The 57,671-nt window shown below is 73.4% G+C and carries 52 protein-coding genes (2 of these 52 running past the window's edge); 33 read left to right on the top strand and 19 right to left on the bottom strand.

What is annotated here, in order from left to right; genetic code table 11:
- Positions 1-408: the final stretch of a substrate-binding and VWA domain-containing protein gene (locus D5H75_RS23290; protein WP_242454455.1), read on the top strand. 1,350 nt of this gene lie to the left of the window's left edge; the window shows 408 of its 1,758 coding nt (coding positions 1,351-1,758); its start codon lies beyond the left edge, outside the window; its stop codon occupies positions 406-408.
- 124 nt (positions 409-532) lie between these two features.
- On the opposite strand, the gene D5H75_RS23285 is transcribed toward D5H75_RS23290, so the two are convergent.
- Entirely contained in the window at positions 533-1,849 is a 1,317-nt protein-coding gene (locus tag D5H75_RS23285; RefSeq protein WP_242454454.1) for a coenzyme F420-0:L-glutamate ligase, read from the bottom strand.
- On the bottom strand, positions 1,846-2,793 hold the full coding sequence (cofD, locus tag D5H75_RS23280; RefSeq protein WP_119928633.1) for a 2-phospho-L-lactate transferase: 948 nt from the start codon (positions 2,791-2,793) through the stop codon (positions 1,846-1,848). Before cofD ends, D5H75_RS23285 begins: the two co-directional genes overlap by 4 nt.
- Positions 2,794-2,977: 184 nt before the next feature.
- Here cofD and D5H75_RS23275 point away from each other — a divergent pair, with 184 nt between their 5' ends.
- The 4 genes from D5H75_RS23275 (at position 2,978) to D5H75_RS23260 (ending at position 10,435) form a co-directional block, all read left to right on the top strand.
- Positions 2,978-5,080: a hypothetical protein gene (locus D5H75_RS23275; protein ID WP_119928632.1), complete on the top strand. Its 2,103-nt coding sequence runs from the start codon at positions 2,978-2,980 to the stop codon at positions 5,078-5,080.
- A 218-nt stretch (positions 5,081-5,298) separates the two neighbouring features.
- Positions 5,299-5,556, top strand: a complete 258-nt coding sequence (locus D5H75_RS23270) for a WhiB family transcriptional regulator (RefSeq protein WP_119928631.1) — start codon at positions 5,299-5,301, stop codon at positions 5,554-5,556.
- Positions 5,557-5,888: 332 nt separating this feature from the next.
- Positions 5,889-9,014, top strand: coding sequence for a glycosyltransferase family 2 protein (locus tag D5H75_RS23265; protein ID WP_119928630.1), 3,126 nt, complete (start codon positions 5,889-5,891; stop codon positions 9,012-9,014).
- Entirely contained in the window at positions 9,011-10,435 is a 1,425-nt protein-coding gene (locus D5H75_RS23260; RefSeq protein ID WP_119928629.1) for a DUF5719 family protein, read from the top strand. Before D5H75_RS23265 ends, D5H75_RS23260 begins: the two co-directional genes overlap by 4 nt.
- Before the next feature lie 108 nt (positions 10,436-10,543).
- On the opposite strand, the gene D5H75_RS23255 is transcribed toward D5H75_RS23260, so the two are convergent.
- Positions 10,544-11,005: a metallopeptidase family protein gene (locus tag D5H75_RS23255; RefSeq protein WP_119928628.1), complete on the bottom strand. Its 462-nt coding sequence runs from the start codon at positions 11,003-11,005 to the stop codon at positions 10,544-10,546.
- A 210-nt stretch (positions 11,006-11,215) separates the two neighbouring features.
- Between D5H75_RS23255 and D5H75_RS23250 the strand changes: the two genes are divergently transcribed.
- The 5 genes from D5H75_RS23250 to D5H75_RS23230 all read left to right on the top strand — a co-directional run bounded on the left by D5H75_RS23250 (position 11,216) and on the right by D5H75_RS23230 (position 15,378).
- Positions 11,216-11,620: a DUF3499 domain-containing protein gene (locus D5H75_RS23250; protein ID WP_119928702.1), complete on the top strand. Its 405-nt coding sequence runs from the start codon at positions 11,216-11,218 to the stop codon at positions 11,618-11,620.
- An 82-nt stretch (positions 11,621-11,702) separates the two neighbouring features.
- Positions 11,703-13,055, top strand: a complete 1,353-nt coding sequence (locus tag D5H75_RS23245) for a phosphomannomutase/phosphoglucomutase (RefSeq protein WP_119928627.1) — start codon at positions 11,703-11,705, stop codon at positions 13,053-13,055.
- Positions 13,055-13,228, top strand: a complete 174-nt coding sequence (locus D5H75_RS23240; protein ID WP_119928626.1) for a Trm112 family protein — start codon at positions 13,055-13,057, stop codon at positions 13,226-13,228. The genes D5H75_RS23245 and D5H75_RS23240 overlap by 1 nt, the downstream gene beginning before the upstream one ends.
- Positions 13,225-14,349: a bifunctional phosphoglucose/phosphomannose isomerase gene (locus D5H75_RS23235; protein ID WP_242454453.1), complete on the top strand. Its 1,125-nt coding sequence runs from the start codon at positions 13,225-13,227 to the stop codon at positions 14,347-14,349. The genes D5H75_RS23240 and D5H75_RS23235 overlap by 4 nt, the downstream gene beginning before the upstream one ends.
- A gap of 57 nt (positions 14,350-14,406) precedes the next feature.
- Complete coding sequence (locus D5H75_RS23230; protein ID WP_119928625.1) at positions 14,407-15,378, top strand: cation diffusion facilitator family transporter; 972 nt, start codon at positions 14,407-14,409, stop codon at positions 15,376-15,378.
- Between the two features lie 199 nt (positions 15,379-15,577).
- Here D5H75_RS23230 and D5H75_RS23225 read toward each other — a convergent pair whose 3' ends face one another.
- Together D5H75_RS23225 and D5H75_RS23220 are read right to left on the bottom strand one after the other, a co-directional pair.
- Complete coding sequence (locus D5H75_RS23225) at positions 15,578-15,889, bottom strand: hypothetical protein (protein WP_147425257.1); 312 nt, start codon at positions 15,887-15,889, stop codon at positions 15,578-15,580.
- 229 nt (positions 15,890-16,118) lie between these two features.
- Complete coding sequence (locus D5H75_RS23220; RefSeq protein ID WP_119928623.1) at positions 16,119-16,424, bottom strand: hypothetical protein; 306 nt, start codon at positions 16,422-16,424, stop codon at positions 16,119-16,121.
- Between the two features lie 161 nt (positions 16,425-16,585).
- Here D5H75_RS23220 and D5H75_RS23215 point away from each other — a divergent pair, with 161 nt between their 5' ends.
- Complete coding sequence (locus tag D5H75_RS23215; protein ID WP_119928622.1) at positions 16,586-17,473, top strand: hypothetical protein; 888 nt, start codon at positions 16,586-16,588, stop codon at positions 17,471-17,473.
- Positions 17,474-17,641: 168 nt separating this feature from the next.
- Here the strand turns inward: D5H75_RS23215 and D5H75_RS23210 are convergent, their stop codons facing one another.
- A complete protein-coding gene (locus D5H75_RS23210) occupies positions 17,642-17,995 on the bottom strand; it encodes a MerR family DNA-binding transcriptional regulator (RefSeq protein ID WP_119928621.1) in 354 nt (117 codons plus the stop codon).
- Positions 17,996-18,135: 140 nt separating this feature from the next.
- On the opposite strand from D5H75_RS23210, the gene ahcY reads away from it, so the two are divergent.
- The 4 genes from ahcY (at position 18,136) to D5H75_RS23190 (ending at position 22,970) form a co-directional block, all read left to right on the top strand.
- Positions 18,136-19,563 (top strand): adenosylhomocysteinase, encoded by a 1,428-nt coding sequence (gene ahcY / locus D5H75_RS23205; protein ID WP_119928620.1) that lies wholly within the window; start codon positions 18,136-18,138, stop codon positions 19,561-19,563.
- 21 nt (positions 19,564-19,584) lie between these two features.
- Positions 19,585-20,838 carry an adenosylhomocysteinase gene (locus D5H75_RS23200; RefSeq protein WP_119928619.1) on the top strand — a complete coding sequence of 418 codons (1,254 nt, stop codon included), beginning with the start codon at positions 19,585-19,587 and terminating at the stop codon, positions 20,836-20,838.
- A gap of 87 nt (positions 20,839-20,925) precedes the next feature.
- Positions 20,926-21,249 carry a DUF485 domain-containing protein gene (locus tag D5H75_RS23195; RefSeq protein WP_119928618.1) on the top strand — a complete coding sequence of 108 codons (324 nt, stop codon included), beginning with the start codon at positions 20,926-20,928 and terminating at the stop codon, positions 21,247-21,249.
- Between the two features lie 5 nt (positions 21,250-21,254).
- The gene (locus D5H75_RS23190; RefSeq protein ID WP_242454463.1) at positions 21,255-22,970 is read left to right on the top strand and encodes a solute symporter family protein; all 1,716 of its coding nucleotides are present in this window, start codon (positions 21,255-21,257) and stop codon (positions 22,968-22,970) included.
- Between the two features lie 91 nt (positions 22,971-23,061).
- Here D5H75_RS23190 and D5H75_RS23185 read toward each other — a convergent pair whose 3' ends face one another.
- The gene (locus D5H75_RS23185; protein ID WP_119928616.1) at positions 23,062-24,057 is read right to left on the bottom strand and encodes a stage II sporulation protein M; all 996 of its coding nucleotides are present in this window, start codon (positions 24,055-24,057) and stop codon (positions 23,062-23,064) included.
- Positions 24,058-24,094: 37 nt separating this feature from the next.
- On the opposite strand from D5H75_RS23185, the gene D5H75_RS23180 reads away from it, so the two are divergent.
- Positions 24,095-25,231, top strand: a complete 1,137-nt coding sequence (locus D5H75_RS23180) for an RDD family protein (protein ID WP_242454452.1) — start codon at positions 24,095-24,097, stop codon at positions 25,229-25,231.
- A gap of 203 nt (positions 25,232-25,434) precedes the next feature.
- Positions 25,435-26,901, top strand: coding sequence for a cellulase family glycosylhydrolase (locus tag D5H75_RS23170; protein ID WP_119928615.1), 1,467 nt, complete (start codon positions 25,435-25,437; stop codon positions 26,899-26,901).
- Between the two features lie 142 nt (positions 26,902-27,043).
- On the opposite strand, the gene D5H75_RS23165 is transcribed toward D5H75_RS23170, so the two are convergent.
- Positions 27,044-27,865, bottom strand: coding sequence for an SDR family NAD(P)-dependent oxidoreductase (locus tag D5H75_RS23165; RefSeq protein ID WP_242454451.1), 822 nt, complete (start codon positions 27,863-27,865; stop codon positions 27,044-27,046).
- A 127-nt stretch (positions 27,866-27,992) separates the two neighbouring features.
- Here D5H75_RS23165 and D5H75_RS23160 point away from each other — a divergent pair, with 127 nt between their 5' ends.
- Positions 27,993-28,586 (top strand): TetR/AcrR family transcriptional regulator, encoded by a 594-nt coding sequence (locus D5H75_RS23160; protein ID WP_119928614.1) that lies wholly within the window; start codon positions 27,993-27,995, stop codon positions 28,584-28,586.
- Positions 28,587-28,656: 70 nt separating this feature from the next.
- On the opposite strand, the gene D5H75_RS23155 is transcribed toward D5H75_RS23160, so the two are convergent.
- From D5H75_RS23155 to D5H75_RS23135, 5 genes are all read right to left on the bottom strand, one after another.
- Positions 28,657-29,952 (bottom strand): DUF58 domain-containing protein, encoded by a 1,296-nt coding sequence (locus tag D5H75_RS23155; protein ID WP_119928613.1) that lies wholly within the window; start codon positions 29,950-29,952, stop codon positions 28,657-28,659.
- A 277-nt stretch (positions 29,953-30,229) separates the two neighbouring features.
- Positions 30,230-31,198: an AAA family ATPase gene (locus tag D5H75_RS23150; RefSeq protein ID WP_119928612.1), complete on the bottom strand. Its 969-nt coding sequence runs from the start codon at positions 31,196-31,198 to the stop codon at positions 30,230-30,232.
- Positions 31,195-32,433, bottom strand: a complete 1,239-nt coding sequence (locus D5H75_RS23145) for a DUF4350 domain-containing protein (protein ID WP_119928611.1) — start codon at positions 32,431-32,433, stop codon at positions 31,195-31,197. The genes D5H75_RS23150 and D5H75_RS23145 overlap by 4 nt, the downstream gene beginning before the upstream one ends.
- Complete coding sequence (locus D5H75_RS23140) at positions 32,430-33,059, bottom strand: DUF4129 domain-containing protein (protein ID WP_119928610.1); 630 nt, start codon at positions 33,057-33,059, stop codon at positions 32,430-32,432. The genes D5H75_RS23145 and D5H75_RS23140 overlap by 4 nt, the downstream gene beginning before the upstream one ends.
- Before the next feature lie 348 nt (positions 33,060-33,407).
- The gene (locus D5H75_RS23135) at positions 33,408-34,742 is read right to left on the bottom strand and encodes a hypothetical protein (RefSeq protein ID WP_147425256.1); all 1,335 of its coding nucleotides are present in this window, start codon (positions 34,740-34,742) and stop codon (positions 33,408-33,410) included.
- A gap of 76 nt (positions 34,743-34,818) precedes the next feature.
- Here D5H75_RS23135 and mtnA point away from each other — a divergent pair, with 76 nt between their 5' ends.
- From mtnA to D5H75_RS23100, 7 genes are all read left to right on the top strand, one after another.
- The gene (gene mtnA / locus D5H75_RS23130; RefSeq protein WP_202638414.1) at positions 34,819-35,841 is read left to right on the top strand and encodes an S-methyl-5-thioribose-1-phosphate isomerase; all 1,023 of its coding nucleotides are present in this window, start codon (positions 34,819-34,821) and stop codon (positions 35,839-35,841) included.
- A complete protein-coding gene (mtrA, locus tag D5H75_RS23125; protein WP_119928607.1) occupies positions 35,838-36,515 on the top strand; it encodes an MtrAB system response regulator MtrA in 678 nt (225 codons plus the stop codon). The genes mtnA and mtrA overlap by 4 nt, the downstream gene beginning before the upstream one ends.
- An 18-nt stretch (positions 36,516-36,533) precedes the next feature.
- The gene (gene mtrB, locus D5H75_RS23120) at positions 36,534-38,270 is read left to right on the top strand and encodes an MtrAB system histidine kinase MtrB (RefSeq protein WP_119928606.1); all 1,737 of its coding nucleotides are present in this window, start codon (positions 36,534-36,536) and stop codon (positions 38,268-38,270) included.
- On the top strand, positions 38,260-40,080 hold the full coding sequence (locus tag D5H75_RS23115) for an LpqB family beta-propeller domain-containing protein (RefSeq protein WP_119928605.1): 1,821 nt from the start codon (positions 38,260-38,262) through the stop codon (positions 40,078-40,080). The genes mtrB and D5H75_RS23115 overlap by 11 nt, the downstream gene beginning before the upstream one ends.
- Before the next feature lie 130 nt (positions 40,081-40,210).
- On the top strand, positions 40,211-41,035 hold the full coding sequence (locus tag D5H75_RS23110) for a ComF family protein (protein WP_202638413.1): 825 nt from the start codon (positions 40,211-40,213) through the stop codon (positions 41,033-41,035).
- Between the two features lie 527 nt (positions 41,036-41,562).
- A complete protein-coding gene (hpf, locus tag D5H75_RS23105) occupies positions 41,563-42,228 on the top strand; it encodes a ribosome hibernation-promoting factor, HPF/YfiA family (protein ID WP_119928604.1) in 666 nt (221 codons plus the stop codon).
- Between the two features lie 181 nt (positions 42,229-42,409).
- Positions 42,410-43,126 carry a response regulator gene (locus D5H75_RS23100; protein ID WP_119928603.1) on the top strand — a complete coding sequence of 239 codons (717 nt, stop codon included), beginning with the start codon at positions 42,410-42,412 and terminating at the stop codon, positions 43,124-43,126.
- 91 nt (positions 43,127-43,217) lie between these two features.
- Here the strand turns inward: D5H75_RS23100 and D5H75_RS23095 are convergent, their stop codons facing one another.
- Positions 43,218-44,420 (bottom strand): winged helix-turn-helix domain-containing protein, encoded by a 1,203-nt coding sequence (locus D5H75_RS23095; RefSeq protein ID WP_202638412.1) that lies wholly within the window; start codon positions 44,418-44,420, stop codon positions 43,218-43,220.
- A 47-nt stretch (positions 44,421-44,467) separates the two neighbouring features.
- Complete coding sequence (locus D5H75_RS43390; protein ID WP_202638411.1) at positions 44,468-44,794, bottom strand: HGxxPAAW family protein; 327 nt, start codon at positions 44,792-44,794, stop codon at positions 44,468-44,470.
- A 275-nt stretch (positions 44,795-45,069) separates the two neighbouring features.
- Between D5H75_RS43390 and secA the strand changes: the two genes are divergently transcribed.
- Positions 45,070-47,880 carry a preprotein translocase subunit SecA gene (gene secA / locus D5H75_RS23085; protein WP_119928601.1) on the top strand — a complete coding sequence of 937 codons (2,811 nt, stop codon included), beginning with the start codon at positions 45,070-45,072 and terminating at the stop codon, positions 47,878-47,880.
- 228 nt (positions 47,881-48,108) lie between these two features.
- Here secA and D5H75_RS23080 read toward each other — a convergent pair whose 3' ends face one another.
- The 4 genes from D5H75_RS23080 to D5H75_RS23065 form a co-directional block, all read right to left on the bottom strand.
- On the bottom strand, positions 48,109-48,603 hold the full coding sequence (locus D5H75_RS23080) for an Rv3235 family protein (RefSeq protein WP_119928600.1): 495 nt from the start codon (positions 48,601-48,603) through the stop codon (positions 48,109-48,111).
- A gap of 364 nt (positions 48,604-48,967) precedes the next feature.
- Positions 48,968-50,341, bottom strand: coding sequence for a PTS transporter subunit EIIC (locus tag D5H75_RS23075; RefSeq protein WP_119928599.1), 1,374 nt, complete (start codon positions 50,339-50,341; stop codon positions 48,968-48,970).
- A 272-nt stretch (positions 50,342-50,613) separates the two neighbouring features.
- Entirely contained in the window at positions 50,614-52,020 is a 1,407-nt protein-coding gene (locus D5H75_RS23070; protein WP_119928598.1) for a PTS transporter subunit EIIC, read from the bottom strand.
- 40 nt (positions 52,021-52,060) lie between these two features.
- Positions 52,061-52,810, bottom strand: a complete 750-nt coding sequence (locus tag D5H75_RS23065) for a GntR family transcriptional regulator (protein WP_119928597.1) — start codon at positions 52,808-52,810, stop codon at positions 52,061-52,063.
- Between the two features lie 161 nt (positions 52,811-52,971).
- On the opposite strand from D5H75_RS23065, the gene nagA reads away from it, so the two are divergent.
- The 7 genes from nagA to ptsP form a co-directional block, all read left to right on the top strand.
- Positions 52,972-54,141, top strand: coding sequence for an N-acetylglucosamine-6-phosphate deacetylase (gene nagA / locus D5H75_RS23060; RefSeq protein ID WP_119928596.1), 1,170 nt, complete (start codon positions 52,972-52,974; stop codon positions 54,139-54,141).
- Entirely contained in the window at positions 54,138-55,172 is a 1,035-nt protein-coding gene (locus D5H75_RS23055) for an SIS domain-containing protein (RefSeq protein WP_119928595.1), read from the top strand. Before nagA ends, D5H75_RS23055 begins: the two co-directional genes overlap by 4 nt.
- An 18-nt stretch (positions 55,173-55,190) precedes the next feature.
- Positions 55,191-55,427 carry a PTS sugar transporter subunit IIB gene (locus tag D5H75_RS23050; protein WP_119928594.1) on the top strand — a complete coding sequence of 79 codons (237 nt, stop codon included), beginning with the start codon at positions 55,191-55,193 and terminating at the stop codon, positions 55,425-55,427.
- Between the two features lie 68 nt (positions 55,428-55,495).
- On the top strand, positions 55,496-55,945 hold the full coding sequence (locus D5H75_RS23045) for a PTS sugar transporter subunit IIA (RefSeq protein ID WP_119928593.1): 450 nt from the start codon (positions 55,496-55,498) through the stop codon (positions 55,943-55,945).
- On the top strand, positions 55,936-56,616 hold the full coding sequence (locus D5H75_RS23040) for an HAD family hydrolase (RefSeq protein ID WP_242454450.1): 681 nt from the start codon (positions 55,936-55,938) through the stop codon (positions 56,614-56,616). Before D5H75_RS23045 ends, D5H75_RS23040 begins: the two co-directional genes overlap by 10 nt.
- 18 nt (positions 56,617-56,634) lie before the next feature.
- Entirely contained in the window at positions 56,635-56,895 is a 261-nt protein-coding gene (locus D5H75_RS23035; protein WP_119928592.1) for an HPr family phosphocarrier protein, read from the top strand.
- Between the two features lies 1 nt (position 56,896).
- On the top strand, positions 56,897-57,671 hold the beginning of the coding sequence (ptsP, locus tag D5H75_RS23030; RefSeq protein ID WP_119928591.1) for a phosphoenolpyruvate--protein phosphotransferase. 908 nt of this gene lie beyond the right edge of the window; only the first 775 of its 1,683 coding nucleotides appear in the window; the start codon lies at positions 56,897-56,899; its stop codon lies beyond the right edge, outside the window.

The raw sequence follows: 57,671 nt of genomic DNA, 5'->3' as shown, positions 1-57,671 counted from the left end.
GACGTGATCCGCCGCTCCCGCCTGATGCGGCTGACCACCGAGCTCAAGCCCCGCGACGCCGGCCGCAAGGGACTCAACGACGCCACGCTCGCGGCGTTCCGCCGGATGACCGAGCAGTTCAACCCCGGCATGAACAACACGGTCCTCCTCCTGACCTCCGGCCGCGACGAGCCCGGCGGCATCGGCCACCGGGACCTGATCGACGCGCTGCGCAAGGAGTGGACCCCCGAGGAACCCGTGCAGATCGTCGTCGTGGCCTTCGGCAAGGACGTGGACCGCGCCGCCATGACCGAGATCTCCCAGGTCACGAACGGCTCGGTGCACGTCGCCCAGCACCCGGGCGAGATCATCGACGTCTTCCTCAACGCCCTGGCCCGCCGCCTCTGCACCCCCAACTGCGCCAACTGACCCGCGGAGCACCTCCGGGCCGGTGGATCCCGGCGCGGAGGGCTCGCGGGTCAGCGGACACCGACGCGGAGGGCCCGCGTGCGGAGGGCCCGCGTGTGGAGGGCCCGCGTGCGGAGGGCCCGCGTCAGCGGACCTCGATGAAGTCCTCGGGGGACCTCGGGGGGCGGTCCTTGGGCGGGGCGGCGGGGTGGCCGACGGCGACGGCGCCCATGGGGTCCCAGTTGTCGGGGAGGGACAGTTCGCGGCGGACCACGTCGCGGCAGAACATGGTGCTCGACACCCAGGCGGAGCCCAGCCCCTCCACGGCGAGCGAGACCAGGAAGTTCTGGACGCCGGCGCCGGTGGCGACCACGAACATCTCGCGCTCGGCACGGTTGCGGCGGCCGTCGGGGGGCTCGGGGTAGGTGTGGGAGCCGTCCATGACCAGGCACGGGATCGCGAGGTACGGCGCGCGGCGCAGGACGTCGCCCCGGCGGACGCGCTTGGCGATGGACTCCTCGGAGAAGCCGTCGCGGCGCAGGTCGGCGATCCAGGCGTCGAGCATGGCGTCCAGGAGGCGCTTGCGCGACTCGGCGGACTCCAGCAGGACGAAACGCCACGGCGTCGTGTGGTGCGGCGCGGGGGCGGAGATCGCCGCCGCGACCGCCCGGCGTACCGCCGCGCCGTCCACCGGCTCGTCGGTGAAGTCGCGGATCGTCCGGCGGGCGAAGACCACCTCGGCCGAGCCGTACCGGAACATGTCCTCGTCGGCCGGCCGCACGAGGGCGGCCGCGCCCTGGCCGTCGCCCTCCGTGGTGTACGGCGCGAGGCCGCGGACGACCGCGACGGGGACGCCGGAGATCTTGCCCTTGACCAGCTCGGCGGCGGAGGCGACCTCGTCGGCCACGGCGGTGATCGTGGCCTCCAGCGGGTTGCCGTAGCCGTCGGTGGTGCCGCGCAGGTCCACGAGCGGGATGATCCCGGCCGCGCCGATCGCGACGTCGGTCAGGCCGAGCCGCCACGGCCGGCCGAAGGTGTCGGAGACGACGACGCCCACGCGCACGCCGAGCAGCTCGCGCAGGCGGGCCCGGATGCGGCGGGCCGAGGCGTCGGAGTCCTCGGGGAGCAGCAGCACGGTGCCGGGCTCGACGTTGCTGGCGTCCACACCGGCCGCCGCCATCACCAGCCCGCTGCGCGTCTGGGCGATCACCGTGTCGCCGCGCCGGGCGACCACCCGCTCGGTCTCGGCGGCGATCGCCTCGGCCCGGGTGCCGCGCATGAGCCGGCCCTCGGACTTACTGACGATCTTCGAGGTGATCACCAGGATGTCGCCGTCGCGCAGGTCGGGCACCGCCGACGCGATCATCTCGGCGATGTCGTCCCCGGGCCGCACGTTGGGCAGGCCCTGGACCGCGCGGACGCTGACGTCGTGCGCGGTGGGATCGGAGCTGGCCAGGCTCACGCCGTCACCCCCCGGATCTCGTCGGCCAGGTCGAGGGCGGCGCGGGCGATGTCGGCCGCGGCCCTCTCGTCGGTCATCAGCAGCGGCCGGGCCCGGGTGACCACGCCCTCGACGCTCACGCCCGCGTCCTCCTCGGCCACGAGCCAGCCGTCCAGCAGCGGGGAGCCGTACAGCTCGGCGACGGCCTGGGCGCTGGTCTCCACGCCGATCGCGGTCAGGCAGGCGTCGGCCATGCCGCGCACCGGGGCGCCGCCGATGATCGGGGAGACGCCGACGACGGTCTTGCCGGTCAGGGCCTCCCGGATGCCCGGGATCCGCAGGATCGTGCCGACGCTCACCACCGGGTTGGACGGCGGCAGGAGCACCACGTCGGCCTCGGCGATCGCGTCGAGCACGCCCGGCGCGGGCTTGGCGTCGTCGGCGCCCACGAGCACGATGTCCTGGGCGGGCACGCCGGCGCGCAGGCGCACCCACCACTCCTGGAAGTGCACGGCGCGGCGGCCCCGGTCGTCCTCGATCACCACGTGGGTCTCGACCCGGTCGTCGGTCATCGGGATCAGCCGCACCCCCGGCCGCCAGCGGTGGCACAGCGCCTCGGTCACGGCGGACAGCGGGTAGCCCGCGTTGAGCATCTGGGTGCGCACGATGTGGGTGGCGAAGTCGCGGTCGCCCAGGCCGAACCACTGCGGCTCCACGCCGTAGGCCGCCAGCTCCTCCTTCACCGCGAAGGTCTCGCCGGCGCGGCCCCAGCCCTGCTCCTCGTGGATGCCCCCGCCCAGGGTGTACATGACCGTGTCGAGGTCGGGGCAGACCTGGAGGCCGAACAGGATGATGTCGTCCCCGGTGTTGCCGATCACGGTGATCTCGGCGTCGGGGGCGGCGAGCTTGAGGCCGCGCAGGAAACGGGCGCCGCCGATCCCGCCGGCAAGAGCAACGATGCGCATGTCCCTAGTCTTCCAGCCGCTCAGCGCCACTCCGCGCCCGGCTCCCGCCGCCTGTGGACGAAGGGTCCCGCGGCATTCCCCCGCGTATGGCGGCCGTGCGGACCAGTGTGCTTGTTGAGTTATAAGCCACGTAAGTCGCGGATGTGCAAAACTCTCCCGGTACTCAGAAGCCTTGGGGGAACTCGTGATCAAGGTAGAGGCGGATCGGCTCCGTGAACCGGGCGCGTGGGCCCTCCTGGCCTGGCCCGCGATCAGCGTCCTGCTCGGAGTCGGTCATCTGTTCATCGGCGAGACCGGCCCGCTGGGCGACCAGGTCGTGCCGTTCGGCATCCGGGCCGTGCGCGCGATCGGCATGCTCACGGGACCGCTGGTCGGCCTGCTCGCCGTCGGCGCGACCCTGCTCGCCACGCGGCTCGGCGACCCGTCCCCGCGCGCGCGGCTGATCGGGTACGGCGCGCTCGGCACCGTCGGCGCGGGCGCGTTCTTCGGCGTCATCGCCATCTTCGGCGTGCTCTTCTCCAGCGCGCCTGACGGCCGGTCCAGGTTCGAGACGTTCCTCACCGGCGGCGCCCAGCTCGCGATCGCCGCCATCGCGCTCCTCTACCTGCTCGGCGAGACCGGCGTCCTCACGGCCCGCGCCGGCCGTCCCCGCAAGGCCGCCGCCCCCTCCGGGGCCGCGTCCGGCGGCCACTACGGCATGCCGTCCGATCCGTACGGCGGCGCGCCCGGCCACCCGCAGCACGCCCCCGGCCAGCACGCCCCCGGTCCCGTGCCTCCGCACCCCGGCCCGCCGTACGGCGCGCCCGCCTCGCCGTACGGGGCGCAGGGTCAGGCTCCGGCGGCCCCCGCGCCCGAGTACCCGCCGACCGCCGCGCAGGAGGCGGTGCCCGCGTACGCCCAGCCGGGGGAGCCGCGCCGCGTCCCGGCGGGCGAGCTCCCGCCCGCCGGCGGCGACTCCGCCGACGAGGCGCGCCAGGAGGAGCCCGCTTCCGTGTACGGCCAGGAGGAGCCCGCTTCCGCGTACGGCCAGGAGGGCCACCAGGCGACCCAGGTCTACGGGATGGGCACGCAGCAGCCGGGAGCGTCGTACACGTCTCAACCCCAGGGGTACGAATCCCAGTCGCAGGCATACGAATCCCAGCCCCAGGCGTATAACGACCAACCCCAGCCTCAGCAATACGAGGGGCAACAAGCCCCCGCGTACGACCAGCAGGCGTACACCGGCCAGGGGCAGCAGTCCGACCAGCAGGGCCAGGGTTACGCCGGTTCCGGCTACCCGGGCCACGACCAGGCGCAGGGGTACGGCTCGCAGCCGCAGACCTACGAGCCCCAGTCGACCGAGCCCCAGATCGGCGGCTACGAGGCCGCCCAGCAGCAGGAACAGAGCGACTTCGACTACCTCTTCGGCCCCCGGGAGCCGCAGCGGCAGACCTCCGAGCACTCCCACGCGCGCGAGCAGCAGATCGCGCAGGCCTACCAGCAGGCCCAGAGCTACCAGCAGCAGGGCCGGCACGGCCAGCCGAACCAGCAGAGTCACCCCAACCAGCAGAGTCACCCCAACCAGCAGAGCCACCCCAACCAGCAGAGCCACCCGAACCAGCACGGCCAGGCGGGTCACCCCCAGCCCGCCCCCCAGGCCCCGGCGCCGCACCAGGCCCAGGACGTCCAGCAGAGCGTCCAGGCGGGCTACTTCCAGCAGGGCTTCCAGGAGCCGGGCTACCAGCCGCAGTCCACCCAGCCGCAGCCCGCCCCGGGTCCCGGCGGCTCCTACGGCGCCCCGGCGGCCGAGCCGTACCCCTCCCAGAACGGCTCCTTCGCCTCCTGGTCCGCCGGCGACCCCGCGCAGGCGCACCAGCAGACCCCCGGTCACCAGCAGGCCGGTCACCAGCAGGCCGGTCACCAGCCCCCGCCCATGACCGGTGACCTGCTCAGCGGCGCCCCCGTCCAGTCCGGCTTCGACGGCCGCTTCCAGCGGGACGAGCCGATCACCCCCACCGCGATCTTCCCGTCCGGCCAGGAGCCCGTGTACGGCAACGCGCCCGAGCCCCCGGCGTACGGCCAGGGGCAGCCGCAGGCCCCCGGCTACGGCCAGGACGCGCAGAGCGGGTACGCGTACAACCAGAACCCGGGCGGTTACCCGCAGAATCAGGACGGATACCAGCAGAGCCCGCCGAATTCCGCGGCATATCCGCAATCGCCGAACGCCCAGCCCGCTCCCGGCGACACGCCCCGCGAACGCCGCCAGGATGACGAACAGCCCTGGTACGGTTCGGAACAGAGGTCATAGTGATCGCGTAATACCAGGTCAGACGGCATTCGGCGGACGAACTCGGACCTCCCGGGCGGCTGCCGAGGCCATGGGGCCCCCTTTGCCGCGGAATACCATCAGGCGGCTTGACGCGCACGGGGACACGCGCGTGTAATTACAATCGTGTTGTTTCAGTCTCCCAGGGTGGGTACTACGGGAGACATGATCAGGGGGCTCCAAGGATCAGGAGGTGCGCTGTGACCGATCTGGTCATCGCACAGGCGCACGGCACTGAGGAACTAGGTTGGCAGGGGCGCGCCTTGTGCGCGCAGACCGACCCGGAGGCGTTCTTTCCAGAAAAGGGCGGCTCCACCCGGGAAGCGAAGAAAGTCTGCCGCGCCTGCGAAGTGCGGGCGGAGTGTCTCGAGTACGCGCTCGAGCACGATGAGCGGTTCGGCATCTGGGGTGGGCTGTCCGAGAGGGAACGACGCAGAATCAAGCGCCAGGCGAGCTGACGGTCGCCTGACGTCCGCTCCGCGCCCGCGGCGTGGACGTCGCTGACCGCTGCCCGGCGACGGTCGATCATGCGATCGGCGCCGGGCGCCCACGCGCCCTCGCGCCCCGGACCGGATCCCGGCGAGATCGGGAGGACCGGCCAGGGGCGCGGGGGCGCGCCGGGGTTCCGAGGGGGCTCGCCCCGCCACGTGGCCACCCCGCCGGGGGGCGGGAGGCCACGGGAGATCCGGGGAGCCCGGAGAAGCGCGGCGAACACGAGTAGGGTTGTCCCGCGCCAACCCGGTGCAGGTCTGGGCATACCGCCTGAACCACCCTTCTCCCCGAGAAAACCGTGCACAACGCCCGTCACATCGTCACCGCCGTCGTCGTCGCGCACGACGGCGCCCGCTGGCTGCCGGAGACCCTGGACGGCCTGTTCGGCCAGACCAGGCCGGTCGACCGTGCGCTCGCCGTGGACAACGGCAGCCGCGACGGCAGCGCCGCCCTGCTCGCCGAGGCGTTCCCCCGGGTGATCACGCTGTCCAGGTCCGCCGGGTTCGGCGAGGCCGTGGCCGAGGCCGTACGCGCCGCGCACCCGGTGGAAGGCGCGGTCGAGTGGCTGTGGCTGCTGCACGACGACTGCGCGCCCGCCGCCGACGCGCTCGAATGCCTGCTGGAGATCGCCGAGGCGGACCCCCGCGCCGCCGTCCTCGGGCCCAAGCTGCTCGACTGGCTGGACCGCCGGGTGCTCGTCGAGATCGGCGTCACCGTGGACAAGGGCGGCCGCCGCGAGACCGGCCTCGAATACCGGGAGTACGACCAGGGCCAGCACGACGGCGTCCGCGAGAGCCTGGCCGTCTCCACCGCCGGGATGCTCGTCCGCCGTGACGTGTTCGAGCAGGTCGGCGGCTTCGACGACGAACTGCCGCTGTTCCGCGACGACATCGACCTGTGCTGGCGGATCCGCGCCGCCGGGCACCGCGTCCTCGTGGTCACCGACGCCGTGGCCTGGCACGCCGAGGCCGCCTCGCGCCGCCGCCGGCGCATCGCCGCGACCGGCGACCACCCGCGGCGGGCCGACCGCCGCAACGCGCTGTACGTCCTCGCCGCCAACCTGCCCACCGGCGCGTTCCTGGCCGCGCTCGTGCGCGGGATCGTCGGCTCGCTGCTGCGCACGCTGCTGTTCCTGCTGGCCAAGCAGCCCGCCAACGCCCTGGACGAGATCGCCGCGCTCGCCGCCGTGCTCGGGTCGCCGGGCCGGATCCGGCGCGCCCGCAAACGCCGCGGCAAGGCCAAGCGCAAGACGTATCCCCAGGTCCGAAAGTACTTCGCGCCGCCGGGGCAGGGCCTTCGCCGGATCGGCGAGATGGTCCGCGGCTGGCTCGCGGGCACCGGCCCCGTCGAGTCGGCCGGCCGCCACCACGCGGTCGTCGCGGAGCCGGGGGAGGAGGAGGGCGAGGAGCTGCTGAGCGACTCCGGCGGCCTCCTCCAGCGGATCTTCACCAGCCCGGCCGTGCTGCTCACGCTGGCCCTGCTCGCGGTCACCCTGGTCGCCGAGCGCTCCCTGCTCGCGGGCGAGGGCCGCATCGGCGGCGGCGCCCTCCCCCCGGTGTACGGCGGGGCCCGCGACCTGTGGGACCAGTACCTCTCGGGCTTCCACCCGATCGGGGTGGGCACGAGCGCGGACGCCCCGCCGTACGTCGCGGTGCTGGCCGTCGTCTCGACGCTGCTGCTGGGCAAGCCCTGGCTCGCCGTGACCGTGCTGCTGCTCGGGTGCGTGCCGCTCGCCGGGCTCACCGCCTACCTGGCCACCCGCCGCGTCCTGGACGACGTGCCCGCCCGGCTGTGGATCGCCGCGTCGTACGCGCTCCTGCCGGTGGCCACCGGCGCGATCGCCGCCGGGCGGCTCGGCACCGCCGTGGTCTTCGTGCTGCTGCCGGTGTACGCCGTGCTCGCCGCCGCCGTCATCGGGGCCGAGCGCCGGGTCGCCCGCCGCGCCGCCTGGGCGCTGGGCCTCCTCCTCGCCGTGGGGACCGCGTTCGCCCCGCTCGTGTGGCTGCTGGCGCTCCCGCTGGGCGGCCTGGCCGCGCTGGCCTTCGGCGGCGTACGGCGGGGCGTCGGCGTCTCGCTCGCGATCGCGCTGCTGACGCCGGCCGCGCTGCTCGGGCCGTGGCTGTACACGCTGGTGCTGAACCCGCCGAGGTTCCTGCTGGAGGCCGGGCTGCACCGGCCGGGACTGGTGGACGCCCGGCTGGCCCCCGAGGCGTTGCTGCTGCTCAGCCCGGGCGGGCCGGGCATGCCGCCGGTCTGGGTGACCGGGGGCGTGGTGTTCGCGGCGCTGGCCGGGCTGCTGCTCCGGCGGCACCGGCTGTTCGTGGCGGCGGGCTGGACGCTGGCGCTGTTCGGCGTGCTCGTGGCCATCTTGGTCGCGCGCACGCGGGTGGCCCCGGTGTCCGGCGGGCCCGAGGCCCACGCGTGGCCGGGCGTCGCGCTCGCGTTCGCCGCGACCGGGCTGCTGGTCGCGGCCGGGGTCGCCGCCCGCCGCATCGGGGAGCTGCGCGCGGCCGGGGGTGTGCGCCGCCTGTCGGCCACGCTCGTCGTGCTGGTCGCCTGCGCCGCCCCGCTGCTGGCCGCCGGGGCCTGGATCTGGAAGGGCGCGCAGGGGCCGCTCGACCGCGACAACGTCTCGGCCGTTCCCGCGCTGGCCGCCGCGACCGCCGGGGAGGGCGAGCGGGCCCGCACGCTGATCCTCCGCGTCGCCGGGGACGGGCGCGTGGACTACACGATCGTGCGCGGGCGCGACCCGCTGGTCGGCGAGCCGGACATCCCGGTGGCCGAGGACCTGCGGAAACGCGTGGACGCGGCGGTCGCCGGGCTCGCCTCGGGCCGGGGCGGGGACGACGTGGCCGTGCTGGGCTCCTTCGCCGTGCGGTTCGTCGTCGCGCCGGGGAAGGTGCCCGAGACGCTCGCGCGCACGCTCGACTCGCAGCCGGGCCTCGCCCGGGTCAGCCTCTCCCCGATCGGCGGGATCTGGCAGCTCACCCGGCCCGCGCCCCGGCTCAGCGTCGTGGACGCCAAGGGCGCGGCGGTCACGCTGCCCGCCGGGCGGGTGAACGCCTCGGCCACGGTGCCCTCCGGCGGCGGCGGGCGGCTGCTCGTGCTGCGCGAGCCCGCAGGCCCGGACTGGCGCGCCACGCTCGACGGGGTGGCGCTGGAGCCGCGCGTGGCCGAGGGCTGGGCGCAGGCGTTTGCGCTCCCTGAGGACGGCGGGGTGGTGACGGTGACGCGGGCGCAGTTCTGGCGCGACGCCTGGGTGGTCACGCAGGGCCTGCTCGTGCTGGTCGTGGTGGTGCTCGCGCTGCCCGGCGCCAAGAACGACGACCCGCTGGCCGAGTCACCGCCCGAGGAACGGCCGACCGGCCGGCGAGGTCAGCGGCGGCGCGGCCGTACGCCCGACACGGTGGGGGCGGCCTCGTGAGGACCTTCGTCGAGAGCCGTTTCAGCCTGCTCGCCATGGTGCTCGTCGCCTCGCTCGCGCTGTACGGCGTGGCGCTCGGCTCCCGGCCGGACTCCGCGGCCCCGCCGGTCGCACCGCCGGTGAAGGCCGCCGTCCACGCGGTCTCCGCCGTCTGCCCCGACCCCGCGGGGGCGCGGGTGAGCGTGGTGACCCCGCCAGGACGCGGCGAGCGGGGCAGGGCCGTCACCCGCGTCCTGGGCCGCCCCGAGCCCGTCGCCACCGTCGAGCGGCCCGGCACGCCGTGGTACGGCGAGGCCAGGGAGCGCGCGCCGCTCTCGGTGTCCGCCGACGGGGCGATGGCCGCCGGGCTGGAGGCCGCCCAGACCGGCCGCGCCGTTTCCGGCCGGCTGCGGGGGCTCTCCGCCGCGCGCTGCGTCGAGCCCGCCGCGACCTCCTGGTTCGTGGGGCCCGGACCGGCCTCGGCCGAGGTCCTGGTGTACCTGGCCAACATCGACGACACGCGCGCCTCGGCCGAGATCGTCGCCTACACCGGCGAGGGGCCGATCATCGGGGACGCCGGGCGCGGGCTGCTGCTGGCGCCGGGGGAGCACCGCGTCGTGAACCTCAAGGACGTCGCCCCGATGGCCCAGGTCGCCGCGCTGGAGGTGCGCACGCACGAGGGCCGCGTGGCCGCGGCCGTGCGGGCGGTGCTGCCCGGCGGGGGAGTGGACTGGCTGCCCGCCGCCGCGCCGCCCGCGCCGCGCGCGATCGTGTCCGGCGTCCCCGGCGGGGCCGGGCGCAGGCAGCTCTTCGTGGCCGTGCCGGGGGAGGCGGACGCGCTCGTGGACGTGAAGGTCGTCACGGCCGACGGCACGTACGCCCTCAAGGGCCGCGAGCAACTGGAGGTGCCCGCCGGCTCGGCGGGATACCTGGAGCTGGCCACCGGCCTGGCCGGGCAGCCCGCGTCGGTGATCGTCACGTCCGAGGTCCCGGTGGTGGCCGGGCTGATGAGCGTGGGCACCGGCACGCGGCAGGACGTCGGCTTCACCGCCTCGTCCCCGCCCATCGACAGCGGCAGCGTCGTCGCCGACAACCGTTCCTCGCGCGGCCAGTCCTCGCGCCTGGTCCTCACGGCCCCCGCCGCGCCCGGCCGGGTGCGGGTGACGCTCCTGCCCGCGCGCGGCCCCGCCCCGGCCCCCTCGCAGGTCGAGGTGCCGGCGGGCCGTACCAGGGAGGTGCGCCTGGCGCTCCCGCCCGGCGGGGACACCGGCTACGCGGTGCTGGTCGAGCCGCTGCCGGGCTCCGGGCCGGTGTACGGCGGGCGCACGCTGGAGGAGCGGGCCAGGACCGGGCTGATGCTCACCATCCAGCCGCTGGCCCCGGCGCGCACCTGGACCTACGTCCCGCCGGTGGCGGACTCCGCCGCCGCGGTCACCGACTGATCGCGTGCGGCGCCGCTCCGGCGCGGCGGCCGCTCCGGTGCCGCACGGCACCCTCGCGCGGGCCCGGCGGCGGGCCCGCGCGGGTCAGCGGATGAGCGGCGCGGCGGGTCAGTGGCGCTCGTCGTAGCCGGGGTCCACGTTCTCCGGGCCGAGCCCGAGGAGGTTGGCGACCTGCTCGACCACGACGTCGTGGACGAGGAGGCCCAGCGTGTCGCGGTCCTCGGCGCGGGCCTCGATGGGGCGGCGGTAGACGACGACCACGTTGGGCTCGCGGTCCCGGGCGCGCTCCAGGCGGCCCAGCGGCATCGTCTCGCGGGAGGTGCCGTCCACCAGCTCGGACGGGGGCGGGACCTCCTCGACGGCGAACTCCACGGCCGCCAGCTCCCTGCCCCAGTTCTGCTTGAGCCGGTCCACCGCGTCCAGCACCAGGTCGTCGAAGCGCTGGCCCCGGGTGCGGCGGATCGGCACGTGCGGCGGCGTCAGCGGCCCGCGCAACCCTCGGCCGTGACGGTCTCGGCGGCGCGGGCGCGGATTCGGCGAAGAGCTCACGAACAGCAGCGTATGCCCCATCGAGCCCTGCCCGTAGTCGCCATCCCCCGGCCCGATCTCGCGGTTTCCGGCACACCCCGGGACCAAAGCCGCGAGAGCGGCCCGAGGGGGCGTGGAGGAGGGGCGTGAGGGGAGGTGATTGGAGGTGGTGCGCCCGGAATGTGGCGACACGATCGTTTAAGAGTGCCACTGGTGGTGGCATTGGTCATCGGGACCGGATACGGTCCCTCCGTGAGCCCCGTCCGTGCCTGCTCCCGAACCGCCTGCAGTCAGCCGGCTGTCTTCACGCTCACGTACGTCTACGCCGACTCCACGGCCGTGCTCGGACCGTTGGCCGCGTACGTCGAGCCGCACTGCTACGACCTGTGCGCCGAACACGCCGAGCGGCTGACCGCGCCGCGCGGCTGGGAGGTCGTGCGCCTGCCCACCGAGGCGGGCGGCCAGCCGAGCACCGACGACCTGGAGGCGCTCGCGAACGCCGTACGCGAGGCGGCGCGTCCGGTGCCGGGGCGGGGCACGGAGCCGGTGGGCCAGGGCGTCGAGGTCGGGCGGCGCGGCCACCTGCGTGTCCTGCGGTCGGCGACGAGCCAGCGGGAGCAACGCGACCAGCGGCGCGAGCCGGGCGAAGACGGCTGAGGGGGACGATCCCCGGTAGGCTCGGTCGCGGGCGGCCGCGTGCCGACCCGCAGACGTGAGCGCGGACCAGAGCGGAGCAGGAGTGGGCGACCTCGCCAAGATCTTCAAGGCGTATGACATCCGAGGCGTCGTCCCCGACGAGCTCGACGAGGACCTCGCGCGGGCCGTCGGCGCCGCGTTCGCCAGGGTGACCGGAGCGAAGACCGTCGTCGTCGCCCACGACATGCGCGACTCGTCCCCCGTGCTGGCCGCGAGGTTCGCCGAGGGCGTCACGAGCCAGGGCGCCGACGTGGTCGACGCGGGCCTCGGCTCCACCGACATGCTCTACTACGCCAGCGGCAGCCTGGGCCTGCCCGGCGCGATGTTCACCGCGAGCCACAACCCCGCCAAGTACAACGGCGTCAAGATGTGCCGCGCCGGCGCCGTCCCCATCGGGCAGGAGACCGGCCTGGCCGAGATCCGCGACCTGGCCGCGGCGGGCGTCCCGCCGCACTCCGGCGCGCCCGGGACCGTGACGCGGCGGGACGTCCTCGCGGGATACGCCGAGCACCTGCGCTCGCTGGTGGACCTGCGCGGCATCCGCAGGCTCAAGGTGGTCGTGGACGCCGGGAACGGCATGGCCGGGCACACGGTGCCCGCGGTCTTCGCGGGGCTGCCGCTCGACGTGGTGCCGCTGTACTTCGAGCTGGACGGCACGTTCCCCAACCACGAGGCGAACCCGCTGGAGCCGGCGAACCTCGTGGACCTCCAGAAGGCCGTGATCACGCACGGGGCGGACCTGGGGCTCGCCTTCGACGGCGACGCCGACCGCTGCTGGGTGGTGGACGAGCGCGGCCAGTCGGTGTCGCCGAGCGCGATCACCGCGCTGATCGCGACCCGGGAGCTGGCGAAGAGCCCCGGCGGGACGATCATCCACAACCTGATCACGTCGCTCGCGGTGCCCGAGATCGTGCTCGAGCACGGCGGCGTCCCGGTGCGCACGCGCGTCGGGCACTCGTTCATCAAGCAGAAGATGGCCGAGAACGACGCGGTCTTCGGCGGGGAGCACTCCGCCCACTACTACTTCCGGGACTTCTGGTTCGCCGACACGGGGATGCTCGCGGCGATGCACGTGCTGGCCGCTCTGGGGGAGCAGGACGGGCCGCTGTCGGAGATGATCTCCGGCTACGCCCGCTACTCCGCCTCCGGCGAGATCAACAGCGAGGTGGCCGACCAGGCCGCCGCGCTCGACCGCGTCCGTACGGCGTACGCCGGCCGCCCCGGCGTGACGCTGGACGAGATGGACGGGCTCACCGTGCACTTCGGCGACCGGTGGTTCAATCTGCGTCCGTCCAACACCGAACCGCTGCTCCGGCTGAACGCCGAGGCGTCCGACGAGCCGACGATGGCGTCGCTGCGCGACGAGGTGCTGGCGATCGTCCGAGAGGTGGACTAGTGAAGATCGATACCTGGCTGCTGGAGATCCTGGCCTGCCCGAACTGCCGCTCCGCGCTGCGTCCCGCCGACGGGGCCGACGAACTGGAGTGCACGAACGCCGAGTGCGGCCTGATCTACCCGGTGCGCGACGACATCCCGGTGCTGCTCGTCGACGAAGCCCGCAAGCGGTGACGACGCCTTCGCCGGAGTTCGACCCGGACCGCCTGGACGACGCGGCGGCCCTGGAGGCGGGCGACCCGTCGGGGATGCTGCGCGCCGTCGCCTCCTCCGCAAGGCAGGTGCGCGAGGCGTTCCGCGCGTCCGGCGAGGCCGGGCTGCCCGGCCTGCGGGGACGGCCCCGGGCGATCGTGGTCGCCGGGATGGGCGGCTCGGGGATCGCGGGCGACGTGCTCGCGGCGATCTGCGGGAACGGCTGCCCGGTCCCGATCGCGACCGTCCGGTCGCACCGGCTGCCCGGCTGGGTCGGCGCCGCCGACCTGGTGTTCGCCGTCTCGTGCTCGGGCCGGACCGAGGAGACCCTGGCCGCCGCCACCGAGGCGGTGCGGCGGGGCGCGTCGCTGGTCGCGGTGGGCGCCGCGGGCTCGCCGCTGCATGACATCGCCGTGCAGGCGTCCGCGCCGTTCGTGGCCGTGGAGGCCGCCGCCGGGCAGCCCCGGGCGACGCTGTGGGGGCTGACCATCCCGCTGATCGTGGCGGCGGAGGCGCTGGGCCTGGCCAAGGTCGGGCCGGACGGCTACGAGGCCGCCGCGAAGGTGCTGGAGGACATCGCGCACCGGTGCCGGCCGGGCAGCGAGTCGTTCATCAACCCGGGCAAGACCCTGGCGCTGGAGCTGGCCGGGACCGTCCCGATGATCTGGGGCACCTCCCCGCTCACCGCCACCGTGGCCTACCGCCTGGCCTGCCAGCTCAACGAGAACGCCAAGTACCCCGCGGTGCACGGCGAGCTGCCCGAGGCCGGGCACAACCAGATCGTCGCCCTCGACGGCCCGCTCGCCCGGCGCGACGTCTTCGCCGACGAGGAGTCCGTACGCATGCGCCTGGTCATGGTGCGCGACGCGGACGAGCACCCCCGGGTCGCGCGGCGGCGCGAGGTCGCCGTGGCGCTGGCGGAGGAGCGCGGCGTGCGGGTGAGCGAGATCGCCGCCGAGGGGCTGAGCCCGCTGGAGCGGCTGGCGACGGCCGTGGGGCTCGCCGACTACGCGAGTGTCTATCTGGCTTTGGGGTACTCCCTCGACCCGACCCCCGTTTCGGCCATCGAGGAACTCAAGGCCGAAATTGCGCGAGAATTCTGATCCGGCACCGGATGCCGGACTCGCTCGACCTTTGCTCGAATCAGTAGGAGGACCACGTTGAGCGCAAGTGGCGGGACCAAGGCGATCATCGCCGCCTTGCTGGCGAACCTGTCGATCGCCGCGGCCAAGTTCGTCGCCTTCCTCTTCACGGGCTCCTCCTCGATGATCGCCGAGTCCATCCACTCGGTGGCCGACTCAGGCAACCAGGCGCTGCTGTTGTTCGGCGGCAAGCGGGCGGCGCGGGCGAGCACGCGGGCCCACCCGTTCGGGTACGGCCGTGAGCGGTACTTCTGGGCGTTCGTGGTCGCGGTCGTGCTGTTCACGGTCGGCGCGCTGTTCTCGCTCTACGAGGGCTACGAGAAGATCTCCCACGCGCAGCACGCCGGCAAGGAGGACAACTCCTCGCTCTGGTGGGCCGTCGGGGTCCTGGTCTTCGCGATCATCGCCGAGTCGTTCTCGTTCCGCACGGCGATCAAGGAGTCGAACGCGGTCCGCGGCAAGCAGGGCTGGGTGGCCTTCATCCGCCGCTCCAAGTCGCCCGAGCTGCCGGTCATCGTCCTGGAGGACCTCGGCGCGCTGCTCGGTCTGATCTTCGCGCTGTTCGGCGTCGTGATGACCATGATCACGGGGAACCACGTCTGGGACGGCGTCGGCACCATCATGATCGGCGTGCTGCTGGCCGTCATCGCGGTCGTGCTCGCGGTGGAGATGAAGTCCCTCCTGATCGGTGAGAGCGCCGACGTGGAGATGGAGGAGAAGATCTGCCGGACGCTGGAGTCCACGCCCGAGGTGGACCGCGTCATCCACCTGCGCACCCTGCACCTCGGCCCCGAGGAGCTGCTGGTCGCCGCCAAGATCGCGGTCAACCACGAGGACCGGGCCTCCGACATCGCCCGCGCCATCGACAGCGCCGAGAAGCGCATCCGCCAGGAGGTCCCGATCGCCCGGGTCATCTACCTGGAACCCGACATCTACCGCCACACGGAGGCGGCCGAGGCGTCCACCACCGGCGCCCCGCACTCCGCCTGACGCCTTCTCACCGGAAGCCCGGTCGTGCCGGTCACGGCCGGGCTTCGGCGTCCGCCCCCGGGCGTGCCCGGCCCTGCCTGGGGCCGTGAGGCGGGGGCCGGAGGAGGGGCGGGCGGGTCAGGCGGGGGCGGACGAGGCCCGGCGAAGCCCTTGCGCACCACCGGCTGGTCGTCCGCCAGGAGCACCCTGATCATCGCGTTCATTCGGTCGGCAGCCCCGCGTGCACGAGGAACCCGCCGTCCGGCCGGGGCCCCGCGGAGAACCACCCGCCGAGCGCCGGCGCCCGCTCCCGCATCCCGACCAGCCCGTGCCCCTCCCGGGCGCCCGCCCCGAGCCGGGAGCCGTCGCCGGCACTCCCGGCCTCCCCGGTACGGCTCGCGCCCGCGTCCCCGGCGGCGGTCTCCGCGCCCCCGGCGGCGGCCGCGCGGGCGGGAGCCGTACCCGGGCGGCCGCCGTCGTCGGCGACGCGGATCGCGAGCAGGGTCGGGCGGTAGGCCGGCTCGATCGACACACGGGCGCCGGGCGCGTGCAGGCGCACTCCCGGCTGTCCGTCCGCACCTGGGTGAGCTCGGTACGGCTCCGCAGGACGTCCGCCGCGAGCGCGACGATGACCACGGCGCCGAGCGCGGGGAAGAGAAGCTCGACCAGGCCGATGCCGAGGAGCGGCGTCGGCGCGGCCACCACCTGGAGCATCAGGGCCAGGACGATGACGCCGAGCAGCGTCACGACGGCCAGCCCGCTCAGCGTCCAGGCCGTCCGCCGCTCCACCGCCGCAGCACGCCGTACCACGAGACCGCGGTCGCGAGGTAGAGGCCGTGCGGGCCGTTCAGGGGGAGATGCGCGCCGAGCGGCACCACCGGCGTGATCGCCGCGGTCAGCCCGAACACGGCCCAGTGGTGGCGGCGCCGCGCGACCAGCGCGGCGGAGGCGACCAGGGACAGGCCGAGCGCGGGGAGTCCGTGGTCGTGGAGCTGGCCCAGGTTGACCAGGGCGACGAACGCGGCCACCGCGATGTCGGCGCCGAGCGACTCCAGCGCCCGGCGCACGCCCTCGGACGAGAGACGCCGCTGGGCCTGATCCAGCTGCTCAGAAAGGTGCGTACGGGCCATTGTCGGCAAGCGCCGTCTCGATGTCGTCACTCCCACGAGCGATGCCGGTGACCGGAATGTCCAAGACTGGAGAAGGGCGCGCCGGGCAGGGTGGTGCCATGGACATCGATCTCGGCGCGGTGGCGGAGTTCATGGCGACCCACGCGCGGGTGCTGGACCGCCGCCGGTTCCAGTTCCTCGTCGGAGAGGGCGACGCGGCGGCGTCGGTGGCGGCGCTGGAGGCGTACCGGAACGCCGACGGCGGCTACGGCTGGGGCCTGGAGCCGGACCTGCGCTCGCCCGAGAGCCAGCCGGGGGCCGCCCTGCACGCCTTCGAGGTGTTCGAGGACATCGCGCCCGCGACCGCGCCCCAGGCCGCCGCGCTGTGCGACTGGCTCGACTCGGTGACGCTGCCCGACGGGGGAGTGCCGTTCGCCCTGCCGGTCACGAACCGGGCCGGCTGCGCCCCCTTCTGGGCGGACGCCGACTCCGGCGTGTCGTCCCTCCAGATCACCGCGGTCGTCCTCGGCCAGGCCCAGCGCGTCGCCAGGCACGACCCGGCGGTGGCGGCGCACCCGTGGCTGGAGAGGGCGGCCCGCTACTGCCTGGAGGCGGCCGCCGGGCTCGGCGAGGACGCCCACGCGCTCGTCATCGCGTACACGATCCGGCTGCTCGGCGAGATCCACGACCGGTATCCGGAGGCGGCCGGCCTCCTCGACCGGCTCGCGCGCCTCATCCCCGAGAGCGGCATGCTCCACGTGGCGGGGGGCAAGGAGGACGAGTACATGCGCCCCCTGGACTTCGCCCCGCACCCCGGCGGTCCCGTCCGCGACCTCCTCGACCCCGCGGCGGTGGCCGCCGACCTCGACCGGCTGTCCTCCGGCCTTCTCGCCGACGGCGGCTGGGACGTGGACTGGCACTCCTACTCTCCCGCCGCCCTCCTCGACTGGCGCGGCCACATCACCGTCCGCAACCTCCGCGTCCTCAGGGCGAACGGCGTCGTCTGAACCGCGGAGACGGGGACCGCGGCGCCGTACGAGCCGGGGCGACGCCTGAGCCGGGGTGTCGCCCGAGCCGGGACGGGGGGTGAGCCGGGGTGTCGCCCGAGCCGAGACGTCGTGTGAGCCCGCGCGGCGTGTGAGCCGGGGGCGGCGCGTGAGCCCGCGCGGCGATCCTCAGGGGTTTCCGGTTCCCGGGGCGGGCCGGAGGAGGCGGAGGGCCTTCTCCTTCTCGAAGTCGAGGGCGCGGCGCTGGGGCTCGACGATGCGGCCGATGCGCCGGCCCAGGTCGCGTACGGCCAGCGCGACGTCGGGCTCGGAGAGGGCGCGCAGGGCGAAGGCGAGCTCGGCGGGGGTGACGTCGAAGCGCTTCTCCAGGGCGAGGCCGTGGCGGACGGCGTCGAGCTCGGCCTCGCCGAAGCGCCGGTGGGCGCCGTGTTCGCGTGTGGGCGGAAGCAGGCCGAGGGTCTCGCGGTACCGCAGCATGCGGGGCGAGATACCGAGTCTGCGGGCGGCTTCCGTGATGCGCATGCGGCCGATTCTCACACTGTTCGACCCAGGACTCACCTATTCTGACATTCTTCCGTCAGATTCGTCTGCCCCGGGTCGTGTGGAGGAGACTGGCCGACCTAGACTTCAGGCGAACCCAGCCTTCATCGAGGAGACGATTCATGGACTTCAAGGTCGCCGACCTTTCGCTCGCGGCCTTCGGGCGCAAGGAGATCCAGCTCGCCGAGCACGAGATGCCCGGCCTGATGGCGGTGCGCCGTGAATACGCCGAGGCCCAGCCGCTGAAGGGCGCCAAGATCATGGGCTCCCTGCACATGACGATCCAGACCGCGGTCCTCATCGAGACCCTGGTCGCGCTGGGCGCCGAGGTGCGCTGGGTGAGCTGCAACATCTTCTCCACCCAGGACCACGCGGCGGCCGCGGTCGTCGTGGGCCCGAACGGCACCCCGGAGGACCCCCAGGGTGTCCCGGTCTTCGCCTGGAAGGGCGAGACCCTGGAGGAGTACTGGTGGTGCACCGAGCAGGCCCTCATGTGGCCCGGCGGTGACGGCCCCAACATGATCCTCGACGACGGCGGCGACGCCACCCTGCTCGTCCACAAGGGCGCCGAGTACGAGGCCACCGGCGTCGTGCCGACCGCCTCCGAGGACGACCCGGAGGAGTGGAAGGTCATCCTCGACCTGCTCCGCCGCACGGTGAACGGCGACAAGGTGTGGACCCGGATCGCCGACGGCATCAAGGGCGTCACCGAGGAGACCACGACCGGCGTGCACCGCCTCTACGAGATGGCGAAGAACGGCACCCTGCGCTTCCCGGCGATCAACGTCAACGACTCGGTCACCAAGTCCAAGTTCGACAACAAGTACGGCTGCCGCCACTCGGTGATCGACGGCCTCAACCGCGCCACCGACGTGCTGATCGGCGGCAAGGTGGCCGTGGTCTGCGGTTACGGCGACGTCGGCAAGGGCTGCGCCGAGGCGCTGCGCGGCCAGGGCGCCCGCGTGATCGTCACCGAGATCGACCCGATCTGCGCGCTCCAGGCCGCGATGGACGGCTACCAGGTCACCACCCTCGACGAGGTCGTGGACCAGGCCGACATCTTCGTCACCGCCACCGGCAACTTCAACATCATCACGGCCGACCACATGGCCCGGATGAAGCACCAGGCCATCGTGTCCAACATCGGCCACTTCGACAACGAGATCGACATGGCCGGCCTGGCCAAGATCGAGGGCATCGTGAAGGAGGAGGTCAAGCCGCAGGTCCACACCTGGACCTTCCCCGACGGCCACTCCATCATCGTGCTCGCCGAGGGCCGCCTCATGAACCTGGGCTGCGCCACCGGCCACCCCTCGTTCGTCATGTCCAACTCCTTCACCAACCAGGTGATCGCGCAGATCGAGCTGTTCACCAAGACCGACCAGTACCCCCTGGGCGTCTACACGCTGCCCAAGCACCTGGACGAGAAGGTCGCCCGCCTGCACCTGGACGCGCTCGGCGTCAAGCTGACCACGCTGACCAAGCAGCAGGCCGAGTACATCGGCGTGGACGTCGAGGGCCCGTACAAGTCGGACCACTACCGGTACTGATCCACGGGCGGCCGAGGGCTCATGCCGTACGACATCGCGGACCCCGGGCTCGCCGAGTCCGGGGTCCGGCGCATCGAGTGGGCCGCGCGCTCCATGCCGGTGCTCGGCGCGATCCGCGACCGGTTCGCCGCCGAGCGCCCGCTGGAGGACGTGCGGATCGCCGCCTGCCTGCACGTCACCACCGAGACCGCGAACCTGCTGCGCACGCTCCAGGCCGCGGGGGCGCGGATCTCGCTGGCCGCCTCCAACCCGCTGTCCACCCAGGACGACACCGCCGCCGCGCTCGCGCTGGAGTACGGCATCGCGGTGTACGCCAGGGCGGGCGTGGACCGGGACGGGTACTACGCGCACATCCACCGCGCGCTCGACCTGGTGCCGGACCTGGTGCTCGACGACGGCTGCGACCTGGTGAACACCGTGCACACCGAGCGGGTCGAGCTGCTCCAGTCGATCCGCGCGGGCTGCGAGGAGACCACCACCGGGGTGATCCGGCTGCGGCAGATGGCCCGCGAGGACGCCCTCGGGTTCCCCATGGTCGCGGTGAACGACACGCAGACCAAGCGGCTGTTCGACAACCGGTACGGCACCGGCCAGTCCACCCTCGACGGGATCATGCGGGCCACGAACACCCTCCTCGCGGGCAAGACCGTGGTGATCGCCGGGTTCGGGTACTGCGGGCGCGGGGTGGCCGAGCGGGCCAAGGGCCTCGGCGCGCAGGTGGTCGTGACCGAGATCGACCCGGTCAAGGCGCTGGAGGCGACCCTGCAGGGGTACGCCGTGACGCCGATGGCCGAGGCGGCGGCCCGGGGCGACGTGTTCATCACGGTCACCGGCAACCGCGACGTGGTCCGGGCCGAGCACATGGCGCTGATGAAGGACGGCGCGATCCTGGCCAACGCCGGGCACTTCGACGTCGAGGTGGACGTGCGCGCGCTCCACGACATGGCGGTCGAGGTCGTCCCCGACGTACGCCCGCACACCGACTGCTACGTGCTGCCCGACGGGCGGCGGCTGCTGCTGCTCGCGGAGGGCCGGCTGGTCAACCTCACCGCCGGCGAGGGGCACCCGGCCGCGGTGATGGACATGTCCTTCGCCGCGCAGGCGCTCACCGTCGCGTGGCTGACGGGGGAGCGGCTGGTCGCGGGCGTCTACGACGTGCCGCCGGACATCGACGCGGAGGTGGCGCGGCTCAAGCTGGCCTCCATGGGCCGCGACATCGACGTGCTGACGCCCGAGCAGGAGGAATACCTCCGTTCCTGGCGTCACGGCTCCTGAATGCGTCAAGTCCTAGACGATCAACCGCCAGGCCCATAGCCTCGTTCGAAAGTGATTCAGGTCACTACGAAAGAGGTAGCACAGCGCATGTCCCACACCCCCGTGAGCAGCGGGGCCGGCGGGCTGACGAGCGACCCCCGTTTCGCCGAGCTCCGAAGCCGGTTCCGCCGCTTCGCGTTCCCCATGACCGTGGCCTTCCTCCTCTGGTACCTGCTCTACGTCGTCCTGTCCGCGTACGCGCGCGGGTTCATGTCGACCAAGTTGTTCGGCAACATCAACGTCGCGCTGGTGTTCGGCCTGCTCCAGTTCGTCACCACGTTCCTGATCGCCTGGTGGTACGGCCGGTACGCCGAGCGGCGCCTCGACCCGCTGGCCACCGAGCTGCGTGAGTCGGCGGAGGGGGCCAAGTGACGGACGTGCTCGCCCTGACCGGGGCCCAGGAGCGCACAGGTGTCCAGCAGGCGCTGGTCATCGGGCTGTTCGCGGTGTTCGTCGCGGTCACCCTCTACATCACGATCTGGGCCTCCCGCCGTACCAAGACCGCCACCGACTTCTACGCCGGGGGCCGGTCGTTCTCGGGAGTGCAGAACGGCCTGGCGATCGGCGGCGACTACATGTCGGCGGCGTCCTTCCTCGGCATCGCCGGCCTGATCGCGCTGTTCGGCTACGACGGCTTCCTGTACTCCATCGGCTTCCTGGTCGCCTGGCTCGTGGCGTTGCTGCTGGTCGCGGAGCTGCTGCGGAACTCGGGCCGGTACACCATGGCCGACGTGCTGGCGTTCCGCATGCGGCAGCGGCCGGTGCGGACGGCGGCGGGCGTGTCCACGATCGTCGTGTCGATCTTCTACCTGCTCGCGCAGATGGTGGGCGCGGGCGCGCTGGTGTCGCTGCTGCTCGGCGTGACCGGCGAGGGCCCGAAGATCATCGTCATCGTCGCGGTCGGGCTGCTGATGATCTTCTATGTGACCGTCGGCGGCATGAAGGGCACGACCTGGGTCCAGATCGTCAAGGCCGTGCTGCTGATGACCGGCGCCGGGCTGATGACGCTGCTCGTGCTGATCAAGTACGGCTTCAACATCTCCGAGATGCTCGGCGCGGCGGCCCAGGCCTCGGGCAAGGGCTCGGCGTTCCTGGAGCCCGGCCTGCGCTACGGCGCCACCGACGGCTGGAGCAAGATCGACCTGCTGTCGCTGGGCCTCGCGCTCGTCCTGGGTACGGCGGGCCTGCCGCACATCCTCATCCGGTTCTACACCGTGCCCGACGCGAGGGCCGCGCGTAAGTCGGTGACCTGGGCGATCGGGCTCATCGGCGTGTTCTACCTGATGACGCTCGCGCTCGGCTTCGGCGCGGCGGCGCTCGTCGGCGGGGCCGCGATCAAGAAGAACGACCCGGGCGGCAACACCGCCGCGCCGCAGCTCGCCGAGGTGCTGGGCGGCGGGGCGGGCTCGTTCGGCGGGTCGATCCTGCTGGCGTTCATCGCGGCGGTCGCGTTCGCCACGATCCTGGCGGTGGTCGCCGGGCTCACGCTCGCCTCCTCCTCGTCGTTCTCCCACGACCTGTACGCCAACGTGATCAAGCGCGGGCAGGCCACGGAGCAGGACGAGGTCCGGGTGGCCAAGCTGGCCGCGCTGGGCATCGGCGCGGTCGCGATCGTCCTGTCGATCTTCGCGCGCGGCCTCAACGTGGCGTTCCTGGTCGCGCTGGCGTTCGCGATCGCGGCGTCGGCGAACCTGCCGGCGATCCTGTTCTCGCTGTTCTGGAAGCGGTTCAACACGCGCGGGGCGCTCTGGGGCATCTACGGCGGGCTCGTGTCCGCCGTGCTGATCGTGCTCCTCAGCCCGGTGGCGTGGGGCGGGGCCTCGGAGACCCGGCCCGCGGCCAAGCTGACCGCGGAGCAGGCCGCCAAGTGCGGCGTCCCGGTGACGTCCACGCAGGTGGGCAACCCGACCGCCCTCTTCTCGTGCACCACGGCCGCGCCGATCCCGCTGGAGAACCCCGGCATCATCTCCATCCCGATCGGCTTCCTGGCCGCCGCCGTGGGCTCGCTCACGGCCGGCCGCCGCGAGGACGAGAACGGCGAGAAGTACGCCGAGCTGGAGGCCCGTGCCCTCACCGGCACCGGCGCCCACTAGCCCGGCCCGTGAGGGCGCCCGCCCAGGGCGCCCTCACCCTTCTCCCTTGGGGCTTGGGGAGTCAGCGGGGGGCCGGAGGGGGCTTGGGGGGTCAGCCGGTGGCGGGGGCCATGTCCGGGGCCTGCTCGATGTCGCCGGTCTCGCCTTCCCTGAGGGCGCGGCGGCCGAGGATGACGACGTAGGCCAGGAAGGCGGCCTCGGCGAGGACCCCGATGCCGACGCGGGCCCAGGTGGGCAGGCCGGAGGGGGTGACCAGGCCCTCGATCAGGCCGGAGATCAGCAGGACCGGGATCATGCCGAGGGCGATGTTCATCATGGCGCGGCCCTGCTCGGCGAGGGCCTGGCCGCGGCTCTTCCCGCCGGGGTCGATCACCGTCCAGCCCAGGCGCATGCCCGCCCCCGCCGCCAGGAAGATCGCGGTCAGCTCCAGCAGGCCGTGCGGGGTGATCAGGCCGAAGAACACGTCGCCGTGGCCCCGGTCGATCATCAGCCCGCCCGAGACGCCCACGTTCAGGGCGTTCTGGAGGAGGACCCAGGGGATCGGGATGCCGAGCAGCAGCGCGTACATCACCGTCTGGATCGCCAGGAACGCGTTGTTCACCCACACCTTCCCGGCGAACGACAGCGCCGGGTGCTCGGAGTAGTAGTCCGCGAAGTCGTGCTCGACGAGCTGCTTGATCTCCTCCGGCGTCGCGATCGTGCTCTGCACCTCGGGGTTGCCCACGATCCACCAGGCCACCGCGACCGCGACGATCATGAAGCCGGCCGTCGCGCCCAGCCACCAGCGGCCCACGGAGTAGGCCATGGCGGGGAAGGACGAGGTGAAGAACCTCGTGAACTCCCGCCAGGCCGGCGCGTGGGCCCCCGACACCGCCGAGCGCGCCCGCGCGACCAGCGCCGACAGGCGGCCGATGAGGAGGGCGTCGGTCGTGCTCGACCGCACGATCGACAGGTGGGTGGCGACCCGCTGGTACAGCTCGACCAGCTCGTCCACCTCGACGCCGGTCAGCTCGCGGCGACGGCGGACGAGCTGTTCGAGCCTGTCCCAGCTCGCCCGGTGCGCTGCCACGAAGGCGTCGATGTCCACGAAGCCGAGGATAGGGGAAAAGGGTAGGGTTCACGGTGTGTCAGATGTCGTGACCGGTGAGGCCGTCGTCGTCGACGTACGCGTCGCCGGGCTGGCGACCCGCGCCCTCTCCCAGCTCATCGACGTGGTCGCGCAGATCGCCGCGCTCTACGCGCTGAGCCTGATCCTGGGCCTGGTCGCGAACGTCACCGACGAGGCGTTCTTCTTCGTGATCCAGCTCGTGTTCTCGATCCTGGTGATCGTGGCCTACCCGGTGGCGTTCGAGACCCTCAGCCGAGGGCGCACGCTGGGCAAGCTCGCCCTGGGCCTGCGCGTGGTCGGCGACGACGGGAGCCCGGTGCGGTTCCGGCAGGCGCTCGTGCGCGGGCTGGCGACGCTGGTCGAGATCTGGGCGTTCTGGGGCTCGCCCGCGCTGATCACCTCGCTGGTCAACCGGCGCGGCAAGCGGCTCGGAGACGTCTTCGCCGGCACCATCGTGATCTCCGACCGCATGTCGCTGCGCGCCGAGCCCCCGCCGCCGATGCCGCCCGCCCTGGCCTCCTGGGCGGGCACCCTGGAGCTGTCCGGCCTGTCGAACGACCTGGCCAACACCGCCCGGCAGTACCTCACCCGCTGGCACGAGCTGAGCCCGCTCACCCGCGAGGAGATGGGCGCGCGCGTGGCCTCCGCCGTCGCCGAGCGCGTCTCGCCGCCGCCCCCGCCGGGCGTCCCGCCCCACGCGTACCTGTCGGCCGTCCTCGCCGAACGCCGCCGCCGCGCCGAACACCGCCTGGCCCTCCAGGAGCGACGCCGCCTCCAGCGCCGGGCCCAGGCCCCCCTCCCGCGCTACGGCCTCCCCGCCCCCACACCGCCCGCGCCGTACGGCTCCGCGCCCGGCGGTCCCGCTCCGTACGGCTCCGCGCCCGGCGGTCCTGCTCCGTACGGCTCCGCGCCCGCCGGTCCTGCTCCCTACGGCTCCGCGCCCGGCGTCCCGTACGGTCCGCCGCCCGCTCCGCACACCCCCGCGTCCACGCCGTACGGTTCCGCTCCGCAGTCCGCCGCCGGGCTCACGCCGTACGGCTCAGCGCCGGCCCCCGCCGGTCCCGCCCCCGGCGGTCCCGCGGCCGCCGGTCCCGCGGGCGGCGGTCCTGGGTTCGCGGCCGGTCCGCAGGGGCCGGGGCACGCCCGGCCGTGAGCTGAGCGGCGCTCACCTCTCGCCGTGCTCACGCGGTCTCGCGCACACCCTGCGCCCAGAACCGCGTGATCGCCGCGAGGCCGCGGGAGCGCGCGATCTCGTGACATCGGGGCGGGAGGCCGTCCGGGTCTTCCGTGGGGAGATCCCGCGCGCCTAATATCTGAATCTCTCTCACGTTTCTCCCCCCTTCGTGTGGAGGTTCGATGCGGCTCCGCCGTACCTTCGTCACCGGTCTGGCGCTCGCGGGTGCGCTGGCCGTACCCCTTTCGGGCGCGGCTGTCGCGGACCCCGGTGCGCCACCGCCCCCTGACCTGCCCAGATACGCGGAGCCGCCGGCGGAGCGCCACCGGCCGCCGGTGGGCGGACAGCCGTACATCACCGACGCCCAGGGCCGCACGCTCGTGCTGCGCGGCATGAACACCGCCGACGACTCCAAGTGGTCCGAGGACGGCATGCCCTGGATCTCCAAGGAGGACGTGGCGCGCGAGGCGAAGCTGATCGGCAGCAACGTCGTGCGCTACCTGATCCACTGGGAGCACATCGAGCCGCAGAAGGGCAAGTACGACGACGCGTACCTGGACAAGGTCGCCGAACGCCTGCGCTGGTACCGCAAGAACGGCATCAACGTCGTCCTGGACATGCACCAGGACGTCTACGGCAAGGCCGCGACCGGCAACGGCGCCCCCGCGTGGGCGACGATCACCGACGGGCTGCCGATCGTCCGGCGCGACCCGTGGATCCTGACGTACCTCGAACCGGGCGTCGTCCGCGCGTTCGACCACCTCTGGGGCGCGACCGGCAAGCACCCCGAGCTGATGGACCACTACGTCAAGGCCTGGGCGCACGTGGCCAAGCGGTTCGGGAACGACCCGGCCGTGATCGGGTACGACCTGTTCAACGAGCCGTTCCGGGGGAGCACCGAGCGCGCGAAGTTCGAGGCGGAGCTGCTGACCCCGGCCTACCAGCGGATGATCGACGCGATCCGCCGGTACGACCGGGACAACTGGATCTTCGTCGAGGGCACCGCCGAGGGCGTGAACTGGGGCGACCGCACCCACCTGCAGCCCCTGCGCGGGTCGCGGCTGGCGTACGCGCCGCACCTGTACCCGCTGGAGCTCGACAGCGGCGTGCCGTACGAGGGCGAGGGCAAGGCCGCGATCCAGGCCGCCGTCGCGTCGTGGCGGAAGAACGCCGAGCAGGACGCCGCCCGGCTCAAGATGCCGATCTGGCTCGGAGAGCACGGGTTCCTCGACGCCGACAACGCCGGTTTCCGGGCGTACGTCGCGGATGTCCTCAACGTGATGAACCAGATGGGCATCGGCGGCGTGTACTGGTCCAACAACGAGTCGCGCACCGGCCCCTGGGAGCGGGACAAGCGCCTGAACCCGATGGGCCAGGTGCTCGCGCAGCCGTACGCCCGGGCGATCCCCGGCGTCCCCGCCGGCGGCTCCTTCGACGCCGCCGCCAAGACGCTGACCGTGAGCTGGAAGCCCACCACGCGCGCCCCGGCCGAGGTCTGGCTGCCCGCCGCCCTCTACCCGAACGGCGCCAAGGTCACCGCGGCCTCGGGCAAGGTCCGCACCTCCTTCGACCGCCGCACGGGCGTCCTCTCCGTCTGGTCGTACGGCTCCCGCGCCGCGACCCAGACCCTCACGATCGCCCCCCGCTGACGCCGTACGGCCGGAAGGCCCACGCCGTACGGCCTGAGCCCGCGAACGGCCCACGCCGTACGGCCTGAGCAGGGGAGAGGCCCCGCGCCGTCGCGAACGGCGCGGGGCCTCGCGCTTTCCGCCGTCCGGCGCGGCCGGTGGGTCAGCCCGGGGCCTTGCGGCTGAGGTGCTCCCACGCGCGGTACTCGGCGGCGCGCGCCTCGTTCATCTGCCGGACCATGTCGTAGGACGCGCCGCCCACGATCAGCCGCAGCGGCGGCTCCGGCAGGTCCACCAGCTCCATCAGCACGGGCGCGGCCGTCGCGGGATCGGGACCCGCGTCGTCGCCCCACATCTCGGCCAGCCTCTCGCGCAGCGGGGCGTACTCCGGCATCGGCTCGGCCATGGTCAGCCCCGACGTGAACAGCCCGGTGTCGTACCCGCCGGGCTGGACGACGGTCACCTTGACCCCGAACGGCTCGACCTCCATCGCCAGCGCCTGGCCGATGGAGTCGACCGCCGACTTGCCCCCGGCGTACAGGCCCGTGGTGGCGACGCCGCCGCCGGTCCCCATGGTGGTGACCAGGATGAGGTGCCCCGAACCCCGGGCCCGCAGATGCGGGATCGCGGCCTGGGCCACCCAGATCGCGCCGAAGAGGTTGACGTCGAGGTGCGCCCGGACCTGCTCCTCGGTCACCTCCTCCAGCATCCCGAGCAGCATCGTGCCGGCGTTGCTCACCACGATGTCGAGCCGCCCGAACGCCGCCGCCGCGCGGTCCACGACCTCGCGCACGGCCGCGCGGTCGGTGACGTCCAGCGGCATCGGGCGCAGTGTCGCCGGGTAACGCGCCGCGAGGTCCGCGAGGGGCTCGACGTTCCGGGCCGTGGCCACGACGGCGTCCCCGGCCTCCAGCGCCGCCTCGGTGAAGGCCCTGCCCAGGCCCCGGGACGCCCCGGTGATGAACCAAACTCGGCCAGTGAACACGGGCCTCACCTCCATGCGGTTCCGACGAGACGAGACGATCCGTCTCGTTGCTGCTCCGCAAGCATGCACCGGATCCTGGGTTCCGTCAAGACGGAACGTCTCGTCTCGTGGGTGCTATCCTCCCCGCATGCCCGCAGCGAAGAGCCCCGATCCCGCGCGCCGCAGCGAACGCTCGCGGCGGGCGATCCTGGCCGCCGCGCGCGAACTGGTCTCCGAGGTCGGCTACGCCAAGGTCTCGATCGAGGCCATCGCCGCGCGCGCCGGGGTCGGCAAGCAGACGATCTACCGCTGGTGGCCGTCCAGGGGCGCCGTCATCTTCGACTCCTTCCTCGCCCTGAGCGAGGGCGCCGAGGGCATGGCGCTCCCCGACACCGGCGACCTCGCGGCCGACCTCAAGCTCGTGATGCGCGCGACCGCCGCCGAGTTCGCGGACCCCGCCTTCGAGGCCCCCATCCGCGCCCTCAACGCCGAGATCATCAACGACCCCGAGCTGGCGCGGCAGTACCACGAGAAGCTGGCCGCCCCGGTGGACGAGGCCAAACGCGAACGCCTCCGCAGCGCCCAGCGCGCCGGCCAGCTCCCCCCGGACATCGACCTGGACCTGTTCCTGGAGTTCCTCTACGGGCCCTTCTACCAGCGCTGGCTGACCCGCGGAGGTCCGCTGACCCCGGAGTACGCCGACAGCCTGGTGGACCTCACCCTCAGGGCCTTCCGAGCCTGACCCGGACCCGGGGAAACGGGACCGCTCAGAGGCGGCCGGCTTAGAGCCGACCCACTCAGAGGCGACCCACTCAGAGGCGGCCGGCGGACTTGAGGGCCAGGTAGGCGTCGGCGAGGGCGGGGGCCAGGCGGTCCGGCGGCTCGTCCACGACCTCGACGCCCTGCCTGCGCAGCTCGGCCGTGATCTGGCGGCGGTCGGCACGGGCGCGCTCGGCCGAGGCGGCGTCGTAGACGCGCTCGGCGGTGCCCCGGGCCCCGGCCAGCTCGGCGACGCGCGGATCGGCCACGGCGGCCAGGAGGACCAGGTGCCGGGCCGTCAGGGAGGGGAGGACCGTCAGCAGGCCCTCCTCCAGGGACGTCGGGTTGAGGTCCGTCAGCAGGACGACCAGGGAGCGGTGCCTGGCCCGGGCGAGGACGGCGGCGGCCATCGCGGCCCCGTCCGCCTCGACCAGCTCGGCCTCGATCGGCGCCATCGCGTTGACCAGCGAGGACAGCAGGTCGGTGCGGGAGGCGCCCTGGATCCAGGCGCGGACCTGCCGGTCGTGCGCCAGGAAGTCCACGCGGTCGCCCGCGCGGGAGGCCAGGGCGGCGAGCAGCAGGGCCGCGTCCATCGAGGAGTCGAGGCGGGGGATGTCGCCGACGCGCCCGGCCGAGGTGCGCCCGGTGTCCAGCACGATCAGCAGGCGGCGGTCCCGCTCCGGCCGCCAGGTGCGGACCACGACGTCGTCGCGGCGAGCGGTGGCCCGCCAGTCGATCGAGCGGACGTCGTCGCCGATGACGTACTCCCGCAGCGAGTCGAACTCGGTGCCCTGCCCGCGCACCAGCGACGGGTGCCGCCCCTCGATCTCCCGCAGCCGCGACAGCTTCGCGGGCAGGTGGCGGCGGCTGTGGAACGGCGGCAGCACGCGCACCGTCCACGGCACGGTGTGCGCGCCCTGCCGCGCGGCGAGCCCCAGCGGCCCCACCGACCGCACGGTCACGGTGACGGCCGCCCGGTCGCCCCGGCGGCTCGGCGTGAGCCGGGTGACGACCCGCCGTCGCTCGCCGCCGGGCACGTCCACCTCGAGCACGCGCGGCGCGCCCCCGGCGCTCGGCTCCCACGCGTCGCGCAGCACCCCGCGCACGCGCCGCCGCCCGGGGTTCTCCACGGTCAGCCCGACCTCGACGGACTCGCCGAGCCGCACCAGGCGCTCCCCGTCGCGCCGGAACCGCAGGGGGCGCACGGCCCCGGCCAGCGCCAGGTCCGCGATCACCCCGAGGAGCAGCAGCCCCTCGACGACCAGCAGCGCGGTGCCCGGCCACGGCACGAACAGCACGACGAGCGCGCCCAGCGCCGCCAGCAGCCCCGTCCGCCCGGTCAGCGTCATCCGCGCACCCCCCGGGGCGCCGCCCGGCTCCCGGTGCGGCAGCCGCGCTCTCCGGGGTGCGGCGGGCGCGCGGCGGCCACTCCGCGGGGAGGGAGTGCGCCCGAGCCGGACCGGGCCGAGGGCGCGGGCGGCGGGGCGGCGGCTCCGGCCCGGAGACCAAGGCCGCACGCGGCGCGAGCCGTACGGCGGGACGCGGCGCGGGCCGCACGGCCGGACGGGGCGCCGGAGGTGCGGCGGGACGCGGCGCGAGCCGTGCGGGAGGGGGCGGCGGCGGAGCTCATCGGGGGACGGGGACGGAGGTGAGGAGGGCGTCGAGGAGGCCGTCGGCGGTGGCGCCTTCGAGCTCGGCCTCGGGGCGGAGCTGGACGCGGTGCCGCAGGGCGGGCCTGGCCAGCGCCTTCACGTCGTCGGGCGTGACGTAGTCGCGGCCGGAGAGCCAGGCCCAGGCGCGGGAGGCGGCCAGCAGCGCCGTCGCGCCACGCGGGGACACGCCCAGGCGCAGCGAGGGCGACTGGCGGGTCGCGCGGGCGATGTCCACGATGTAGGCCACGACCTGCGGCGCGACGTGGACCTGCGCGGCGGCCTTGCGCGCCGACTCCAGGTCGGCCCGGGTCGCCACGGCGCGGACCGCCGACAGGTCGCGCGGGTTGAACCCGGCGGCGTGCCGCGTCAGCACCTCGATCTCGTGGTCGCGCGGCGGCAGCGGCACGGTCAGCTTGAGCATGAACCGGTCGAGCTGGGCCTCGGGGAGCGTGTAGGTGCCCTCGTACTCGATCGGGTTCTGCGTCGCGCACACCACGAACGGGTCGGGCAGCGCGCGCGGCGCGCCCTCGACCGAGACCTGGCGCTCCTCCATGGCCTCCAGCAGCGCGGCCTGGGTCTTCGGCGGCGTGCGGTTGATCTCGTCGGCGAGCAGCAGGTTCGTGAAGACCGGCCCCTCGTGGAACGCGAACTCCGCCGTGCGCGCGTCGTAGACCAGCGAGCCCGTCACGTCGCCCGGCATCAGGTCCGGCGTGAACTGCACCCGCTTGAAGTCCAGCGACAACGCCGCCGCCAGCGCGCGCACCATCAGCGTCTTGGCGACGCCCGGCACGCCTTCGAGCAGCACGTGCCCCCGGCACAACAGGGCGATGACCAGCCCCGTCACGATCGCGTCCTGGCCGACGACCGCCTTGGCGACCTCGGCCCGCAACGCCAGAAGCGCGGCCCGCGCGCCGTCGGCGCCCTCCGGCTGAGTCACGGTCACGGCTGACGCACCTGCCTTTCCAACCTGTCGAGATGATCCGCCAGGGCGACCAGCCCCGCGTCGTCCTCCGGAGGAGGACCGTACAGCGCCGCGCCGATCTCCGAAGCCTCGGCGGCCGCCCCTGTGGACGACCGCGCCCTTGTGGATATCGCGGTCACAATCTCCACGGGCCCGGCGTCGTGCGGCAGCCCGAGCCAGGGCATCATGCGGTCGATCGCGGCCGTCCGCAGCGCCAGCGCCGCCCGGTCGCGGGCCCGGCGCGACCGGTACAGCCGCCCGCGGCCCTCCACCGTCTCCGAAGCGCGCACCACGACCGGCAGCCGCTCGGCGACGACCGGCCCGAGCCTGCGCCCCCGCCAGACCGCCACGAGCAGGACGGCGATCACGAGCTGGACCGCCGCCAGCTTCACCCCCGCGGGGACGAGGTCCATCAGGCCGGGCCGCTCCTCCCCGGAGAACGTCCCGCCGTCCGGGTCGCCCGCGCCGTCCTCGTCCACGGGGTCCGTGATCCAGACCACGGTGGACCTGGCGCCCAGCAGGTTCATGGCCAGCGCCGCGTTGCCGTCCTCCGCGAGCCGCAGGTTCGTCATGAACGAGGTGCCGCCCAGCACGGTGACCGTGCGGTCCCCGGAGCGGTACGCGATCAGGCTGTGCCCGTCGCCCGCCGGGAAGCACCGCACCGCGCCCGGCGGCCCGGAGAACGCCGCGCCCCCGATGTGCGCGCTGCCGGCCCGCCGCGCCGCGGGCAGGTCGCAGTCCGCGTCCCGGCTGCGCGCGGTCGCCGCCTCCAGGGCCTTCACCCCGGGCGCGAGCGTCTCCAGGTCCAGCAACCCCGACCAGGCCACCACGCGGTCCCCGGGCAGGTCCGCGAGCGCCGTCGCGTCCTCGTCGGCCAGGTAGAGCGTGTCGGGGACGAAGAGCGTCGCCCCCTCCCCGGCGCGCGCCCGCGCCTCCTCCACGCTGGTCACCCGGTGCACGGTCACGCCGTTCTGCCGCAGGAGCTGCGCGAGCGCCCGCCCGCCGGACAGCCCGCCCTCGTCGGGGTCCAGCGGCCGTTCCGTCCCCGGCGCCGGGCGCAGCAGGGTGAACACCACCGAGAGCACCAGCAGCCCCAGCACGGCCAGCAGCGGCCCGCGCCAGCCCCGGACGGCCTTCCGGAAGGGGGGCGACACGGGGGCCGAGGTCGTCTCCGCCGCGCTCCCGGGCGCGAGCCCGGTCGTCGCGCCGCCTGTCACGAGCCGCCCCCCATCAGCGCCGGCCGTGCCGTGCGCACCCGTTCGTCCAGGTCACGGAGCCGTTCGTACGCCGGGGGAGCGCCCGGGCGGCCGCCGTACACGATCTCGTCGAACAGCCGCGCCCCCGCCGCCAGCTCGTCCCGGAATCCGGGCAGCGCCCGCGCCGCCTCATCGGCCAGCTCGTCGGCGGTACGGCCGGGCAGCGGGCTCACCAGGGCGCGTTCCTCCAGGTCGCGGGCCATCGCGCGGAACCGCTCGCGCACGGCGTCGGCCCACTGTCCCGCCGCGGCCAGCCGCTCGGACTCCGCCCGGTGCTGCGCGGCCGACATCGCGGTCTCGCCGTACAGGGAGTCGGGCGGGGAGGCCGCCGACCGGCTCACGCGCCCGGCCCGCCACAGGATCAGCGCGACCACGGCGACCAGGACCAGCACCAGCACGATCCCGGCGATCAGCCCGCCCGGCACGCCGCCCTCGCCCTCGGTGAAGACGTTCGAGAGGAAGTCGTCGATCCACCTGAGCACGAGGTCGCTCCAGCTCTCGTGCTCGTAGGCGGGCCCGGACAGCTCACGGCGCGCGGCCTCGCGCGCCTGCTCGGCGCCGATGTCGATGGGGTCGTGGGGGATCATCTCGCCCCTTCATCGTACGGCCGCGCACGGACCCCGGCCGCGGCGCCCGGAGCGGCGGGAGACGGCGCGGGAGCGCCCGGCCCACGCGGGGGCCGGCCGCGAGCACCCCCGGGCGCGGCCCACCCCGTCTCGTCCCGCATTCCATCTCCTTAGATTTCCGGAACATCCTCCCATGTCGGTGTACGTCCGGGGCCGCGAACGAGCGGCCCCCGGGACGGGAAGCGCCATCACGGCGCGCACGGACGGCATCGGATGAGAAGCCCGATGCCGGGGACGGCCGCGCCCCGGGCGCGGGGAGGCCCGGGCGCGAGCCGTGCCGAAGGAAGGGCCGCCGGGAGGAGGCGGGCGCTAGTGGGCCGGGGTCGGCCGCCAGAGGTCGTCCACGGGGTCGGGCGCGCCGGGGAAGGCGGGGCGGAGGTCCTGCGAGACGCCGGTCTGGAGGACGAGGTCGAAGGCCTCCGCGCGCATCCGGCGGTCGGCGTACAGCAGCGCGACGACCCCGGCCGAGAACGGGCTGATCACGGTGCTGACCACGATGGCGCCGAGCGTGAGGATCACCGTGGAGGCGATGACGCCCACGCCGCCGCCGTCCCCGTTCAGCGTGGCCGCCGTCACGATGCCCCCGATCAGCGCGAACGGGATCATCAGCAGCATGCCCGCCAGGATCGTGATGACCACGGCGAGGAGCTGGATGCCGAACACCCGCCACCAGTCGCCCTTGACGAGCGCGGCCGAACGCCGCAGGGCGCGCCCCACGCCGCACTGCTCGAAGACGGCGGCGGGCGCGGCGAGCGACACCTTGACCCAGAAGAAGACGGCGACCGGCGCGCTGACCAGGAGGCCCAGCAGGAACACTCCCACGACGACCCCGACCTCGGAGGTCGTGAAGGAGACCGCGACCGCGGGCCCGAAGCCCACGACCGCCCAGATCAGCACGATGGCCAGGTTGATCCCGGCCAGCCCGAACAGGGTGGGCAGCCGCGGCTTGGCCAGCCGCCACGCCTCGCCGGCGCTGACCGCCCGCCCGAGCACGGCCCGCCCGACGACGGCGGTGAGGATGCCGGTGAGCACGACGGCCACCGAGCTCTCCAGGAGCCCCATGCCGAGGTTGGCCAGTTGCGCCGACAGCGACAGCGAGGACATCACGCTGACGCCCGCCTGCGACAGGACGTCGAGATCGGGGACCAGCCGGTCGGCGATCAGCAGTTGCAGCAGGAGCAGCACGACCTGCGTGACCCCGCTCACCGCGGCGGACAGCCCGAGGGTCGCGCGGGGGTTCCCCCGGATCAGCTTGATCGTGCCGTCGAGGATGTCGCCGATCGTGAGCGGCCGCAGCGGGACGATCCCCGGCCGCGGCGCCAGGTGCGGCGGGCGCGAGCCGTACGGCCCGAAGGCCGCGGGACCGTGACCCCCGGGGCCGTAACCCCCAGGGCCGTAACCCCCGGGGCCGTGACCTCCGGGACCGTAACCCCCTGGGCCGGGGCCGCCCTGGCCGTGACCGCCCTGCCCCGGCGCGCCGGAACCGGGGGCGGCGCCGGGCGGTGACCACCCGGGCTGGGGCGCGGGAGGGGTGAACGGGCCGGGGCGGCCGCCTCCGGGCGGGGACCAGCCGGGACCCGCGCCGTACGGCGGCGGCTGATCGGGGGACCAGCCGGGATGACCCGGCGTGTTTTCGTCTGGCATCTCGGCTCCCTGTCTCGGCGTCCATCCTGGCACGGGGCACTGCCCGAAAACACCCGATGTGGAGCACACTGGACCCGTGGACGTCATCCGCTGGCTCGATCCCCCGGCCGTGGCGCTGCTCGACCAGACGCGGCTGCCCGCCGAGGAGACCGAGATCACCTGCCGGACCGCCGACGAGCTGATCGGCGCGATCCGGCGCCTCGCCGTCCGCGGCGCCCCGCTCCTCGGCATCGCCGGCGCGTACGGCGTCGCGCTCGCCGCCCGCACCGAGGACGACGTCCCCGCAGCCGCCAAGCGCCTGGCCGACGCGCGCCCGACCGCCGTCAACCTGGCCCTCGGCGTACGGCGGGCGCTCGCGGCCTGGGAGCGGACCGGCCCGGCCGGAGCCCTGGAGGCGGCGCGCGCCCTCGCGCGGGAAGAGGCCGAGGCGAGCGCGCGCATGGCCGCGCACGGCCTGGCGGCGCTCCCCGGCGGCCCGCTGCGCCTGCTCACCCACTGCAACACCGGCGCGCTGGCGGCCGGGGGCGACGGCACGGCCCTCGCGGTCGTCCTCGCCGCCCACCGCGCCGGGCGGCTGCGCCACCTGTGGATCGACGAGACCCGCCCGCTGTTCCAGGGGGCCCGGCTGACCGCCTGGGAGGCGGAGCGCGCCGGCCTGCCGTACTCCGTCCTGCCGGACAGCGCGGCGGGGTCGCTGTTCGCGGCCGGTCTGGTGGACGCCGTGCTCGTGGGCGCGGACCGGGTGGCGGCGGACGGGAGCGTGGCCAACAAGGTGGGGACCTACCCGCTCGCGGTCCTCGCGCGGCATCACGGGGTACCGTTCATCGTGGTGGCGCCCACCACGACCGTCGATCCCGGCACCCCCACCGGCGCCGGGATCGTGATCGAACGGCGTCCCGCCCGCGAGGTGACCCACCCCGGGGGCACGGCCGTCGCGCCCGAGGGCGCGGACGCATACAATCCGGCTTTTGACGTAACTCCACCCGAGCTGGTGACGGCATTCGTCAGCGAGCGTGGTATCACCCAGCCCGTGAGCACGGGTAGCCTTCGACGACTGCCGCAGACGCACCATCCTGATTGTGAGAACGAGGGGCCATGAAAGGACGCGTGCTCGTCGTCGACGACGACGCCGCTCTCGCCGAGATGCTCGGCATCGTCCTGCGGGGCGAGGGGTTCGAGCCGTCGTTTGTAGCCGATGGTGACAAGGCGCTCGACGCGTTCCGGGACACGCGCCCGGACCTCGTGCTCCTCGACCTGATGCTGCCCGGCGCCGACGGCATCGACGTCTGCCGCCGCATCCGCGCCGAGTCCGGCGTCCCGATCGTCATGCTCACCGCCAAGAGCGACACGATCGACGTCGTCCTCGGGCTGGAGTCCGGCGCGGACGACTACATCGTCAAGCCGTTCAAGCCCAAGGAACTCGTGGCCCGGGTCCGCGCCCGGCTGCGCCGCACCGACGAGCCGACCCCGGAGATCCTCCAGATCGGCGACATCACCATCGACGTCGCGGGCCACTCGGTCAAGCGCGGCGACGAGACGATCAACCTCACCCCGCTGGAGTTCGACCTGCTGGTCGCGCTCGCCCGCAAGCCGCGCCAGGTCTTCACCCGCGAGGTGCTGCTCGAGCAGGTCTGGGGTTACCGCCACGCGGCCGACACCCGCCTGGTCAACGTGCACGTCCAGCGGCTCCGCGCCAAGATCGAGAAGGACCCCGAGCACCCGGAGATCGTCGTGACGGTCCGGGGCGTGGGGTACAAGGCCGGCCCCGCCTAGTCCCCCCGGGCACCGCAGATGACTCCCCCCGAGAAGACGGTCCCGTGGCGCAGGCGCGCGCGCAAGATCCCGCGCGCGCTGCGCCGCGGCGCCCGCCGCGTGGTGGGAGCCGTACGCCGGCGCTGGCGCCGCTCGCTCCAGCTCCGGGTCGTGGCCAGCACACTGCTGATCTCCGCCGCCGTGGTGGCGGTGCTGGGCTTCTTCCTGATGCAGCAGATCACGCTGGGCACCCTGGACGCGCGGAAGAAGGCCGCCGTCGCCGACGCGGCGGCCGACCGCCAGGAGGCCCAGCGCCTGCTGGACCCGCAGGCCCAGCCGGAGTCCGCGCCGCAGCCGGGGACCGGGGTCGAGGTCAAGCCGCGCAAGTGCACCCTGCCGGTCGAGCGCGCGGTCTGCACCCTGGCGCAGCGCGCGGGCGTCCCGGCGCGCTACGAGATCATCATCATCCCGGCGGACGGCTCGCCGGCGATGGCCTCGAACAGCATCCTCGCGTCGAGCATCCCCCCGGGGCTCATGCGCCAGGTGCGGTCCGCCCCGAACGACGAGCCCCGGCCCTACTCCCAGGCGGCCCAGCTCCGGTACATCCACCAGCCCGGCAAGCCCGTCCCCGGCTGGGTCGTCGGCGGCAAGATCGAGGGCGGCCACCAGATCTACCACCTGTTCCCGCTGGTCGAGGAGGAGGAGGCCCTCTCCTTCGTCAGCCGCGTGCTGATCGCGGTCGGCGCCGCGCTGGTGCTGCTGCTCGCCGCGATCGCCTCCCTGGTCACCCGCCAGGTCGTCACGCCCGTACGGCTGGCGCGCCAGGCCGCCGAACGGCTCGCCTCGGGCCGGCTGGAGGAACGGCTGCGCGTGCGCGGCGAGGACGACCTCGCGCGGCTGGCCGCCTCGTTCAACCAGATGGCCGGCAACCTCGCGCTGAAGATCACGCAGCTCGAGGAGCTGTCGCAGGTGCAGCGGCAGTTCGTGTCGGACGTCTCGCACGAGCTGCGCACGCCGCTGACCACCGTGCGGATGGCCGCCGACCTGATCTACGACGAGCGCGAGTCGTTCGACCCGGCGCTGGCGCGCTCGGCAGAGCTGCTCCAGAACCAGCTCGAACGCTTCGAGTCCCTGCTCGCGGACCTGCTGGAGATCAGCCGGTACGACGCGGGCGCGGCGACGCTCGACACCGACCCGGTGGACGTGCGCGACCTGGTGCTGCGCGCCGTCGGGCACTCCGAGGCGCTGGCCGAGCGGCACTCCACCAAGCTCGTGCTGCGCCTGCCGAGCGAGCCGTGCATGGCCGAGGTGGACGGCCGCCGGGTCGAACGCATCCTGCGCAACCTGCTGTTCAACGCCATCGAGCACGGGGAGGGCCGGGACATCGTCGTGACCGTCGGAGCCGACAGGGACGCCGTGGCGGTGGCCGTACGCGATCACGGCGTGGGGCTCAAGCCCGGCGAGGAGAACCTCGTCTTCGACCGCTTCTGGCGGGCCGACCCGGCGCGCACGCGCACGATCGGCGGCACCGGCCTGGGCCTGGCGATCTCCCGCGAGGACGCCATGCTGCACGGCGGCTGGCTCCAGGCCTGGGGCATGCCCGGCGAGGGCTCGCAGTTCCGGCTGTCGCTGCCCCGGCAGAAGGGGGCCGAGCTGCGCGGATCGCCGCTGCCGCTGGTGCCGCCGGAGGTGGAGATGCGCCGCGCGTGGCGGGCCATCGCGCCCGTCGCCCCGGAGACCGCCGAGGTCGGGACGGGGGCGTCCGATGGACAGTAAGCGGGCGCTCGCGGTGGACGGCAGGCGCGTCCTCGGCGCGGCCGTCGTCGTGTTCACCGTCTCGGCGTGCTCGATCGTGCCCACGCGCGGCCCCATCACCCCCGAGCAGCACCAGATCAGCGCCGGCAAGCTGAGCCAGCCCCACGTGCGCGTGATCGCCGAGCCGCCCCGGCCCGGGGCCACGCCCAAGCAGATCGTGGACGGCTTCCGCGTGGCCATGGCCAACTTCGACGACGACCACAAGCTCGCCCGGCAGTACCTCGCCGAGCCGCTGGCCTCGTCCTGGGATCCGCGGGCGGGCGCGACCGTGTTCGAGGAGAAGCAGCTCACCGGGGCCGAGGATCCGGCCAAGGGGCGGCGGCCCAGCTCGGACCAGCGCGATGTCACGCTCCAGGGCACCACCTTGGGCACCCTCGGCCCGGACGGCCGCTACCAGGCCGCCGACGCCCCCGGCGGCAGCGCCGGCGGGAAGGTCGGGGGCAAGAGGGAGCGGATCTCCTCCCAGACGTTCGGCCTGGTCCGCGTGGGCGGCGAGTGGCGGATCAACCGCGTGCCGCACCAGGGCCTGCTGCTGACCGCCGAGGACTTCGCGCGCGCCTACCAGCAGGTGGACCTGTTCTTCTTCGACCGCGCCCAGGACGTCCTGGTCACCGACCCGGTCCACCTGCCGATCCGGCCGGGGGAGGACCGCGCCGCCGCCGTCGTCAGGCGGCTGCTCAAGGGCCCCACGGACTGGCTGAGGGGCGCGGCCGTGTCCGGCATCCCGGACGGCACCCGGCTGAGCGAGCTCCTGGTCGACGACGCCAACAAGATCAGGGTGAACCTCACCGCCGAGGCGGCCGAGGCCGAGACGAACGCCGAGCGGCTGCGGGCGCTGGCGGCGCAGCTCGCCTGGACGATCCAGACCAACCTCCCGGAGATCAAGCAGGTCTCGATCCTCATCGGCGGCGTCGTCGTGGCCGTCAACAACTCCTCGATCGTCCAGCGCGACCAGTTCGGGGACTTCGACCCGGCCGGCATCAAGGCGACCGCGCACGGCTACTACGTGGCCAAGGACGGGCGGCTGCACGGGATCACCGACGGCAAGGGGCAGGCCGTGCCCATCGCCCCCGGCGCGCCCAGGCGCAAGCTGGTCCAGCCCGCCCTGCGCAGCGACGAGCAGGCGCTGGCCTGGCTGGACGGCAAGAGCCGCGTCGTCGTCGGCGACCTCAAGGGCCAGGTGCAGGCGCGCACGTGGCTCACCGGGACGGACTTCACCGCGCCGAGCTGGGACCGCGACGGGAAGGTCTGGGCCGTGGACCGGCTGGGCGGCGGGCGTTCGCGCGTCATGCGGGGGACCGCCCAGGGGCCCCTCCCCGTGCTCGCGCCGGAACTGGAGAACACCCACGTCAAGGAGCTGCGCGTCTCCCGGGACGGCTGCCGCGCCGCCGTCATCTACGAGGAGGGCGGCGAGACGCACGTCAAGATCGGGGTGATCACCCGCGACGGCGACACGGTGCAGCTCGGCCGGCTCCGGCCGCTCGGGATCCCCGACGAGGCCAAGGTGACCGACGTGGCCTGGCAGGACGGCGGGCACCTGCTCGTCCTGAAGGGCGAGCGGAGCGGCGCCGAACTGCTGCGGGTGCCGATCGCCGGGCCCGACTTCGTGCGCATCACCCCGGTGTCGTCGATCGACGGCATCGCGGCGGCCTCCAAGGACTCGATCCTGGCGAACACCGACAACGGCAAGATCCTCCTCTACGACGGGCAGACCCAGACCTGGTCCACCGATCTCGGAGTCGGGGACTACCCCATGTTCCCCCTCGGCTGAGAGTTATCCGCCCCGGCCGGGGGTTTTCCACAGAATCGCGTTCGCCTCGTCCTGAGGCCGGGGCCGGGGGCGATCCTCGTCGCGTGTCCCGTGCGCTCTCCGTCCTGCTGGACCTGGTCCTGCCCGCCGCGTGCGCCGGCTGCGGCCGCGTGCTCGCCCCGGCCGCTCGGCCGTGCCGCTGTGCCCCGGCTGCGCGGCGTCGCTGACCCGGCCGCCCCGCGTCCGCCCGCCCGACCCCGTGCCGCCGGGCCTGCCCCCGCCCTGGTCAGCCGGCCCCTACGCGGGCCCGCTCCGCCGCCTCCTGCTCGCCTACAAGGAGCGTTCCCGCACGGGCCTCGCCGCGCCCCTGGCCGCGTGCCTGGCGGACGTCATCGCCGCCGCCCTGGCCGCCGCGCCCGGCTCCGCCGTACGGCCGGGCTCCGCCGTACGGCCGGGCCCGGCGTTCGCGTCGGCCCGGGCCGGGCCGCGGGGGTCGGTCGCGGTGGTGCCGGTGCCGAGCGGCCGGGGGGCGCGGTGGCGGCGGGGGCACGACCCCGTGGGGCGGCTGGCGATCCTGGCGGCGCGGGAGCTGCGGCGGCGGGGCGTGCCGGCTCGGCCGGTCCGGCTGCTCGCACAGGGGCGGCGGGTGGCGGACCAGGCGGGGCTGACCGCCGCTGAGCGGGCCGCGAACCTCTCCGGGGCCTTCCGGGTGCGACGTGCGCGTGCGCGCGGCCCCGGAGGCCTCTGGGAGCCGTCCAGGGGGCTTCCCGGGAGGCTCCGCGGCCGGTGGGGCGCCGGGGACGGCGGCGGAGGGCAGGGCGCGAGCGGCGGAGGCCGCGAGGCCGTGCTCGTGGACGACATCGTGACGACCGGGGCCACGCTGGCGGAGGCGGCGCGAGCGCTCCGCGCGGACGGATGGAACGTCCGATTCTCCGCCGTGTTGGCCGCGACGCGCCGTCATTACGACTTTTCCTGATTTCTACAGAGAGTAAAGATATGGGAAAAATCGGATGGTGTCCGAGTGGCCACATGTTGCTGACCGAGACCACTGGTAGTGCTGGTCAGCAATCGTGGAAGACCCTGCGGGGGCGGGCGGCCACGGGTTCGCGCGACCCCTGCCGCCGGCCCCGGACCCGCTCCCGGATTCACAGAGAGTGATCGCTGTTGTTCCACCCCGGCTGACATTCGGCCCGGATGGAGCTAGCGTTCGGGACATGGCACCCACCTGGGTCCGTGGTTGCGCCGAGCCGGGGCACCCGGCTCGGCTAGCCGATGCCAGCCGCAGGCGAAACGGCCCACGTAAGGCGACTTTTCGTCGACCGATCACGGTGCGGCTTAGGGGTAAGACCTGCCCCCCCGGAGGTCCAGATGTCCTCCGTCAGGGGAGAAGGGGAGTAGTGGCACTAGCGCTGCGAGACCCTCAGCAGGCGAATGTGGGGACGAAGACCAGGTCGGCCAGGTGGGTGCCCCATACCGACAGTCGCTCTAAGGAGGGGGTCGTGCGTGGACATCATCGTCAGGGGTCGGCACACGGGAGTGAGTGACCGATTCCGGGATCACGTCGCCACCAAGCTGGCCAAGATCGAGCGCCTCGCTCACAAGGTCATCCGGGTTGACGTCGAGGTCTCCCAGGAACGCAACCCGCGGATGGCCGACAAGCGCGAACGCGTGGAGCTGACCATCCACTCCCGGGGCCCGGTGATCCGGGCCGAGGCCGCGGCCGACGACAGATTCGGCGCGCTGGACCTCGCGCTCGGCAAGCTGGACTCCCGGCTGCGCCGCATGAGCGACCGGAGAAAGGTCCATCACGGCAGCCACGCGCCCATGTCGGTCTCCGCGCTGACCGCGACGCTGATCGACTCGCCGGACGGCGATCCCGTGCCCCGGCCCGCCGACGCGGGCGACGACACCGCCCGCTACGAACCCGCCCCGCGGGCCGCCGACGACGGCGAGCCGATCGTGCCGATCCAGATGGACGGCGACGGCCCGCTCGTCGTGCGCGAGAAGTCCCACCGGGCCGATCCGATGACCATCGACCAGGCGCTCCTGGAGATGGAGCTCGTCGGCCACGACTTCTACCTGTTCAGGGACAAGGAGAGCGGGTACCCCAGCGTGGTATACCGCCGGGTCGGTTACGACTACGGCGTCATCCGTCTGATCGAACAGTGACAAACCGGTGCGCCGCCCGTTCATGATCACTTTTCGCCCCCGAACCGTGAAATGATTGCGGTTCCAAGGCCCGGCCCCCGAGGAGGACTTGCGTGAGCGCGAGCCGTCCGGCATCCCGGTGCCTCCCGCATGCCGGTGAACACCGTGGCGTCGCGCTGGCGCGGCCGACGGAGGAGGTCCCGTGAGCGGCAGTTCAGAGGTGAAGCCCGAGGTGAATCGCGTCGAGCGGCGCACCGACCCCATCCGTGTGCAGATCGTGGACGACCACGCCCTGTTCCGGCGGGGCCTGGAGATGGTCCTCAGCGCGGAGGACGACATCGAGGTCGTCGGCGAGGCCGGCGACGGGCAGGAGGCGGTGGAGCGCGCGGGGGACCTGCTCCCCGACGTCGTGCTCATGGACATCCGCATGCCGCGCCGCGGCGGCATCGAGGCCTGCCGGGGGATCAAGTCCGCCGTGCCCAGCGCCCGCATCGTCATGCTGACCATCAGCGACGAGGAGGAGGACCTCTTCGAGGCGATCAAGGCGGGGGCCACCGGCTACCTGCTCAAGGACGTCTCGATCGACGAGGTCCCCGACGCGGTGCGCGCGGTGCACGGCGGGCAGTCCCTGATCAACCCGTCCATGGCCGCCAAGCTCATCAACGAGTTCGCGACCATGGCCAAGAAGGAGGAGGAGCGCCCGCACCAGGTGCCGGCGCCCCGCCTCACCGAGCGCGAGATGGAGGTGCTCCGCCTGGTCGCCCGCGGCATGAACAACCGCGACATCGCCAAGGAGCTGTTCATCTCCGAGAACACCGTCAAGAACCACGTCCGCAACATCCTGGAGAAGCTCCAGCTCCACTCCCGGATGGAGGCGGTCGTCTACGCCGTGAGAGAGCGTCTCCTGGAGATCACCTGACCGTGCGCACGGCTCCCGGCCGAGGCGGGCGCGGGAGCCGTACGGCCTGAGCGCCGCTGCCCAGGGGCCGCGGCGGCCCGGACGGCGCGGGTCAGGGGGTCGTGGCGGCCAGGGCGGCGCGCAGGGAGTCGGCCAGGTCCGGCGGGTTGGTGACCTCGACGCGGACGTCGTCGCAGGAGACCCAGGACGCGGCCTCCCAGAGCGCCCGGGCGGTGGACTCGACCGCGGCCCGCGCCGCCGACTCGAAGGTGACGCGCTTGGCGACCAGGGTGCGCCCCTCACGCGCGGGGTCCACACGCGCGACGAGCCGCCCCCCGGCGAGGACCGGCATCGCGAAGTAGCCGTGCACCCGCTTGGGCGCCGGGACGTACGCCTCCAGCCGGTGCGACAGGCCGAACAGCCGCTCGGTGCGCTTCCGCTCCCAGATCAGGCTGTCGAACGGCGACAGCAGCGTCGTGCGCACCCGACCGCGCGGCTCGGTGGCCAGCGCCTCCGGGTCGGCCCAGGCGTTCGGCCCGTGGCCGGCGCGGGATCCCCAGCCCTCGACCCGGACGGGCATGAGGCCGGCGGACCCGTCGGCCAGGGCGGCGTCGAGCATCACGGCGTGCTCCTTGCGCAGCCGTACGAAGTCGACGAGGTCGGCGCGCGTGGCGACCCCGAGGGCCTGCCCGGCGCGGCGCGTCAGATACCTCACGCACTCCTCGTCGGAGGGCTCGGCCTCGCGGACGTCCGCCGGCAGCGCGCGCTCGGCCAGGTCGTAGACGCGGCGCCAGCCCACCCGGCGGGTGCAGACGACCTCGCCGATGTCGAGCAGCCACTCGATCGCGATCTTGCTGTCCGACCAGTCCCACCACTCGCCGCCGGCCTTGGCCCCGCCCAGGTCGCCGGTGGTCAGCGGCCCGTCGGCGCGGACCTTGTCCAGCACGGCGTCCACGGTCTCCGGGACGCGGTGCCAGCGGCGCTTGCTCGCCTTGAACGCCCGCCGGCGGAAGGAGTAGTAAGGCCAGTCCTCGACCGGCAGGATGCAGGCGGCGTGCGCCCAGTACTCGAACGCCCTGGCCGGTTCGTCCCAGTACGCGTGTTCGACGGCGGCTCGCGGGACCGCGCCGAGCCGGGCGTAGGCCACGAGCTCGTGGGACCGGGCGAGAACCGAGATCGTGTCGAGTTGCACGGCCCGCAGCCGGGGGAGCAGCGCGGGCACACCGCCGCGCCGGGAGTCCGCGCCCAGGAATCCCTGAGCGCGGAGGATGAGCCGGCGGGCGTCGTCGGCGGAGAGTTCGGTGACGGGGTTCACGTTCACCGATGCTAGTCCCCGTCACCGGCCAAAAGCCTACGCAGGTGTCACAGGTTCGGCTGCCCCTCGCCGATCGTCGGCAGCGACCGCTGGTCGTCGGACGGCTCGCCGCGCCGCGACTGGTCCTCACTGCCGCGCGGCGAGGAGTGCGACTCCTCCGGCAGCACCCGCGGCTCGTCAACGATCACGTCCGAGAAGATGTCGGTCGCCAGGGCGATGATCCCGCCCACTGCGCAGATCCCCACGCCGATCCAGAAGACCAGCCAGTTCGGCCCGAGACAGAGCGCCACGCCTCCGACCGCGAAACCGATCATGATGATGCCGACCGAGATCCAGGAAATCGGACGTCCTCCGTGCCCCTTGCCCGCCATCATCGCCTCCAGCGTTTCCCCGCGGATTTCCCCGTGGTTTTCCCATAGGCCCTGTGTTCTCGTTTTTGCTACCCCGACTCTCCGGGATCAAGCCATGAGCGCGCCGGGCCACTACGATGCGGGGAACCGACCGGGGGCGCGCATCGTTCAGATTCAAGACCGGTGCGGCGTCGTGCTGCCCTAGTGTGCGACCTCGCCTACGATGGCTCCGGGGAGGATTGCGCCCTAGCGCCGGCGGCCGCGCCCGCTGGCAAGATCTGCGAGGAGCTCTACGACAAGTGCCAGTTCTACTCGACAAGATCCTTCGCGCCGGCGAAGGCAAGATCCTGCGCAAGCTCAAGCGGATCGCAGAGCAGGTCAACTCCATCGAGGAAGACTTCCGCGCGCTGTCCGACGCGGAGCTGCGGGCCCTGACCGCTGAGTACAAGCAGCGGCACGCCGACGGCGAGTCCCTCGACGATCTGCTCCCCGAGGCGTTCGCGACGGTCCGCGAGGCCGCGCGCCGCACCCTCGGCCAGCGTCACTTCGACGTGCAGATCATGGGCGGCGCAGCGCTGCACATGGGCAACATCGCCGAGATGCGCACCGGTGAGGGCAAGACCCTGACCTGTACGCTGCCGGCCTACCTCAACGCGATCTCCGGCAAGGGCGTCCACGTCGTCACGGTGAACGACTACCTCGCCAAGCGCGACGCCGAGAACATGGGCCGCGTGCACCAGTTCCTCGGCCTGGAGGTCGGGGTGATCCTGGCTAACATGCCGCCGGAGGAGCGCCGCAAGGCCTACCACGCCGACATCACCTACGGCACGAACAACGAGTTCGGCTTCGACTACCTGCGCGACAACATGGCCTGGTCGCTGGACGACTGCGTCCAGCGCGGCCACAACTACGCGATCGTCGACGAGGTGGACTCCATCCTCATCGACGAGGCCCGGACGCCGCTGATCATCTCCGGCCCCGCCGAGCAGAGCGCGAAGTGGTACGTCGAGTTCGCCAAGATCGTGCCGCGGCTCAAGCGCGGCGAGGCGGCCAAGGACGGCCTGGAGGCCACCGGCGACTACGAGGTCGACGAGAAGAAGCGCACCGTCGGCATCCTGGAGTCCGGCGTCGAGAAGGTCGAGGACTGGCTCGGCATCGACAACCTCTACGCGCCCGAGAACACCCCCCTGGTGAGCTTCCTGAACAACGCCCTGAAGGCGAAGGAGCTCTACAAGAAGGACAAGGACTACATCGTCGTCGACGGCGAGGTGCTGATCGTCGACGAGTTCACCGGCCGCGTGCTCCACGGCCGGCGCTACAACGAGGGCATGCACCAGGCCATCGAGGCCAAGGAGGGCGTGGAGATCAAGGACGAGAACCAGACTCTCGCCACGATCACCCTCCAGAACTACTTCCGCCTCTACTCCAAGCTGGCCGGCATGACCGGCACGGCCATGACCGAGGCGAACGAGTTCCACCAGACCTACAAGCTCGGCGTCGTCCCGATCCCGACCAACAAGCCGATGATCCGCAAGGACCAGCCGGACCTGGTCTACAAGACCGAGGACGCCAAGTTCGAGGCCGTGGTCGCGGACATCAAGGAGCGCTACGAGCAGGGCCAGCCCGTGCTCGTCGGCACCACCAGCGTCGAGAAGTCCGAGCGGCTCTCGCGGATGCTCAAGCGCGTCGGCGTGCAGCACGAGGTCCTGAACGCCAAGCACCACGAGCGCGAGGCCGCGATCGTCGCCGAGGCGGGCCGCAAGCACGCCGTCACCGTCGCCACCAACATGGCCGGTCGAGGCACCGACATCATGCTCGGCGGCAGCCCCGAGTTCCGCGCCGACCTGGAGCTCCACCAGCGCGGCCTGTCCCCGCTGGAGACCCCGGCCGAGTACGAGGCGGCCTGGCCCGAGGCGCTGGAGAAGGCCAAGGAGGCCGTCAAGGCCGAGCACGAGGAGGTCGTCGCGCTCGGCGGGCTCTACGTCCTGGGCACCGAGCGGCACGAGTCGCGGCGCATCGACAACCAGCTCCGCGGCCGCTCCGGCCGGCAGGGCGACCCGGGCGAGTCCCGCTTCTACCTCTCGCTCGGCGACGACCTGATGCGGCTGTTCAACGCGGCCCGCGTCGAGGTCATCATGTCGCGGCTGAACATCCCCGACGACGTGCCGATCGAGTCGGGCATCGTCTCCAAGGCGATCCAGTCGGCGCAGCACCAGGTCGAGCAGCAGAACTTCGAGACGCGCAAGAACGTCCTGAAGTACGACCAGGTCATGAACCGCCAGCGCAAGGTGATCTACGCCGAGCGCCGCCGGGTCCTGGAGGGCGCCGACCTCAGCGAGCAGATCCGCGGCTTCATCGACGAGGTCGTCGAGGGCTACGTCACCGGCGCCACCGCCGAGGGCTTCGCCGAGGAGTGGGACCTCGACAAGCTGTGGAAGGCGTTCGCGCAGCTCTACCCGATCTCGATCACGATCGACGAGGTGATCGAGGAGGCCGGCGGCGACAAGGCGGGCCTGTCCGCCGAGTTCATCGCCGAGCGGATCAAGGCCGACGCCCAGGAGGCGTACGCCCGCCGCGAGGAGGAGCTCGGCGCGGAGGTCATGCGCGACGTCGAGCGCCGCGTGATCCTCTCGGTGCTCGACCGCAAGTGGCGCGAGCACCTCTACGAGATGGACTACCTCCAGGAGGGCATCGGCCTGCGCGCGATGGCCCAGCGTGACCCGCTGATCGAGTACCAGCGCGAGGGCTTCGAGATGTTCAACGCGATGCTGGAGGGCATCAAGGAGGAGAGCGTCGGCTTCCTCTTCAACCTCCAGGTCGAGGTCGTCGAGAACCCCATCGTCGAGGAGACCAGCGCCGAGGAGGAGGCGGTCGCCGAGGCCCGCTCCATCATCGCGCAGGGTCTGGGCCAGCCCAAGCGGCCCGCCCAGCTCCAGTACACCGCCCCGGCCGAGGGCGGCGGCGTGGAGCAGCACACCGAGCGTCCCGCCGCGGCGGCGGCGTCCGGCGTCCGCGGCTCCTACGGCGAGGTCTCCCGCAACGCGCCCTGCCCCTGCGGCTCGGGCAAGAAGTTCAAGCGCTGCCACGGCGACCCCCGCCACACGGACTGAGCGCGCGTCTTCCCGGAACGCCCGGCCGGCCCCGCCGACCGGGCGTTCCGCTTTCCCCGCCCCCGCCCGGCGCCGGCACCGCCCGCGCGTGCCGTACGGCGTGAGCGCGCCGTACGGCCTGAGCGTGCCGTACGGCCTGAGCGCGCCGTACGGCCTGAGCGTGCCGTACGGCCGGGCCGGCGGCGTGCCGTACGGCGTGCGCGGCGGGGGACAACGGGGCGGCGCGGGTCAGGGCGACGCCTCGAAGTCGGTGCAGAGCCACTGGGTGCCGTGGCGTTCCAGGCGCAGGGCCAGGGCCTTGGCCCTGCGCGGCCCGGTCCACAGGAGGACGCACAGCTCCAGGACGCCGGGGCGGGGCAGGCAGATCCGGGGCTGGCCCACCAGCGGGGGCCGGGTGGCCGGGATCATGGCCCCGGCCCGGGCGAGTTCGGCGCGGGCCTGGTCGGTGAGCCGGGCCGAGACGGAGTCGGCGGTGCGCCGGCCGGTGAGGACCTCGGCGACCGCCTGGGCCAGGCGGCGCAGGTCCCGCTTGTGCGGATGGGACCAGTCGTCGGCGGCGGGCTCGGCCGCGCACGGCTCGGCCTCGCGGGCGCCGAGGTCGAGGGCGAGCGCGCCGTCGAAGGCGGGCAGGGGGCGGCGGGCGGACTCGTCGTCGTAGGGCGGTTCCGAGACCGGTCGTGGCAACTGCCGGGGGAGGTCCAGCGGGCGGGTCGGTCGGGGCATCGGCGCACGCTCCAGCGTCTGGGGATGGTCTTCGCCTAATAGAGGCCGCCGGGTGACCGCCGAATACATCCGCCGCCGTCGTCCACAGCGGGTTCGCCCGCGTTCGCCGCGAATATCCCCCGAAATCGCCGCTCAGCGGCCCCGGCGGCGGCCCTTCCGGCCGGGCCGCCGCCCCGGGTTACGGGCGCCCGCTAACCCCGCCCGCCTCTCCTGTCACCTCCGCCGCGCCGTTCACAGGATCCGGGAGACGGTCGTTCACGGGCACCCCGCGGGCGGCAGTTCAACCCCGGAGACGTCGTTCACAACGCCCCGATCGCCGTACGGCGGGGCGCCCCGCCGTACGGCGGCGCCAGATGCGCGGGGCTCAGGAGTCGCCGGGGGGACGGCGGCGCCGGCTGCCCTTCTCGGCGGCGGCCGGGCTGCTGGGCGGCGCGCCCTCGCCGACCGCGAGGTCCTCGGTGACCGGCTCGCGGCCGGGCGTCATGATGTTCATCTTCTTGATCAGGCCGAGGAACAGCACGTAGTAGATCGCCGCGAAGATCAGCCCGAGGATGACGCCCAGCCAGGGGTTGTGCGTGTTGTCCTTGCTGAAGTTGAGGACGTAGTCCACGAGCCCGGCGGAGAAGTTGAAGCCCAGCTTGAAGTCCAGCGCGGACGCGATCGCCATGGCCGCGCCCGTGAGGATCGCGTGGACGACGAGCAGCACCGGCGCGACGAAGATGAACGCGAACTCGATCGGCTCGGTGATCCCGGTGAGGAACGCGGTCAGCGCGGCGGAGATCATGATGCCGCCGACGGCCGGGCGGCGCTCCGGCGGCGCGGCCCGCCACATCGCGAGCGCGGCGGCGGGCAGGGCGAACATCAGGATGGGGAAGAACCCGGCCATGAACGTGCCCGCCCCCTGCTCGCCCAGGAAGTAGCAGTTCAGGTCGCCGGCCGCGGTCTTGTCGCCGACGCGGCAGTCCGGCAGCGTGAACCAGACGATCGAGTTGACGATGTGGTGCAGGCCGAGGGGCAGCAGCAGGCGGTTGACCACGCCGTAGATGCCCGTCCCGGCGGTGCCGTGGTCGGTCAGCCAGTCGCCGAAGGAGTCGAGCCAGCCGCCCAGGATCGGCCAGACGAAGCCGAACAGCACGCCGAGCAGCAGCGCCGTCACGGCGGTGACGATCGGCACGAACCGGCGCCCGCCGAAGAACGCCAGCCACGACGGAAGCTTGATCCGGTAGTACTTCTGCCACAGCAGGGCCGCGACCAGGCCGATCAGGATGCCGCCGAGCACCCGGGTGGGGTTCTGCATGCCCAGGTTGAGCACTTCCTTGTACCCGCCGGGCGCGGCCGGGTCCACCACCTTCTGCACCACCGAGTCGTGCAGCGAGGAGGAGTGCTGGAACATGCGCATGCTCACGGCGTGGAACACCAGGTAGCCGACCACGGCGGCGAGTGCGGTGGACCCGTCGGCCTTGCGCGCGAAGCCGATCGCGACGCCGACGGCGAACAGCAGCGGCAGGTTGTCGAAGATCGCGCCGCCCGCCGCCGCGAGCACCTCGGCGATGCGGTCGAGCCACACCGCGTCGGTGCGCCCGAGCAGGTCGTCCTGGCCGAAGCGCAGCAGCAGGCCGCCCGCGGGCAGCACCGCGATCGGCAACATCAGGCTCCGGCCGATGCGCTGGAGCACGGCCATGACGGCCGACCTGGGCAGCGGCGGCCCCGCGGCCCCGGCTCCCGCGGTACTACTCATCGCGGCATCCCCTCACGTCTATCACGCCTGTTCCGCGGGGGGACGTTCCTTATCGTACGGCAAGCCGTGCTCGCCGCCTTACCCTCCGTGATCGCCGTCAATCCCCGATCCGCCCCGGTACGGCCCTGGCCGGCCCCCGGCCGTACGGCGACCCGCCCGGGGGAACGCAGGGCGAGGGCCGAGGGGCGGGCCCGGGGCCGTGCGGGAGCGGACAGGGGAGAGCGGCGCGGGGGAGGGAGTTCCCGCGCCGCTCTCGGCGGATGGTGCTCGGGTCAGGCCCGGCCGGAGGACTCGGCGGGCGGGGTGGTGCCGGAGGTCCCGCGCGCGCCCGCGGTGGCGGGAGTGGCCTCGCCGGCGTCCACGTCGGGCTCGGGCTCGCGGCCCGGGGTCATGATGTTCAGCCTGCGGATGAGGAAGCTGAACACGAAGTAGTACACGACGGCGTAGATCACGCCGATGAGCAGGATGCCGACCAGGTTCTGGGTGTTGCTCTTGTTGGCGTTGAGCAGCATGTCGATCAGGCCGGCGGAGAAGCCGAAGCCGAGCTGGCCCCCGATCAGCGTGGTCACGGCCATCGCGACGCCGGTCAGGATCGCGTGGACGACGAAGAGCACGGGGGCGACGAAGATGAACGCGAACTCCAGCGGCTCGGTGACGCCGGTGACGAAGGACGCCAGCGCCGCCGAGAACATGATGCCGCCGATGACCTTGCGGCGGCCGGGGGGAGCCGCCCGCCACATCGCGACCGCGGCCGCCGGCAGCGCGAACATCATGATCGGGAAGAACCCGGCCATGAACTGGCCGGAGTCCGGGTCGCCCAGGAAGTAGCAGTTCAGGTCGCCGGAGGCCGTCTTGTCGCCGACCCGGCACTCGGGCACGGTGAACCAGACGATCGAGTTGACGAAGTGGTGCAGGCCGAGCGGGATGAGCAGCCGGTTGATCACGCCGTAGACGCCGGTGCCGACGGCCCCGGCGCTGGCCAGGCCCTCGCCCGCGCTGTTCAGCCAGCCGCCGAGGACGGGCCAGATGAACCCGAACAGCACGCCCAGCAGCAGCGCGGCGAACGCGGTGACGATCGGCACGAACCGCCGGCCGCCGAAGAAAGCCAGCCAGGCGGGCAGCTTGATCCGGTGGTACCGCGCCCACAGCCCGGCGGCGATCAGTCCGATGAGGATGCCCCCCAGCACCCGGCTGGGGTTCTGCATGCCGAGGTTGAGGACCTCTCTGGCCCCTCCGGGCGCGGCGGAGTCCTGCACCTTGAGGATCACGGTGTCCTTGAGCGACGAGCCCTGGAACATGGTCTTGCTCACCCAGTCGAAGACCAGGTAGCCGACGAGGGCCGCGAGCGCGGTCGAGCCGTCGGACCTGCGGGCGAAGCCGATGGCCACGCCGATCGCGAACAGCAGCGGCAGGTTGGTGAACAGCGCGTCGCCCGCGGCCGCGAAGACCTTGGCGACGTTGGCGGTCCAGCCGAAGCCGGCCACGTCGGCCAGGCCGCCCGGATCGGGGCCGTTGCTGCCGAGCATGTCGGGCTGGCCGAAGCGGAGCAGGAGGGCGGCGGCCGGCAGGACCGCGATCGGGAGCATCAGCGAGCGGCCGAGCCGCTGCAGCACGTTCAGGGCTTTGGAACCAGAAGACGGCGCCGCGGGCAGACCGCCCTCGGCCGCTGTGGCACTCATACGTGGACCTCCATGGGGGGTGGGGGCGCCCCCCGAAGGGTCACGGTCGTTGGCCGCTCCCTCGGGGGATCTCCAGTGCTGTGCGTAGCTGGTACCGGTCCGCGCGGAAGGTCGAGACGGCGTACTCGACGCAGGTGCCGAGGGCGAAGCCCCGGCGCTGGAAGAGGAGGGCCGCGCTCCCGCGCTTGAGGTTGAGCTGTTCGGCGTCCACGGGGTCGGCGATGCCGGCCTCGATCGTCAGTTCCCCCGAGTCCATGACGATGCCGTGGCGTTGTTCGAGGAGTTCGTAGAGAGATCGGTCGGTCAGGTCGACGTCCAGCAGCCCGGGCGCGAGCGCCACGGGGATGTGCGAGCGTTCGATGGCCATCGGTTCGCCGTCGGCGGTGCGCAGCCGTTCGACGAAGTGCACGTCGTCGCCGGGCTGGATGCCCAGTTCGCGGGCCAGGTGCGCGCTGGCCCGCATGACGCGCCGGTCGAGGTCGATCGCCCCGGGCTTCATGCCGCGCTGCCGCATGTCCTCGGTGAAGGACGACAGCCGCAGCGGCATCTCGATCTTGGGCCGGGCCACGAAGGTGCCCTTGCCGGGCACCCGGTGGAGCCGTCCCTCGGACACCAGGTGGTCGATGGCCTGCCGCACGGTCATCCGTGACAGGCCGTACCTCTGGCTGAGGTCCCGTTCCGAGGGGATCGCGGCGTCGAGCGGCAGGTCCCCGGCCTCGATGAGGTCGAGCAGCAGCTCGCGCAACTGGAAGTACTTCGGGACGGGACTGTCCGGGTCGATCTGACCCACAGGCGAGGGCTCCTTCCATTGAGGGACTAGCTATGAGTTAGGGTACGAACTGGTCTAGGCCGGACTAGACCACGCCCGGCATTTCGTGTCAACAATCACAGGCAAGACGGATCGGTAACGACGCGGCATACCCGCGTTTCAGCAGGCAGGAGTCGTAGCGGATGGTGATGATCGCGGCCCGGCGCATGGCCCTGTACGCCGAGGGCGAGGGCACCCGAGTCGTGGAGCCCGGGTGGCTGCGCGCCGAGGGCGGGGTCATCGCCGAGGCCGGCCTGGGCGAGCCGCCGAGCGCGCCCGACCTCACCCTGGACCACGGCGTCCTCGCCCCGGGCCTGGTGGACATCCAGGTCAACGGCTTCTTCGGCTACGACATGGCCGACGCCGACCGCGAGGGCTGGCGGACCGTCGTACGGCGGCTGCCCGAGACCGGCGTCACCGCGTTCGTCCCCACCTTCATCACCGAGCCCGTCCCCGAGCTGGCGCGAGCCGTACGGGAGGCCAGGGAGCTGACGGCCGGTCTGGACCAGCGGGGCGCGCGGGTGCTCGGGCTGCACCTGGAGGGCCCGTTCATCTCGCCGAAGCGGAAGGGCGCGCACAACCCGGACTGGATGGTCGACCCGACGCCGGAGAACGTGGACGCGCTGCTGGAGGCGGGCGAGGGGTTCCTGCGGTACGTCACGCTGGCGCCCGAGCGGGACGGCTCGATGGACGCGATCAAGCGGTTCACGGCCGCCGGGGTCATGGTCAGCGTGGGCCACACGGACGCGACCGCCGCGCAGGTGAAGGCCGCCGCGGACATGGGCGCCAGGAAGGTCACCCACCTGTTCAACGCGCAGCGCCCGCTGCACCACCGCGAGCCCGGCGTGCCCGGCCACGCCCTCTACGACCCCCGGCTGACCTGCGGCCTCATCGCCGACCTGCACCACGTGGACGCCGAGGTGTGCGCCGTGGTGTTCGCCGCCGCCCCCGGGCGCGTCTGCATCGTGACCGACGCCGCCTCCTCGGCCGGCATGCCGCCGGGGGAGTACGTCCTCGGCGGCGAGCCGGTGACCCAGCCCGAGGACGGGCCGCCGCTGCGCGCCGACGGGGCCTTCGCCGGCTCGGCGCTGACGATGGACAAGGGCGTGGCCAACATGGTCCGCGCCGGCATAGACCTGGCCACGGCGATCGACGCGGCGACGCGCGTGCCGGCCGACCTGATCGGGAGCACCGAGATCGGGCGCATCGCGGTGGGAGCCGCCGCCGACCTCGTGTGGCTGGGAGACGACCTGCGGGCACAGACCACGTGGGTAGACGGTGAGATCGTTTTCGACAGGAGCGCCACTTCATGACCACCAACATGCGCCGTGAGATCGCCGAGCAGCCCGCCGCGCTGCGGGACACGCTCTCGGCGCTGCTGCCGCGCATCGACGAGATCAAGGCCCTCGGAGACCAGACCCGCCAGTTGCTGTTCATCGCGCGGGGCACCTCCGACAACGCCGCGGTCTACGGGCGCTACCTCGCCGAGGTCCACGCCGGCCGGCTCGCCACCCTGGCCTCGCCCTCGGTCGCGACGACGTACAAGCGCAAGATCGACCTGGACGGCGTGCTCGCCGTGGCGCTCTCGCAGTCCGGGCGCACCGAGGAGATCGTCGAGACCCTGACCTGGGCCAAGGACTGCGGCGCCCGCACGGTGGCGATCACCAACGGCGGCGAGGACGCCCCGCTGGCGCAGGCCGCGGACCTGGCGCTCGTCACCCGGGCGGGGGCCGAGCTCGCGGTCCCGGCCACCAAGACCTACACGACCCAGCTCGCCGCGCTCGCCGTGCTCGGGCTGGGCCTCGGCGCGGACGTGGACCGCGCGGACCTGGACCGGGTGCCGGACGAGGTGGAGAAGCTGATCGCCGCCCCCGGCGACGTCGACGCGATCGCCGAGGGCCTGTCCGGGGTTCCCGGCGTGGTGGTCTCCGGGCGGGGAATGGCCTTCTCCACCGCCCTGGAGCTGGCGCTCAAGCTGAAGGAGGCCTGCTACCTGCACGCGATGGGCCTGTCCTACGCGGACCTGCTGCACGGCCCGATCGCCGTGGTGGACGAGGACACCCCGGCCATCCTGGTCGCGGCCGGCGAGGGACCGACCCTGCCGGGCACGATCGCGCTGGCCGAGCGCGTCCGGGGAGCCGGGGCCGCGGCGTACGCCGTGGGCGGGGGGACCGAGCTGGCCGCGGCGTCCACCAACGCGCTGGCGGGGCCGGACCTGCCGGAGTGGCTCGCGCCGCTCGGGCTGATCGTGCCGGGGCAGTTGCTCACCGAGGCGCTGGCCCGCAGGCTCGGCATCGACCCCGACGCTCCGCGGGGTCTGAACAAGGTCACGCAGACCGACTAGAACCGAGGGAGTTCAACAATGGCCGCAGATGTCGAGGCGATCATCGCCGGGCTCGGGGGAGCCGACAACATCATCGAGATCGAGCCGTGCATCACGCGGCTGCGCACCGAGGTGCACGACGCCTCCAAGGTGGACCAGGCCGCGCTGAAGCGGGCCGGGGCGCACGGCGTCATGGCCGCGGGCAACGTCGTGCAGGTCGTCGTGGGCCCGGAGGCCGACACGATCGCCAGCGACATCGAGGACATCATCGGCTGAGACGCGGCCGTCCGGGCGGTCCCGGGGCGTGCCCCGGGACCGCCGACCCGAACTGTGGGGGAACAGAGATGACAGTGGTCGTCGCGCCGGTCGGCGGCGCGGTCGTGGGGCTCGCGAACGTGCCCGATCCGGTGTTCGCCCAGGCGATGGTGGGCCCGGGGACGGCGATCGAGCCGGACAGGGAACCCGGCGAGGCCGTCTCGCCCATCGACGGGAAGATCATCAAGCTGCACCCGCACGCCTACGTGGTGGTGGGCGACGACGGGCGCGGCGTGCTGGTGCACCTGGGCATCGACACGGTGCAGCTCAAGGGCGAGGGGTTCCGCCTGCTCGCCGCCGAGGGAGACCGGGTGAGCGCCGGGCAGCCGGTGGTGGCCTGGGACCCGGCGGCGATCGAGGCGGCCGGGCGCTCGCCCGTCTGCCCCGTCGTCGCGCTGGACGCGCAGGCGGGGGCACTCTCCGACGTACAGGAATCCGGGCAGGTCACGAGGGGGGCTGAACTCTTCCGGTGGGAGTGAATTCGATCGAGGGCGCGGCGGGCGACGGCGAGCCGATGGCGGCCCTCTTCGACCTGGACGGCACGCTGATCAACTCCGAGCCGCGCAGCATGGCCACCTGGGCGATGCTCATGGAGGCCCACGGCGTCTCGCACGACGCCGCGCTGCTGCGCGAGTTCATGGGCCGTCCCGGCCGGGAGGTGCTGGCCGAGAAGCTGGAGATGTTCGGCGACGAGGCCGAGGTCGAGGAGCTGTGGCGGGAGGTCTGGAGCTACGGCTCCCACCCGGACCTGCCCGAGGTGGAGACCGTGCCCGGCGCGGCCGAGCTGGTCCGCGCGGTGCACGGGTCGGGCTCGCCCACCGCCCTGGTCACCTCGGCCACCCGCTGGTGGGCCGAGGAGATGCTGACCAAACTGGAGGTCCGGGAGCTGTTCCCGCTGGTGATCAGCGCCGAGGACGTCAGCGTGGGCAAGCCGGACCCGTCGGGGTACCTCATGGCCGCCGAGCGGCTGGCCGTGGACCCGTCCCGCTGCGTCGTCTTCGAGGACTCGATCGCGGGTATCACCGCCGCCAAGGCCGCGGGCATGGCCTGCGTGGGCCTGACCACCACCCACGAACCGCACGAACTCGCCGGCGCCGACCTGGTCGTCGCCGACCTGACGGAAATCGACTGGCCCCTGCGGCTGGTCTAGACATACCAGGAGGAATCTGTGGCTGAGCGCACCGTCCGCGTGGAGTCGGAGGTCGGGCTGCACGCCCGCCCGGCCGCCACGTTCGTGCAGACCGCGAGCAAGGCCCCCATCGACGTCACGCTCAGCAAGGCCGGGGGCGCCCCGGTCAGCGCCAAGAGCATCCTGGCCGTGCTCGCCCTCGACGTACGCCACGGGGAGCAGATCACGCTGCGCGCCGAGGGCGAGGGCGCGGAGGAGCTGCTCGACGAGCTCAGCCGCATCGTCTCGGAGACGAAATGACATGGAGCGCCTGAACGGCACCGGGGTCAGCCCGGGCGTCGGATACGGCCCGGTGCACCGCCTGGTCTCCACGGTGCCCGAGCCGCCGGCGGACGCCGTGCACACGGGGGACGCGGAGGCGGAGAAGGCCCGTGCCATGGTCGCGCTGGAGGAGGTCGCCGCGGACCTGGAGGCGCGGGGCGAGCGGGCGGGGGGCGACGCGCGGGAGGTGCTCGCCGCGCAGGCCATGATGGCGCGCGACCCGGGCCTGGCCGGGGACGTGGACCTGCTCGTCGGGCGCGGCGCGACCGCCGCCCGCGCTGTCTACGAGGCGTTCGGGAAGTACCGCGAGATGCTGGCGGGGGCCGGGGCCTACCTGGCGGCGCGCGTGGCCGACCTCGACGACATCCGCGACCGCGCCGTGGCCCGCCTGCTCGGCGTGCCGCTGCCGGGCCTGCCCGAGGGGGCGGCGCGGCCGTACGTCCTGGTGGCGCGGGACCTGGCGCCCGCCGACACGGCGCTGATCGACCGGGGGTCGGTGGCGGCGTTCGTGACGGAGGAGGGCGGCCCCACCAGCCACACGGCGATCCTCGCGCGGGCGATGGGCATCCCCGCCGTCGTGGCCTGCCCGGGCGCGACCACGATCGAGGAGGGCACGCTCGTGCTCGCCGACGGCGCCTCCGGGGTCGTACGGCTGTCGCCCACCGACGAGGAGGTGGAGACGGCGCGCAACGCGGCCTCGGCGCGGGAGGCGGTGCTCGCGGCCGCCACCGGACCCGGGTGCACCGCAGACGGGT

This window comes from Bailinhaonella thermotolerans (assembly GCF_003594875.1).
In the GTDB taxonomy this organism is placed as follows: domain Bacteria; phylum Actinomycetota; class Actinomycetes; order Streptosporangiales; family Streptosporangiaceae; genus Bailinhaonella; species Bailinhaonella thermotolerans.
The sequence above is the reverse complement of the archived record's forward strand: the minus strand, read 5'-3'. Positions and strand labels throughout refer to the sequence as shown.

Excerpts from the sequence above, each read along its gene's own strand:
- D5H75_RS23075 (WP_119928599.1), bottom strand. The coding sequence starts at position 50,341 with ATGAGTAGTACCGCGGGAGCCGGGGCCGCGGGGCCGCCGCTGCCCAGG.
- D5H75_RS23210 (WP_119928621.1), bottom strand. The coding sequence starts at position 17,995 with ATGCGCATCACGGAAGCCGCCCGCAGACTCGGTATCTCGCCCCGCATG.
- D5H75_RS23170 (WP_119928615.1), top strand. The coding sequence starts at position 25,435 with ATGCGGCTCCGCCGTACCTTCGTCACCGGTCTGGCGCTCGCGGGTGCG.
- D5H75_RS23045 (WP_119928593.1), top strand. The coding sequence starts at position 55,496 with ATGACAGTGGTCGTCGCGCCGGTCGGCGGCGCGGTCGTGGGGCTCGCG.
- D5H75_RS23155 (WP_119928613.1), bottom strand. The coding sequence starts at position 29,952 with ATGACGCTGACCGGGCGGACGGGGCTGCTGGCGGCGCTGGGCGCGCTC.
- mtrA (WP_119928607.1), top strand. The coding sequence starts at position 35,838 with ATGAAAGGACGCGTGCTCGTCGTCGACGACGACGCCGCTCTCGCCGAG.
- D5H75_RS23115 (WP_119928605.1), top strand. The coding sequence starts at position 38,260 with ATGGACAGTAAGCGGGCGCTCGCGGTGGACGGCAGGCGCGTCCTCGGC.
- D5H75_RS23200 (WP_119928619.1), top strand. The coding sequence starts at position 19,585 with ATGCCGTACGACATCGCGGACCCCGGGCTCGCCGAGTCCGGGGTCCGG.
- D5H75_RS23080 (WP_119928600.1), bottom strand. The coding sequence starts at position 48,603 with ATGCCCCGACCGACCCGCCCGCTGGACCTCCCCCGGCAGTTGCCACGA.
- D5H75_RS23160 (WP_119928614.1), top strand. The coding sequence starts at position 27,993 with ATGCCCGCAGCGAAGAGCCCCGATCCCGCGCGCCGCAGCGAACGCTCG.
- D5H75_RS43390 (WP_202638411.1), bottom strand. The coding sequence starts at position 44,794 with ATGATGGCGGGCAAGGGGCACGGAGGACGTCCGATTTCCTGGATCTCG.
- D5H75_RS23135 (WP_147425256.1), bottom strand. The coding sequence starts at position 34,742 with ATGCCAGACGAAAACACGCCGGGTCATCCCGGCTGGTCCCCCGATCAG.
- ahcY (WP_119928620.1), top strand. The coding sequence starts at position 18,136 with ATGGACTTCAAGGTCGCCGACCTTTCGCTCGCGGCCTTCGGGCGCAAG.
- D5H75_RS23050 (WP_119928594.1), top strand. The coding sequence starts at position 55,191 with ATGGCCGCAGATGTCGAGGCGATCATCGCCGGGCTCGGGGGAGCCGAC.
- D5H75_RS23140 (WP_119928610.1), bottom strand. The coding sequence starts at position 33,059 with ATGATCCCCCACGACCCCATCGACATCGGCGCCGAGCAGGCGCGCGAG.
- D5H75_RS23255 (WP_119928628.1), bottom strand. The coding sequence starts at position 11,005 with ATGGGGCATACGCTGCTGTTCGTGAGCTCTTCGCCGAATCCGCGCCCG.
- cofD (WP_119928633.1), bottom strand. The coding sequence starts at position 2,793 with ATGCGCATCGTTGCTCTTGCCGGCGGGATCGGCGGCGCCCGTTTCCTG.
- D5H75_RS23070 (WP_119928598.1), bottom strand. The coding sequence starts at position 52,020 with ATGAGTGCCACAGCGGCCGAGGGCGGTCTGCCCGCGGCGCCGTCTTCT.
- D5H75_RS23215 (WP_119928622.1), top strand. The coding sequence starts at position 16,586 with ATGGACATCGATCTCGGCGCGGTGGCGGAGTTCATGGCGACCCACGCG.
- D5H75_RS23055 (WP_119928595.1), top strand. The coding sequence starts at position 54,138 with ATGACCACCAACATGCGCCGTGAGATCGCCGAGCAGCCCGCCGCGCTG.
- mtrB (WP_119928606.1), top strand. The coding sequence starts at position 36,534 with ATGACTCCCCCCGAGAAGACGGTCCCGTGGCGCAGGCGCGCGCGCAAG.
- nagA (WP_119928596.1), top strand. The coding sequence starts at position 52,972 with ATGGTGATGATCGCGGCCCGGCGCATGGCCCTGTACGCCGAGGGCGAG.
- D5H75_RS23195 (WP_119928618.1), top strand. The coding sequence starts at position 20,926 with ATGTCCCACACCCCCGTGAGCAGCGGGGCCGGCGGGCTGACGAGCGAC.